Here is a 56,753-nt window from a genome sequence, read left to right as displayed (position 1 = left end):
CGATGCCGGGAATGCACGCCGGAAGAACACCATCCGCACGTTTCATCACATGCATGGGGCCCACCACAGTCGCTGGCGCAGCCACGAGCCGCGCCCGCGCCCCCGTGCCCGCACCCGGGTTTCGAACGAAGGAGATTTAGTCATGGATTGGCGCCACAAGGCAGTTTGCCGCGAAGAAGACCCCGAGCTGTTCTTCCCGGTCGGCAACTCCGGCCCGGCCCTCGCCCAGATCGCGAAGGCCAAGGTCGTCTGCAACCGCTGCCCCGTCACCTCGCAGTGCCTCGCGTGGGCGCTGGAGACCGGCCAGGACGCGGGCGTCTGGGGCGGCATGTCCGAGGACGAGCGCCGCGCGCTGAAGCGCCGCCGCAACCGCGGCCGCACCCGCCGCACCGCCCGGACCACGGTCTAGGCCCCACCGGGACTTAGGTTCCCCGACCCGGCCGTAGTAGACTGGCCAGGTTGAATTCACCACGACCGGAGGAGCGCACAATGAGCAAGCGTGGCCGCAAGCGCAAGGATCGCCGCAAGAAGAAGGCGAACCACGGCAAGCGTCCCAACAGCTAAGCGTTGCTTGGCTGCGGACCGCCGCAGGGGAAAACCCCGCCCATCATCGCGATGGCGCGGGGTTTTTCATTTCTCCGCTGCTCTGCTTCTCTGCTTCTCTGCTTCTCCGAAGCCTCTACTCCCCCGGGCGCGAGGTCCGGTAGGTGACCCGGATGCGCGTGGTGATGCGCCGGCGCAGTTCCACGGGCGCGGGTTCGCAGCAGCACCGGCGCAGCAACTGGCGCAACGCCCGCTCGCAGCCGACGTCCTCCAGGCACCGCGGGCACTCCCGGATGTGCCGCTCCAGGATCCGGGTCTCCTCCGGATCGCATTCTCCGCCGAGCAGGGAATCGAGCCGCCGTCGCACGTCGGCGCACGTCCCGGGGTGCCCGCAGGGGTTCGCGCTGTCGTTCATCGACTCACCTTTCCGCATCGTCTGCGTTGTTTGGCACGGTCTTCGGCTCGACCTTCGCCTCTGCCTTCGGCTCGCGGATGAACCCACGATCCTTCGCCACATCCTTCAACGCCTCGCGGAGCTGTTTCCTTCCACGATGCAGCCGGGACATCACCGTGCCGATGGGAGTCTCCATGATTTCGGCGATTTCCTTGTACGGCAGCCCCTCGACGTCCGCGTAGTAGACCACCATCCGGTAATCCTCGTTGAGGTCCATCAGGGCGGCGCGGATCTCCTCGTCGGGAAGCAGCGCCATCGCCTCGACCTCGGCCGAACGCAGGCCGGCCGACGTGTGCGACGCGGTCTCGGCGATCTGCGAATCGGTGATGTCGTCCGTCGCGTACTCCGCCGGGCGGCGCTGGGCCTTCCGGTAATTGTTGATGTACGCGTTGGTCAGGATGCGGTACATCCACGCCTTGAGGTTCGTGCCCGGCTTGTACGATCGGAAGCCCTGGTACGCCTTCATGTACGCCTCCTGCACCAGGTCCTCGGCGTCGGCCGGGTTGCGGGTCATGCGCAGGGCGCCGCCGTAGAGCTGATCGAGCAGGGGCAGGGCTTCGCGCTCGAAACGCTCGGCCAACTGGGCGTCGGTTTCCTCGGTTCGCACGTTGCCCTCGCCGGAGGCGATCGCCTCGTCGGTTCCGGTGGCTTCGGCTGTCATGCCCTCCATCCTATCCGGGGCCCCGCGGGCGCCGAAAAGTGGCAGGATCGGGGCATGGGCAAGAAGAGCGGCACAAAGCGCGCGGCCACGGGCGCCGCCACCCCGGCCATCGCGGCCTGCATCGCGGCGGGGATCCCCCACACCGTTTTCCAGTTCCCCCATTCCGACGACCATTTCGGCGAGGAAGCGGCCCTGTGGCTCGGGGAACACCACGGAGTGGAAGCCGGGCGCATCTTCAAGACCCTGGTCGTCGACCTGCACGGCAAGCGCACCGGCCTGGCCGTCGCCGTCGTGCCGGTGACCGGGCGACTGAACCTCAAGGCGGCGGCGAAGGCGTTGGGCGCCGCCAAGGCCGAACTGGCCGACCCCGCCGCGGCGAGCAGGTCGTCCGGCTACGTCGTCGGCGGCATCTCGCCGCTGGGCCAGAAGCGGGCGCTGCCCACCGTCATCGACTCCTCGGCCCGCGACCACGCCACGGTCTTCGTTTCCGGCGGTCGCCGCGGCCTCGACGTCGAGCTGTCCCCCGCCGATCTCGCCGCGCTCACCGAGGCGGTGTTCGCCGACGTCGGCGAGCGGTGACCTACGGCTCGAGCAGCCACGCCCCGTCGTTGGACACGCTGCCGACGGCCTTGTTGGCGGGTTCCACCGTCAACGTCTCCACCAGATCCGCGCCCGTTTTCCCGACCTCCCCGCCTTCGGCGAACCCGGTGCCGTCGAGCCACGGCGCCACCTCGTCGTCGGAAAGCACCCGGGGCATGCGGTGATGCAGGTCCGACAGGTGCCCCACGGCGTCCGTCGTCAGCATCGTCGCACTGACCAGATCACCGCACCTGGCCCACAGGCCGGCCACCAGCATCGGCCGGTCGCCCGGCGCGGCGACGTAGAAGGGCGCCTTGTCCCGCCACTCGTACCAACCGTCCATGGGAATGACGCAGGGTTCGCCGTCGCGGAAGACCGGCTTGTCGCGCCACGTCTCGGAACGGGCGTTGAAGTACGGGGTCTTGGGCATCGACTTCGACCAATGCGGCACCAGCCCCCACCGCACCGACGCCGCCACCGACTCCCGGGACTCCCCGCCACCATCGGCTCTGGCCAGGGCGGTGATCGGCATCGTCGGGGCGACGTTCCACCGTTGCCCCGGCAATGGCCCATCGGCCGCGATCGGCGCGAGGCCGGGGACGTCGGAAAGCGAATCCAGCAGCTCGTCGCCCACGGTGAAGGTCACGAATCGTCCGCACATGCCCCGATCGTCGCACCCCTTGCCGACCCGGCGCGAGCTTTTGGGGGATGATGGACGCGTGACTTCCCCCCATGATTACTGGCCAGCTCCCGCCGCCGACGGCCCGGTGACCGCGACGGTCACCATCGGCGGGTCCAAGTCGATCACCAACCGCGCGCTGATCATCGCGGCCCTGTCGTCGACGCCGTCGACGATCCACGGTGCCCTGCGCTCGCGCGACACCGATCTGATGATCTCCGCCCTCGAGGCCATGGGCGTCGAGATCCGCACCGGCTCCGAGTCGTCCGAGGCCCCGAACCGCACCCTGGAGGTCAACCCCCGCGTGCTGCGCGGCGGGAAGATCAACTGCGGCCTCGCCGGCACCGTGATGCGCTTCGTGCCGCCGGTCGCGGCCATCGCCACCGGGTCCGTCTTCTTCGACGGCGACGCCGAGGCACGCGTGCGCCCCATGGGCGCGGTGCTGAACGCGCTACGCGACCTCGGCGCGGACATCGAAGGCGACGCCCTGCCGTTCACCGTCAATCCGACGGGCGACGTCGGCGGCGAGGTGGAGATCGACTCTTCGGCGTCGTCGCAGTTCGTCTCCGGCCTGCTGCTCGCCGGCGCGCGCTACCCGAAGGGCCTGACCATCCGGCCCATCGGCGACGTGCCGTCGAGGCCGCACATCGACATGACCGTCGACATGCTCCGCGAGGCCGGCGTCACCGTCATCGAGGATTCCCCGGAGGACGGCGGCGCGTTCCACGTGCATTCCGGCGAGCTGCGCGGCCGCGTCTGGCACGTCGAGCCCGACCTGTCCAACGCCACCCCGTTCCTCGCCGCCGCCGCCGCGGTGTCGCGGGGCCGGGTCACCGTCACCGGCTGGCCCGTCGACACGGTGCAGCCGGGCGACCGCATCCGCGAGATCCTGCAGGCCATGGGCTGCCGCGTCCTGCTGGCGCCGCGCGGCACCGGTTCGGGCCCGGAAGCCGTCCACGACCTCACGGTCGAGGGCCCGACGTCCCTGCGCGGCGTGACCATGGACATGGGCGACATCGGCGAGCTGACCCCGACCGTCGCCGCACTGGCGGCGCTGGCGGACACCCCGTCGGAGCTCACCGGCATCGCGCACCTGCGCGGGCACGAGACCAATCGCCTGGCGGCCCTGGTCACCGAGATCAACCGGCTGGGCGGCAACGCCGAGGAACTCGACGACGGCATCCGCATCACCCCGGTGCCGCTGCACGGCGGCGACTGGCTGTCCTACGCCGACCACCGCATGGCCACCGCGGGCGCGATCATCGGGCTGAAGGTGCCGGGCGTGCGAGTGGAGAACATCGCCACCACCGGCAAGACCATGCCGGACTTCGACATCCGCTGGTCCGAGATGGTCGGCCGCTCCGTGTCGGAGTCCCCCGCCGATCTCGACGCTCACGGGGGCGCGGAAGGGGAACGACCCTGAGCCGCCGCAGCCGCGATTGGGATGAATCCGACGTCCGCGTCCGGCCGGGGCGGGGGTCGCGTCCGCGGACGAAGGACCGGCCGAAGCACGCCGACGCCAGCTGGGGCCTGGTGGTGACCAAGGACCGCGGCCGGTGGGGAGTGGTCCTCGACGACGATTCGGGCACGCCGCCGGGCGACGGCGCGGTGCTCAACTGCATGCGCGCCCGGGAGCTGGGCCGCACCAACATCGTCGTCGGCGACCGCGTGGGCGTCGTGGGCGACGTCAGCGGCCGGGAGGGGACGCTGGCGCGCATAGTCAAACTCGCCGACCGCACGTCGGTGCTGCGCCGCACGGCCGACGACAACGATCCGTTCGAGCGCATCGTCGTGGCCAACGCGGAGCTGCTGCTCATCGTCTGCGCCGTGGCCGATCCCCCGCCGCGCACGGGTTTCGTCGAGCGCGCGCTGGTCGCCGCCTACGCCGGCGGCGTGACCCCGGTGCTGTGCCTGACCAAGTCGGATCTGGCGGACCCGGCGGAGTTCGCCGCCGAGTTCGCCGAGTTGGGCGTGCCCGTCATCGTCTGCGGCGTCGACGATCCGGTCGAACCGCTTCTCGACGTCGTCGGCGGCAAGGTGTCCGCCCTCATCGGCCATTCCGGCGTGGGCAAGTCCACCCTGGTCAACCGCCTGGTCCCGGGCGCCGATCGCGCCACGGGCGTCGTCAGCGGCGTGGGCAAGGGCCGGCACACGTCGACGCAGTCGGTGGCGCTGCCGCTGGCCGGCGGCGGCTGGGCCATCGACACCCCGGGCATCCGGTCCTTCGGTCTGGCCCACGTCACGCCGGAGACGGTGCTCGACGTCTTCGAGGACCTGGCGGCCGCCATCGTCGACTGCCCGCGCGGCTGCACGCACCTCGGCCCGCCGGCCGATCCCGAGTGCGCCCTGGACAAGTTGGAGGGCGCCTCGCACCGCCGCGCGATGGCCGTGCGGGGATTGTTGGTGACTCTCCAGGACAACGAGGACTGGGAACTCGACATTGACCGTGATTAGCGCCGACCAGCGCCGCGACCGCCGCTCCGCCGCCGACCTGATCCGGCTGTGCGTCTGGACATTCGTCGTCGGCGTGGCCACGGGTCTCGTCGCCGCGTTGCTGGTGTTCATGCTCCACGGCATCGAGAACCTGGTCTACGGCCAGCACGAGGGCATCAACCCGGTGGTCACCGACGGCACGACGGGCCTGCAGCGGTTTCTGGGCATCACCGTCGCGGGTCTCATCGCCGCGCCGGCGTGGTGGGCGGTGCGCAGGCTGGGACGGCCGATCCGTTCCGTCGAGGAGGGCATGTCCGGCACCCGGATGCCGGTGATCGAGACGCTGGTCAACGTGTTCCTGCAGATGGCCACCGTCGCCGCCGGAGCCTCCGTCGGCCGGGAGAACGCGCCCCGCGAGGCCGGCGCGATGATGGCCTCGCAGCTGGCCCACCGCCTCGGCGTCGACCGCGGCACGACCCGTTTGCTCGTGGCCGCCGCCGCCGGCGCCGGACTCGGCGCGATTTACCACATTCCGCTGGCCGGGGCCGTTTTCGCTTTTGAGATCCTGCTGACGACGGTCACCGTCCGCGCCGTCATGGTCGTCCTCGCCTGCTCCGCCGTGGCCACCACCACCGCGGGCATCGTCGTCGGCGATCAGCCGCTGTATTCGACGGTGTCGCTGTCGGAGGGCTTCGGCAATCTCGCCGTCGCCGTGACGTTGGGCATCATCTGCGGCATCGCCGGCATGGCGTTCCGCTACGCCGCCTCCCGGGCGGAGGGTTCCGCCCCGATGGGCGCCCACGTGCTGTGGGCCCTGCCGCTGGCCTTCGCCACCGTCGGCGCGATGTCGCTGTACCTGCCCGAAGTCCTGGGCAACGGCCGCTTCGCCGCGACGTCGGTGCTGGAGGCCAACCCGGTGTGGACCTTCGCGCTGGCGCTGCTGGCGGCCAAGGTCGTCGCGGTGCTCATCACGCTGCGCTCCGGCGCCGTCGGCGGCGTGCTCACGCCCGGTTTCGCCATCGGCGCGCTGCTGGGCTACCTCGTCGGCGTCGTCGTCCAGCCCATCGCGCCCGGCATCCCGCTGGCGGACTTCGCGTTGCTCGGCGCCGCGGCGTTCCTGTCGACGTCCATGGCCGCCCCGTTGTTCGCGCTCATCGTCACCGTCGAGTTCACCGGCCAGTCGTCGGAGGCGTACCTCGCGCTCTTCCTCGCCTGCGCCACGGCCGCGCTGACCGGCGAGATCCTCCGCTCGTCGCTGAGCCTGCCCAAGCAGATCCAGATGCCGTGGACCCGCAGGAAGACCGACGACGAAACCCCGCGTGCCCGCCGGGATGGCGGTCACGCGGGGTCGTCGTAAAGCGAAAAGCGTTGGGCGGGAAGCCGTGGCCTAGGCCGTGACCTCGCGGGAGGAACGTCCCGTGTAGGCCGCGACGACCTCCTTGACGCCCGGGCGCAGCTGTTTGAGCAGCTTCAGGCCCGTGCGCAGGCCGCGGCGGGGATTGGCGCCGGCGTCGAGCTGGGCCTCCACCTGCGGGTACTTCTGGAACGCCTTCTCCGAGCGGACCTCCGGCGCATTGTCCGGGTCGGCGACCAGGAAGCGATCCGGCAGCGACAGCTTCAGGATCGTGCGCTGGACCTGCAGCAGCTGGCCCGGGAACGAACCCGTGTTGTACGGCAGATCGTAATCGCGGCAGATCTCCTTGACCTGCTTCGAGATCGTCGCCAGACGGTTCGACGGCATGTCCGGGTACAGGTGGTGCTCGATCTGGTAATTCAGGTTGCCGGACAGCACCGACAGGATGAACCCGCCGGTGAAGTTGGCGGAACCGAGCATCTGGCGCAGGTACCACTCCGCCTTGTTCTCGTTCTTGTACTGCTCCTTGGTGAACGTCTCCGCCTCATCCGGGAAGTGCCCGCAGAAGATCACCGCGTAGGCCCACACGTTGCGGGCCAGGTTCGCCACCGCGTTGGCCTTGGCCACCTCACCCCAGCGGGGGCCGGCGAGCAGCGGGAACAGCGCGTAATCCTTGAGCAGCTGGCGGCCCGACTTCTCGAACACCTCGATCAGCTGCTGCTTGGCGACGGACCACTCCTTCTTGCCCGCCGCGACGCGGCCGAGCTCGACGTCGTAGAACGCCACGGCCCACTGGAACAGCGACGCCAGGATGACGTTCTGGATCGGCTGCGTCAGCGTCGCCGGCGTCCACTTCTTGTCGCGGGTCACGCGAAGGATGCCGTATCCCACGTCGTTGTCCATGCCGATGACGTTGGTGTACTTGTGGTGCACGAAGTTGTGCGAGTGCTTCCAGCCGGACGACGGGCAGGAGTTGTCCCACTCCCACGTCGACGAATGGACCTCGGGGTCGTTCATCCAGTCCCACTGGCCGTGCATGACGTTGTGGCCGATCTCGAGGTTCTCGAGGATCTTCGACAGCGACAGCGCGCCGACGCCGGCCCACCACAGGCCCTTGTGGGCGGGGGTGCGCAGCGAGCGCGGCAGCAGGCCGCCCTTGCGGGTCTTGTAGCCGGCCTTGTCCAGGGCCATGCCCAGGGTCGGCAGCATCAGCAGGCCGCGGCCGGCGACCTCCAGGCCGCGCTGCACGCGGATGAGGGTGCGGATGTACCGGGCGTCCTTCGGGCCCAGCGCCGCGCGATGCTCGGCGGCGATCTCCTCGAAGCGACGGCCGATCTCGGCGACGTCCTCCTCGGACAGGTGCGAATAAGCCTTGATGTCGGCGATAGCCATGGTGATGTCTCCTAAATTTCGATTGCGACGTCGCCGGCGGGAACGCAGACGCAGGTGCGGATGCGCTCGCCGGCTTCATGGGTTTCGCCCGTGCGCAGATCGCGCGCGGTGCCGTCGGCGAGCTGCTGCACGCACGTGGCGCAGATGCCCATTCGGCAGCCGTAGGGCAGCTGGATCCCGGCCTTCTCGCCAGCCTCCAGGATGGTCGTGGCGCCGTCGACCTCGATCTCGCCGCGGCCCGGGAAGCTGACGACGCCGCCCTGGGCGTCGGTGTTGCCTCGGTCGAGGGTGAAACGCTCGGTGCGCACGCCCGGCAGACCATCTTCGAGCTCGTCGAGCATCGCCGACGGCCCGCAGGCGTAGACCGCGCGGTCGGCGACGTCCGGCACGAGCTGCTTGATCTCGTCGATGGACAGGCGCCCGTCGATGCCCGTCTCGCGGACGGTCAGGGCGTAACCCGGCTGCGCACGGCGGAGGCGGTCGAGCTCGTCGTCGAAAAGCAGGCCCGCGCGATCGCGGACCGAATGCAGGTGCACCACGTCCGGCAGGCCGCCGCGGCGCTCCAGATCGCGCAGCATCGACATCACCGGGGTGATGCCGGAACCGGCCGTGATGAACAGCAGCTTCTCCGGCGGCGGCTCCGGCAGGTGGAAATCGCCGGCCGGCGCGGCCAGGCGCACCACGGTGCCGGGGGTGACGTTGGCGACCAGGTGCTGCGACAGGCGGCCCTGATCCTGAGCCTTGACGGTGACCGCCAGCATGCCGTCGGCCGAATGCGGAGCGTTGGTCAGCGAGTAGGACCGCCACACCAAACGGCCGTCGACGCGGACGCCGACGCCGATGTACTGGCCGGCGCGGAAGTCCGCGGGGACCCCCCAACCCGGCTTGATGACCAGCTCGACGACGTCCTCGGCCGGGCGCGTGACGCGCTCGATCTGGCCGCGCAGCTCGCGCTTCGACCACAGCGGATTGACCAGACGGGTGTAGTCGTCGGGCATCAGCGGCGTGGACAGGTGTCGGAACGCGCCGCGAAGGCGATTGCCAATGCTCACCGGTTCCCCTTTCCGTAGATTACGGAAGCGTAGCTTACGGGCAGGTAACTTTTCGGTCAAGCGGTGGAAACGACGCGGGGCCGGGCCCCCGGGGGTTACAGCAGCTCCACCAACATCGGCAGCTCGGCGGAGTCGTACCAGGCCAACGGCTGCTCGAGGCAATCCCCCACGGCCAGCTCCGCGTCCTCGTCCCCCATGTCCGCCGCGTCGACCGCGGCGATCGCCTTCTCCACGGCGGGCTCCGCGGCCTCGACGTCGACGTGGATCGCGGCGACGTCGTCGCGCTTCAGATCGCCGGACAGGGCCACCACGGCCTCCCCCATGTCCGGCTGCAGCTCCACCGCCTCGTCGGCGACGTCGGCGGCGATGACCACGCGCCGATGCGGGAACTTGTCGTCGCCCGCCGACAGCAGGCGCAGCGAGGCGCGCGAGGCGTCGTCGAAGGCGATGTCCGCCAGCTCCTCGTCATCGCCCTCCACGTAGAACTCGCGCAGGGCGGGGGTCACGGCGAAGGCCCACCCGCGGCGCGGGACCACCGCGCCGTCGGCCAGCAACTCCCCGAGCATCCCGAACGTGGCCGGCAGATACACGCGCACTAGAACTCGCCCTCCAAGTCGAACAGGCCCACGATCTCCACGACCGCGCGGTCGAACTGCTGATAGAAGACGCCCACCATCCCGTGGGACACGGCGCCGTGGATGTTGACGATCGAATCGTCGACGAGCACGCAATCGCGCGCCGGCAGGCCCAGTCGCTCGGCCGTGATGTCGAAGATCTCCGGCTCCGGCTTCTCCGCGTCGACCTCGCCGGACAACACGACCGCGTCGACGAGCCCATCCTCCTCGAGCTTGCGGATCGGATCCGCCCCGGGACCGCCCGGGTCGTTGGACAGCACGGCCAACGCCACGCCATTGGCGCGGGCGGCCGCCAAAAGCTTCCGCCACCGCGCCTGCTCTTCGTCGGTGCCGTCCAGGACACCGCAATAATCGATGATGAGACCACGCATGACCACGAGCGTAGTGGTCCGCGCCGTGATCCGCCGCCCGCCCCGCCGACTGCGCCGATCCCTGGCACAATGTCGGCGGGAACTGGCCTTCGGGGGATGGGCGGAAATCATGGTGGGCGACATGCGGGAAGATGCGGCGGCACTGGCGCCGCTGGGCGGTTTCGAGCTGCTGCACGGGCTCCGGCCCGGGGCGGGGGCGGAGACGGGGGCGGAGACGGGGCCGCACCACGAGCCGCCCGACGACGGCCGACCGCCCGGGCCCGTGATCGGGACGTGCACCGATGCGGCGCGGGCGGCGCTGGCCACCTCGATGACCGTGATCCTGGAGGTGCTGGCCGGGCGCAGGCGGCCCGAGGGCCTGCGGGCCGCCTCGGTCGACGAACGCGTCCACGCGGGCCTGCGGCACCGCATCCGGGCCGGGGGCATGCGCGGGGCCGCTCTGCGGACGCTGCATCCGTCGGCGCGCCCCTGCGGGACCCGCGTGGAATTCGTGGGCTCCTACGCCCACGCGGGGCGGGTGCGGGCGCTGGCCGGCGCGATGATCGACGACGGCCGCGGCTGGACGATCACCGCCCTGCGCTTCCTCTGAGCCCGCATTCTTTGACCCGCGGGGCCGGGGCGCGGTCCCGCTAGCGGTTGCGGCCGCGGCGGGCGGCCTTGCGGCGCTGGGCGCGGTTGCCCGACTCGCCGTCGACGCGCTTCTGCTCGGCGGTGCCGTCGGCGGACGGGCCGGAGTACGTCATCTGCTTCGGCTGCGACTCGGCGCGGGCCAGGTCCGGGGCGAGGTCCTTCTCGTCGACGACGCCGTCGTCGTTGAGGTCGCCGGTCTGCTTCTGCTCGGCCTGCATGACCTGCTGGCGCACCAGGAACAGCTGGCGGATGGACTCCTCCTTGATGCCGTCCATCATGCCGGTGAACATGTCGTAGCCCTCGCGCTGGTACTCGACCAGCGGGTCGGCCTGGGCCATGGCGCGCAGGCCGATGCCCTCCTTGAGGTAGTCCATCTCGTAGAGGTGCTCGCGCCACTTGCGGTCCATCACGTTGAGGATGGTGAAGCGCTCCATGTTGCGCATCTGCTCCTCGCCGCCGATGGCGGACACCGCGTCCTCCAGCTCGCCGTAGGACTTCCGGACGTCCTCCTGCAGCACGGTCTCCAGGTCCTTCGCGGACAGGTCGCCGGAGGGGCCGTACTCGTCGCCGTCGACGAGCGACTGCCACGACACCGTCGGGCCGTACAGCGACTCCAGGGCGTTCCACAGCTCGTCGAGGTCCCAGTCCTCCACGTAGCCGTCGGCGGTGGCGCCGGCGACGTAAGCCGAGATGACGTCGTCCTGCATGTCGCGGACCTGGTCCTTCAGGTCCTCGCCCTCGAGGATGCGCAGGCGCTCGGCGTAGATGACCTTGCGCTGCTGGTTCATCACCTCGTCGTACTTCAGGACGTTCTTGCGGACCTCGAAGTTCTGGCTCTCCACCTGCGTCTGCACGCTCTTAATGGAGTTGGACACCACCTTCGAGTCGATGGGCACGTCGTCCGGCACGTTCAACGTGTTCATCAGCGCCTCCATGCGCTGGCCGTTGAAGCGGACCATCAGGTCGTCGCGCATGGACAGGTAGAAGCGAGTCTCGCCCGGATCGCCCTGGCGCGCGGTGCGGCCGCGCAGCTGGTTGTCGATGCGGCGGGACTCGTGGCGCTCGGTGCCCAGGACGTACAGGCCGCCGGCGTCGCGGACCTTCTCGGCCTCCTTCTCGGATTCCTCGCGGACGCGGGCGATCTCGGCGTCCCACTCGGCCTCGTACTCCTCCGGCGTCTCCGTCGGGGACAGGCCCTTTGCGCGCAGGTTGAGGTCGGCGATGATGTCGGGGTTGCCGCCCAGCACGATGTCGGTGCCTCGGCCGGCCATGTTCGTGGCGACGGTGACGGCGCCGGGACGGCCGGCCTCGGCGACGATCTCGGCTTCCTTCTCGTGGTGCTTGGCGTTGAGCACGCTGTGCTTGATGCCCTCGCGCTGCAGCAGCTTGGACAGGTGCTCGGACATCTCCACCGACGCCGTGCCCACCAGCACCGGCTGGCCCTTCTCGTGGCTTTCGCGGATGTCCTCGATCACCGCGTAGAACTTCGCCTCCTGCGTCTTGTAGACCAGGTCGGGGTGGTCCTTGCGCTGGTTCGGGCGGTTCGGCGGGATCGCCATGACGTTGAGCTTGTACGTCTGGTGCAGCTCCGCAGCCTCCGTCTCGGCCGTGCCGGTCATGCCGGCCAGCTTGTCGTACATGCGGAAGTAGTTCTGCAGCGTGACGGTTGCGAGGGTCTGGTTCTCGTTCTTGATCTCCACGCCCTCCTTCGCCTCGATGGCCTGGTGCATGCCCTCGTTGTAGCGGCGGCCGGCCAGCACGCGGCCGGTGAACTCGTCGACGATGAGGACCTCGCCGTTGCGGATGATGTAGTCCTTGTCGCGCTGGAACAGCTCCTTGGCCTTGATGGCGTTGTTCAGGTAGCTGACCAGCTGCGAGTTCTCCGCGGCGTACAGGTTGTCGATGCCCAGCTGGTCCTCGACGTAGGCCACGCCCTCCTCGCGGACGCCGACGGTGCGCTTGCGCACGTCGACCTCGTAGTGGATGTCCAGGCGCATGCCCTTCACGATGCCCGAGAACGCCTGGTACCACTCCGGCGAACCGTCGGCCGGGCCGGAGATGATCAGCGGGGTGCGGGCCTCGTCGATGAGGATCGAGTCCACCTCGTCGACGATGGCGTAGTGGTGGCCGCGCTGCACCAGGTCCTTGAGCGAATGCGCCATGTTGTCGCGCAGGTAGTCGAAGCCGAGCTCGTTGTTCGTGCCGTAGGTGATGTCGGCGGCGTAGGCCTCGCGCCGCTGGTCGGAGCTGAGCCCCGACAGGATCACGGAGGTCTCCAGCCCCAGGAAGCGGTGGACGCGGCCCATCCACTCGGCGTCGCGCTTGGCCAGGTAGTCGTTGACCGTGACCACGTGGACGCCCTTGCCCTCCAGGGCGTTGAGGTAGGCGGGCAGCACGCAGGTCAGCGTCTTGCCTTCGCCGGTCTTCATCTCGGCGACGTTGCCGAAGTGCAGCGCCGCGCCGCCCATCACCTGCACCGGGTAGTGCTTCTGGCCCAGGACGCGCCACGACGCCTCGCGTGCGGTGGCGAAGGCCTCCAGCAGCAGGTCATCGAGGGATTCGCCCTCCTTGATGCGGGTCTTGAATTCCTCGGTCTTCAGCCGCAGTTCCTCGTCGGACAGCGCCGCGTACTCGTCGTCGAGCTCCAGCACCGCATCCGCGATGCCCTTCAGGCGCTTGACGGCGCGCCCTTCGCCGACGCGGAGCAACTTGCTGAAAGAAAACACTGCGGATGGGACCTTTCCGACAGACGACTCGGGCCGCGCCCCTCTCGGGGCGTTCAAGTCCCCCAGTATAGGACGGACCCGCACCCCGGGGTGGGGTGCGGGTGCTTAAAAGATCCTGCTTTGCGACGGCCGTGCAGCGGCGCGTCACCCGGCGACGCCGACGTACACGACGGCGTTGTTGCCGCCGGTGCACTTGTACGTCGCGTCGCTCCCGCTCATCGAGCCCAACGTGCAGTTCATGGTGTAGGTCTTCTTGGTCGTGGGACTGTACGCGCGGACGGTCAGGTACCTGGCACCGATGTCCTCCTCCCACACCGCGTCGGCCACGTTCTTGGCGAAGGGGCAGCTGGTCGACGAATTCCCCGTCACGCCCCCGTTGCCGCAGTATTCGAGACCGGCGTCGGCGCCCCAGATGTTCCGGCCGCCCCGTCCCCCGTCGCGCACCCGCTCGGTTTCCGTCACGGTCTCCCGCGCGGGGGCCGCCGCGGTGGGGTCGGGCCGGTCCGGAGCCGGCGGCGCCTGCAGCTGGCCCGCGTCGGCGACGGTGGCCGCACCATCGTCCGAGCCTCCCCCGAAGGCCATCGCGGCAACGACGCCCAGTACCAGCGCGAGCACCGCGAGGAGCCCGATCAACAGGTGGACGAGGCCATTGCCCCCGCTTCCCCCGCCCCCTCCCGGAGGGTGCATCGGTTGCTGCGGCGGAGTCCATTGGTGGGTCATCGCGGGAGGCCCTTCTCGGAGTTCAACGCCCGTTTCGGCGCATGCCACCACAGTATCCCGGAAACGGCGAAACCCCCGGCCACCTCCCGAAAACGGGGAGGGCCGGGGGCCTGCTGCGGCGCAAACCGGAGGGACGTCCTACTCGGCGTCGTCGGCCAGCGCGATCATGCCGTAGTCGTAGGCATGGCGGCGGTAGACCACGGACGGGCGTCCGGTGGCCTCGTCGACGAAGAGGAAGAAGTCGTGGCCGACGAGTTCCATCTCCGACAGCGCGTCATCCACGGACATCGGGGTGGCGGAGTGCTCCTTGGTGCGGACGACCTTGCCCAGCTGGATCTCCTCGACCTGATCCTCGTACGGATCGGCCTTCGGGGCGGAGCCGGAGGCCTCGTCGACCAGCGCGGCGGTCGCCTCGCCCACGGAAATGGGGGCGCGGTGGCCGGAGCGGCTGATCTTGCGGCGGGCCTTCACCTTGCGCAGGGAACGCTCCATCTTGCCCAGGGCGGACTCGAGGGCGGCGTAGAAGCTGTCCTCCTTCGCCTCCGCGCGGGCGAGGTGGCCCTTGCCGGTGGCGGTGATCTGGATGCGGTCCGAGCGGTCCGCGCGGCGCGGGTTCGGCTCGTGCTGCAGCTCCACGTGGAAGAACGTCAGGGTCGGATCGAGGCGCTCAATCTTGGCGAGCTTGCCGTTGACTCGCTCGGCGAAGTGTTCCGGGACCTCCACGTTGCGCCCGGTGATGGTCACCTGGGCATTGGGGCTGAGGACCTCGTTGTTGTCAGCAGGTGTCGTCACTTGCTTCCTACCTCCCGGTATGGCCACCGCCCTTCCGTGAGCGGGATTACTCACGGCGTCCACGGTGACGCGACTAACTGTGCCTCCAGGATACAGACGCGGGTACCCCCGCTGCCACGAACCTCCCGTCCGATTCGCCGCCCGGTTCGGCATATCGGGGGCGGCGCGCCCTAGGCGTGCGAAAACACGATCACGCCCTCGACCCGGACCCCCATCGACGACAGCACGAGCACCGACTGCGCGGCGGTCGCGCCGGTCGTCGCCACGTCGTCGACGAGCACCACCGGCCCCCTCGCGGAGCCCGCCGGCACGATCTTCCCGGCGATGTTCGCCCGCCGCCCGGCGGCGGTGAGCCCGGCCGAATCCTCCGCCTCCTCGACGGTCCGCAGCAGCCGCGCCACCCGCGCGCCCGGCATCCGCGCGGCGGCCACCGCGCATGCCGCGGCGACCGGGTCGCCTCCCCTGCGCCGGGCCGCCGACGCCCTGGTCGGCGCGGGCACCAGCGTCAACGGGCTTTGCGACGGATGGGGCAACGCCCCCTCGGCCATGAGCCTGAGCAACGCCGCACCCGTCACCGACCCCATGACACGGCGCGCGGCGGCGTCGCAACGCTCTTTCGCCGCCAGCACGACCGCCCGCCGGGGCCCCGAATACGAACCGCAGGACCACACCGGCGCGGGCACGTGCACGCGCGGCGCCAGCGGCACCGGCGGCGACGCGAACACCCGCCGGCACGACGGGCACACGTCCCCCGGCTCGCCGCACCCGGGGCAGGCCCGGGGCACCGCGGCGTCGAGCAATTCCCCCCACATGCCCGCGAGGCTACTCGGCGGTCACCGGCGCCGCGCGCCCCGCCACTCCCGGCACCGCACGCCAGAACTGGGCCTCGCCTTCGCCGGTGACCAGCTCCATCAGGGCGTTGTCGTCGAGGGCGTAGATCTTCGACGACGTCGCCGACACCACCGACACCGGCGGGCTGAGGTTGAGCTTCGGCAGCATGTAATTCACCGAGCCGTCCGGGTAGATGCGCCACATCGGCGCGGTGTCGCCGTAGGCGCCGACGATGATCGTCGAATTGGGCGCCCACGCCAGCGTCACCGGGGTGATGCCCTCGGTCAGCGACAGCTCGCGGGCGTTGACCAGCCGCCACGGCCCGGACTCGCTCTGCTCGATGGTCGCGATCCAGATCTTGCCCCCGGCGATGATGGCGACCTGGGTGCCCGACGGGTCCACCCGCAGCTCCGAAATGCCGCCGCCGACCTCGGCGATGCCGGAGACGTCGATTTCCTCGAAGCCGGGAACCGCCGAGCCGGTGCCGACCAGCCGCATGACGCGCTCGCCGTCGACGACCGTCCACACCGACGCGGCGTCGGGCGACCAGCTGGGGCGGGTCAGGCTCTGGGCGCTGAGCACGACCTCCGGCTCATCGCCGGCGCGGCCGAGCAGCAGCGACGATTCGCCGGTGCCGCCGCGGTCGGTGCGCGACACCGCCGCGATCAGCCGGGTGCCGGCCTCGTCGACGCCTACGCCGGCGGACACCAGCACCTCGCCGCCCTGCGACGCCCATCCGGGCAGCGCCCGCTCGCGGCCGTCGGCGACTTCGACGACGCCGCCGGCCTCGACCGCGTGCAGCGGTGCGCGATCGGCCGGCCCCTTGGTCGGGTCCAGCGGGCGCAGTTCGTCGCTGTCGCGCGTCCACGGCCCCGGGTGCGACTCGATCAGCGGTGCGCCGTCGGCCTCCAGCAGCCACGGTCCCCGCACGTCGGCGGTGGACAGCGTCCACACGATCTGCGCGGCCAGCAGCCCGCGCAGGGTCTCGTCCAGGTCGCCCAGCCCGGTCAGCCGGATGACGCGCCCCGGCCCTTCTTCCTGGCGGCCGACCTCCACCCGGGTCTCCGGGGGCAGCGCCGAGGTCACGCCCGGCACGAGCCTGTTCCGGGGCCCGCCGCCCATGGTGTTCAGCAGTTCCGTCGCGGCATCGTCGACGCCGCGGTAGATCCAGCGCCGATCGGGCACCAGATGGTTGCCCGACGGGTCGACGAAGTACACGTTGCGCGGCGCATGGCTGTCGAGGAACGCCTGGCGCTCCAGCAGGACGCCGTCGGGCAGCTCGGCGATGCGCCACTGCCCCTCGGTGGTCATGCGCAGCTCGACCGAGTCCTCGTACAGCGCCGACTGCGTCTCGTAGGCCCAGTTGGCCGCCAGATTGCCGACGATCGCCGCGCGGGTGTCGAACCTGCGCGAGTTCCCGTCGCCGTCGTCGCCGCCGTCGCCGATGACGTTGATGCCGTCGACGATCCACGTGCTGCCGTGCGGGTTCCACCGCGCGCGGGCCTCGTCGGTGAGGAACGCCCGCGCCGCGGCGTAGTCGTCGCCGGGGTGCGCCGACGCCGCGTAGAAGTCGCGCAGCACCAGGTCCGGGGCCGCGTCCGGCCGGGGCTCGGGCACCTCGATGTCGTGCGCGGGCGCCTCGAAGGTGCGGATCGCCTGCGGCGTCGTGTCGCCGGGCATGGTCGTGCAGCCGGACAGCGCCAGGACGGCCACGCCGGCCAGCGCCACGAAAGAGCGGGCGCCCTTCCTGCGGGATCGGATGCGGGCGGTCATGCCTGGCCTCCCTCGGCGTCGATGTCGCGCTGTTCGCGCTTGACGACGATGGCGTCGAGCACCTCTGTCTTCGGCACCGGAGCGGGCGCCCCGGGCACGTCCAACGGCAGCGGTTCCGTATCCACGGGACCGCCGGGTTCCAGCGGCAGCCGCAGCCGGAAACAGCTGCCCCGGCCGGGCACGCCATGCACGTCGAGGCGCCCGCCGTGGAGCAGCACGTCCTCGCGGGCGATGGCCAGGCCCAGGCCGGTGCCGCCGGTGCGCCGCTCGCGGGACGGGTCGGCGCGCCAGAACCGGTTGAACACCAGCTCCTCCTGTTCCGGCTTCAACCCGACGCCGCGGTCGGTGACCGAGCAGGCCACGACGTGGTCGTCGGCGCGCACCGCCACGACGACGGGATTGCCTTCCGAGTGGTCGATCGCATTGGCCATGAGATTGCGCAGCACCCGTTCCACGCGCCGAGAATCGACGATGGCGGGCACCGGCTCCTCCGGCATGTCCAGGACGACCGACGTCCCGGACTCCTGGGCGACGACCTGCAACGGCTGGAACGCGGATTCGACGCAGCGGCGCATGTCGACGCGTTCGGCGGACAGGTCCGCGACACCGGCGTCGTGGCGGGAAATCTCCAGCAGGTCGGCGAGGAGCATTTCGAAGCGGTCCAGCTCCGCGATCATCAGCTCGGAGGCGCGGCGGGTGGCCGGGTCGAGGTCCTCGGCACCGTCGGCGATCAGGTCCGCGGCCATGCGGACCGTGGTCAGCGGCGTGCGCAGCTCGTGGGAGACGTCGGAGGTGAACTGGCGCTGCAGGTCGCCGTACTCCTCGAGCTGGTGGATCTGCAGCGACAGGGACTCCGCCATCTTGTTGAAGCTCACGGCCAGGCGGGCCATCTCGTCCTCGCCCTCCACGGCCATCCGCTCGCGCAGGTGCCCGGAGGCGAAACGCTCCGAAATCCGCGCCGCCGACCGCACCGGGCCCGTCACCTGGTTGGCGAACAGCCACGTGATGCCCACGAGCAGCAGCGTCATGACCACGGTCGCGCCGGCGAACAGGCCACGGACGAGGGCCAGCGTCGACTCCTCCGACGACAGCGGCATGATCAGGTACAACTCGAGGCCCGGCACGTCCGACGCCGTCGGGGTGCCGATGACCAGCGCCGAATAATTCGAGCCGTCGCGGCCGTCCATGGTCGCGTACTGGTAGCTGATCTGGCCCTGCTGGATGAAGGGCCGCAGCTGCGTGGGCACGTAACCGTCGACGGGCGACCGCACGGCCTCCCCGTCGGTCCCGGGGGCGATGAGCACGACCTCGTACACGGTGGAGGAGCTGTTCGACGTGCCCGTCTCGCGCTCCGCCATCGCCTCGCGGCCCGCGTTGAGCTTCGCCTGGGTGCCGTCGGCGCCCGATGCGGCGATGGCCTGCTCAACCAGCACGCGCGCACGGTCGATCTCCTCGTTGGCGACGTTGAACTTCTCGTCGAGCAGCCGCTGCGCGACGATGGACACCAGCGCGAAACCGAGCATGCCGACGACCAGCACCGACACCACCATCACGGAGGTGACCACGCGGACCTGCAGAGACGTGCGCCACGAGCGCATGACGCGGCTCCACGCCGCGCCCATCCGGTCCCCCAGATCCCGCAATCCCTCCCTCATGCGTCCCCGCTACTCGCCGGTCTTGTACCCGACGCCGCGGACCGTCAGCACGATCCGCGGATTCTCCGGGTCCTGCTCGATCTTCGAGCGCAGGCGCTGGACGTGGACGTTGACCAGACGGGTGTCCGACGAATGGCGGTAACCCCACACCTTCTCCAGCAGCTCCTCGCGGCTGAAGACCTGCTTGGGGCGCTGCGCCAGGGCGAGCAGCAGATCGAACTCCAGCGGCGTCAGCGCGATCTCGCTGCCGTTGCGCGACACGGCGTGGCCCGGCACGTCGATGACCAGATCACCGACCTCGAGCAGCTCGCCCGGCTCGTCGTCCCGGCGGCGCAGGCGCGCGCGGACGCGGGCGACGAGCTCCTTCGGCTTGAAGGGCTTGGTCACGTAGTCGTCGGCGCCGGACTCCGGGCCCAGCACCACGTCGACGGTGTCGGTCTTGGCGGTGAGCATGATGATCGGCACCGCGCTTTCCTCGCGGACGTTGCGGCACACGTCGACGCCGCCCATGCCGGGCAGCATCAGATCCAGCAGGATCAGATCGGGGTTCTCGCGCGACGCCGCCGCGACGGCTTCCAGCCCGTCGCCCACCACCACCGTGTCGAAGCCCTCCCTCTGGAGGACCATGGTCAACATTTCGGCGATGGCGGGGTCGTCGTCGACGACCAGGATTTTGGCGCTCATGCGCCCCATCCTATCCGCCCGGGCGGATCGACCGTTCGAGGTCCGCGATGACGCGTTCCGCGAGTCCCCCGGCCGAGTCCCCGGCGACGTGCCACGGCGAGGCCCACGACTCCGCCGCCAGGTCCGAATACGCCCGGGCGACGCGGTCCTGCAGACCACCGTCGCGTTCGTAGGCGTCGCGCGTGCGGGACTCGTCGGCGGCCTCGCGGTTCTTCGCGCGCCGCGCGGCCTCCGCCACTCCCGTGCCCAGGTGGACCTGCAGGTCCGGCACCGGCATCCCGTGCCGGCCGAACTCCTGGTCGCGCACCCACTCGACGACCGCCCGGTCGCCGGTGCGACCCCACGAGTACGCGGCGTTCGACGCCACGTACCGGTCGAGGACCAGCACGTCGGCCCCCTCGGTGGCCGCGATCACCTCGTCGCGCATGTCCCGCCGGTCCAGCGCGAACAGCAGGGCCATGGCCCAGGCGGATTCGGCGACGTCGCCGAGCCGCCCGTGCAGGGCGTCGTCGGCGAAATCGGCGAAGGGAGTGCGGCCGTACGCGGGAAAACCGAGCTTGGCGACGGCCAGCCCGGCGTCGGCAAGCTCTTTTTCCAGGGCACGCGACAGGGTGTTCTTGCCCGCCCCGTCGATGCCCTCGATGGCGACGATGTAGCCCATGGCGGCGACGTCCCCGGCCTAGTAGCGGTAGTGCTCGGGCTTGTACGGGCCCTCGACGTCGACGCCGATGTACTCCGCCTGCTCCTTGGACAGGGTGGTCAGCGAACCGCCCAGGGCCTCCACGTGGATGCGGGCGACCTTCTCGTCCAGGATCTTCGGCAGGCGGTAGACCTGGTTGTCGTACTCGTCGCCCTTGGTGAACAGCTCGATCTGCGCGATCGTCTGGTCGGCGAAGGACGTCGACATGACGAACGACGGATGGCCGGTGGCGTTGCCCAGGTTGAGCAGACGGCCCTCCGACAGGACGATCAGCGACTTGACCTCGCCGTCCTCGTGTTCGAAGCGGTACTCCGCGACCTGAGGCTTGATCTCGATGCGCTCGACGTCGTCGCGATGGTGCAGCGAGTGCATGTCGATCTCGTTGTCGAAGTGGCCGATGTTGCCCAGCAGGGCGTGGTCCTTCATCTTGCGCATCTGATCGAAGGTGATGATGCCCATGTTGCCCGTCGCCGTGATGACCACGTCGGCGTCGGCGATGGCATCGTCGACCGTGACGACCGGGAAACCGTCCATCAGCGCCTGCAGCGCGTTGATCGGGTCGGCCTCGGTGACCGACACCCGCGCGCCCTGGCCGGCCAGCGCCTCCGCCGACCCCTTGCCCACGTCGCCGTAGCCGCAGACCAGGACGTTCTTGCCGCCCAGCAGCATGTCGGTGCCGCGGTTGAGGCCGTCGAGCAGGCTGTGGCGGGTACCGTACTTGTTGTCGAACTTCGACTTGGTCACGGCGTCGTTGACGTTCATGGCCGGGAAGGGCAGCGTGCCCTCCTCCGCGAAGTGGTACAAGCGGTGGACGCCCGTGGTGGTCTCCTCGGTGACGCCCTTGACGGCCTCGGCCGTGCGGGTCCACAGGTCGGGCTTCTCCGCCAGGACGCGGCGCAGCATGTCCTTGAAGGCGACGAACTCGTCGGAGTCGTCCTCCTCCACCGGCGGGACCACGCCGGCCTCCTCGTACTGGCGGCCGCGGATGACCGCCATGGTGGCGTCGCCGCCGTCGTCGAGGATCATGTTCGGCAGCTCGTCGCCCCAGTCGAAGATGCGCTCCAGGCACCACCAGTACTCGTCGAGGGTCTCGCCCTTCCACGCGAACACCGGCACGCCCTTCGGAACCTCCGGGGTGCCCTCCGGCCCGACGACGACGGCCGCGGCGGCCTCGTCCTGGGTCGAGTAGATGTTGCACGACGCCCAGCGGACCTCGGCACCGAGCGCCACCAGGGTCTCGATGAGCACGGCCGTCTGGACCGTCATGTGGATGGAACCGGCGATGCGGGCGCCGGCCAGCGGCTGCTCCTCGCGGTACTCCTCGCGCAGGGCCATCAGGCCGGGCATCTCGTGCTCCGCCAGGCGGATCTGATGGCGGCCCGCCTCGGCGAGCGAGATATCGGCGACCTTGTGCTCGATGACAGTCTGGGACATGCGACCTCTTCCGTGTTCGTTGCGCGCCGTTCGTTGCGGGATCAGCGCGCCGTGGGATCGCCCACCAGGCTAGTTCACGGCTTCGGCGAAGTCCTCGACGGCCTCTTGCTCGTCTTCCGGCAGCCCGGGCACCAGAACCTCGAAGGCCTCGGCGGCGGCCTCGCGCAGCTCCTCGGGGCAGGAGCCGATCCCCTCGCGGATGAAGGGGTACTCGTCGACCAGCTGGCCGGCGCTGAACGGCGCACCCGACCAGATGGCCGCGACGGTGGCGGCACCGAGGCCCGCGCGCGCCTCGTCGTCGTCGTCGGCGTCGCCCGCAGCCAGACGGCACGCATCGCGCAGCGCCTCCGCCAGCTCGTCGTCCTCCAGGCTCGAGACCTCCTCGAACAAGTCGGTGACGACGTCGCTGCTGAAGATGATGGAATCCCAGGTTGACATTGGCGCTACTCCTTCGGGGCCTGTTCGGGATCGCACGGGGCGCGGGGCCGGCGGCGACGCCCCATACCCCGATGTTCTACCCCACTCCCCCGCCCGGCGGCGACAACCACGGGGAAAAATGGCGTCTCCATAGACTCTTCCTGGAGTGGCGGGTCGCTCACCCTTCCGCTTAGATAACGAGTGTGTTAAGTTAACCGACCAAACGGTGACCAAATCGTTATATCGACCGGATTCCCCAGGGAAGGGAGCGAGCGACATGCGCGCAAGGACCGCGGGCCTCGGAATCGCCGCCATCATGGCCGCCGCCACGGCGGGCTGCGCCGGTGCCTCGGCCGTCGACGGGCCCGCCGCCCCTTCCGTCGCCGGCGAGGGCCAGCTGCCCCGCGTTCCCGACGACTCTGCTCTCGGCGCAGACGGCGGCGGTTCGCCGTCCGCGACCTCCGCGATCACCGACGCCCCGGACCGGGCCACCACCGTCGTGCCCTCGCCGCCGCGTTCCGGCCGGGACGTCCGCGCGCCGCGCGCCGACGACCCCTACCTGCCCCCGCGCGCCGTGATCCCCGACGCCACCGGCACCCCGACCGCCCCGGCCCCGGCCGATCCCCCGACGTCGACGCCCGCGCCGCCGACCACCGCGCCGGAGGAGACGACTACCCCCACGTTGCCGAACCCGCAGCGCCCCAGGCCGTTGCTGCCGCCGGGCGGCGAGCTGCCGGACCTGCCCCAGTGGGAACTGGACGCCCCTTCCGGAGGCAAGGAACCCGACAAGGGCGACTCGACCACCGGCACCGATGCCACGGACGACTCGAACGACTCCGCCGATTCGGGCAATCCCGCTGATTCCGGCGACTCCGGCGACTCCGGCGATTCCGATGGCCGGGCCACGACGCCGAACGCCCCCGCGACGGCCACCGGCGCTCCCTCGGACCGCTAGAACTGTTAGGACCGCCAGGACCGCCAGGGCGGACCAGGGATCGACCCCGGATCCACTCCGGACCTTCTCCGGCAGCTACTCCGGAACCGAGGCGACGAACGCGGACACGGGGCCATCGCCCATCGCCCGCAGAACGCGCGGCGGCTCGTCGGCGGGCACCCACGCGGCGCCTCCCCGCGGCAGCTCCACGGAGCCGGCCGACGACGACACTTCGGCCTCGCCCTCGACGACGAGGATGATCATCGCGCCGGTGCGCGGGACCTCCACCTGCCCGCCCTCCGGCACCTCGACGCCGACCAGGCGGAATTCACCCGCATCAGTGGGGTACGACGACACCACGCCGTCGACGACGGGACGCACCACGGGATCCTCGGCGGGAGAGAAGTCCAGGACGCGGAGCAGCTCGACGACGTCGACGTGCTTCGACGTCAGGCCGCCGCGCAGGACGTTGTCCGAGTTCGCCATGATCTCCACGCCCATGCCCGACAGGTATGCGTGCAGCTGGCCGGCGCCGAGGTAGATGCCCTCGCCCGGCTCCAACGTGATGCGGTTGAGCAGCATCGACGCCAACACACCCGGATCCCCCGGGTATCGGGCGGCGATGTCGGCGGTCGTGGCCGCGACCTCCCCGATCCACCCGCCGCCGCCGTACGCCGCGCAGGCGGCGCGGACGGTCTCGACCAGATCACCGAGAACCCGCGTCGGCAGGGTCAGCCAGGTGGTGAACAGGGCGCGCAGGCCCTCCACCGGCGACGGGGCGTCCAGCAGAACCGTGTAATGGCCGAGCTCGGGGATCGCCAGCTCGTCGAAAAGCTCCTTGGTCGCGTCGACCGGGCGGAACCCCGCGAGCGCGTCGAACCGCGTCAGGGCGACGATGAGCTCCGGCTTGTGGTTCGCGTCGCGGTAATTGCGGTGGCGCGCGGTCGGCGGGATGCCGCGCTCGTTCTCCGCGGCGAAGCCCTCCTTCGCCTGCGCCAGCGTCGGATGCGCCTGCAGCGACAGCGGCTCGGACGCCGCGAGGATCTTCAGCAGGAACGGCAGGGTGCCGTCGGCGACGTCGGCCGCAGGACCGAGCGCGGCGGCCGGATCGTCCGCGATGACCTCGGTCAACGGACGCCCGCCCACGGTGGACGGGGCCAGCGGGTGGGCGCCGAACCAGGCCTCCGCCTGCGGGTGCGCCGACGGCGCCGCCTGCCCCATGAGCTCCGCGATCAACGTGCGCGAACCCCACGGGTACGACTGCATGACAGCGTCGATGCGCTCCATCAGGCCGTCACCCCTCCTCAGGTACATAAGCCGCCGCCGCAGCCACGCGGGCCGCGGTGACGCAGACGTCCACCAGCGGATGGCGGACCTCGGCCTCCTCGGCGGGGCATTCCACGCGGGCCCATTCGAAGGGCTCCAGGCGTGCGCGCACGGTCGGCGCGTCGGCCGGGGAGGTCACGGCAATAACACTCAACGGTAGCATCCGCGGCTCCTCGGCCGGACCATCGATCAGGGGATCGTGGAAGAGATCGTCGAACGCGGCGCCCGGAGCCGGGGACAACGCAGCGGAAGCCCGCAGCATGTCCGACACCGTGGTGCCGTGCGCGGGCAACCCCGCATCGAGCAACCACGCCGCCGCGAGCTCCGCGACGGTGCGCCACACGTCACCCTCGCCGGCCACGACCACGGAATGCCCCCGCATCCACTGCGCCCACTGGCGCGCCGGATTGACCAGCAGATCGCGGTCCGGGGCGCAGGCGATCGACTCGGCGTCGACCGCGTCGGCGACGTCGCCGAGCACCTGGGCGGGCCCCAGGGACGTGACCCGCGCCGCCGTCAACGCCCCCAGCACGGCACCCAGGTAGCCGCAGAAGGAACCGGCGGCCGACAGCGCCGGGCGCGGCACCACCACGGTGCGCGACGACGCCGCACTGCGCACCGGCCCCTCCCCCGGGTCGATGAGCACCGTCGCCGCGCCCCTGCGGTCGGCTTCGGCGAGCACCTCCGCGATCGGGTCGCCCGGATCATCGGTGAGCACGAACACCAGATCCAGCGCCCCGACGAAACGCGGCAGCGACCGGGCGATGGTGATCGGCGCCCGGGCATCGGACGCCAATGCGATGACCGCCTCCGCGGCCAAGCGGGCCCGGGATTCGTTGGTGATCAGGACGACGGCGCGGGGCTCGGGCAGGCCGTCGAAAAGCCCCTCGGCGGCGGCCGACGCCGCGGCCCGCAGGTGCGGGCCCTCGGCGGCCGCGATCAGCGGAAGACTATGCGGATCCATGCCCCCAGCATGCCGCAAAAAGCGTCAGGAGCGGATGATCGACAGCACCTCGTCGACGATCGCGTCGACCTCCTCGCGCGTCGGAGCCTCGACGTTGAGGCGCAGCAGCGGCTCAGTGTTGGAGGCGCGGACGTTGAACCAGGCCTTCGAATCCTTCAGGCCGATGGTCAGGCCGTCGAGCCAATCGTGGGCGCGGGTGCGCGGCGCGAAGAGCTCGGAGATCTTCTCCTGCTTCTCCAGCTGCTCCGCCGCCGAGCCGAGGCGGGAGTTGATCTCGCCCGACTGGGCGTAGCGGTCGAACTCGGCCATGAACTCGCTCAGCGGCTTGTCCTGCTCCGCCAGCGCCGCCAGCACGTGCAATGCGGCGAGCATGCCGGAGTCTGCATTCCAGAACTCGCGGAAGTAGTAGTGCGCGGAGTGCTCGCCGCCGAAGACCGCCGACGTATCCGCCATCTGGGCCTTGATGAACGAGTGGCCAACGCGCGTGCGCACCGGGATGCCCCCGGCCTCGATGATCAGCTCCGGCACCACCGCGGAGGTGATCAGGTTGTGGATGATGACCGCACCCGGATCCTCCTCCAGGTAGCGGGTGGCGATGAGCGCGCAGATCGCCGACGGGCTGACCGGGTCGCCCTTCTCGTCGACGACGAAGCAGCGGTCGGCGTCGCCGTCGAAGGCCAGGCCGATGTCCGCGCCCTGCTCGACCGTGAACTTCTGCAGGTCGACGAGGTTGGCCGGCTCCAGCGGGTTGGCCTCGTGGTTGGGGAAGTTGCCGTCGAGCTCGAAGTACAGGTCGCGCACGTCGCACACGTCGCCGAGGACGGCCGGCGCGGTCAGGCCCGCCATGCCGTTGCCCGCGTCGACGGCCACCGTGAGCTTGCGGCCGCCGGTCAGGTCCACCAGGCCGCGCAGGAACTCCGCGTAGCCGGACAGGACGTCGCGCTCGGTGATCTCGCCGGCCTCGCCGTCGAACTCCGGCACGCCGTCGACCAGCAGATCCTTGATCTCGCCGAGGCCGGTCTCCTGGCCCACCGGGCGCGCGCCGGCACGGCACAGCTTGATGCCGTTGTACTCGGCCGGGTTGTGCGACGCCGTGAACATGGCGCCCGGGCAGTTCAGGGTGCCCGACGCGTAATAGAGCTGGTCGGTGGACGTCAGGCCCAGCATGACCACGTCCACGCCCTGGGCGGCCGCCCCCTCCGCGAAGGCGCGGGACAACCCCGGCGATGAGTCGCGCATGTCGTGGCCGATGGCGATGCGCCCGGCCCCCTCGCGGCGCATCAGCAGACCGAACGCCGCGCCGGCGTCGCGCATCAGGTCCTCGTCGATGCCGTCGCCCACCACACCGCGGACGTCGTAGGCCTTGATCACGGCGTCGATGGCCGCCCGGCTGCGCTTGGTCACTGTGCTGTCCTCGCTCCTAGATGTTCCTGCTTACCGGAGCGAAATGTTACCCCTACTCGTCTTCGGGGTCGGGCACCACGTGCAGATGGGTGCGGGCGGGACGCCGCGACGGATGGCGGGCGGCGTCGACCTGGGCCCAGCGGGGCTCGCCCTCGTCGCGCAGCACCAGGCCCGTGGCCTGGCGCCCGGCTTCGCGGACGGCCTCGGCCAGGGCGGTGAGGTCATCGTCATCGGCGCGGTCGGAAGGCAGGTCGTATCGCACCAGCTCCCAGCCGAGCGGGGCGGTGATGGACTGCGCGTGGCGTTCGCACAGATCCCAGCTATGGGGCTCGCTGGCTGCGGCCAGCGGGCCGACGACGGCGGTGGACTCGGAATACGCGTAGGTCAGGGTGGCGATGGCGGGCTTGCCGCACCCCGGCCTGCAGCAGCGGCGGAATTGACTCACGCCCGAAAGTCTAGACCCTGGGTTGAGGTTTGTGCAGCCGCCCGGCCGGAATCGGCCCCCGGAGCGCCTACGCCGCGGCCGCTGCGCCGGGCCCTAGACTTGGCGCCCATGAACGTCTCCCGCCGCATCGAGCGCCGCGGCCGCGGCCCCCGCGGCCCCCTGCTGCCTCCGGAGGTACCGCGCTGGCGCAGCCGCACCGAGGCGTTCGACCAGGCCGTCCTCGACGCCTACGCCCCCATCGAGGCCCGCTGGCACGACCAGCTGGCCCACCTGGACATCGCCGTGGACACGGTCCCGCTCATGCACCTGCATCCGGGGGCCCTGCTTCCCGACGAGGTCGCCGCCGACGGCCCCATCCCCCTCGGCCGCCTCATCCCCGCCGGCGTCGACCGCCTCGGCCGCCCCACGAGGCCGCGGATCGTGGTGTTCCGCCGGCCCGTCGAAAAGCGCGCGCCATCCCTCGCCGACCTGGAGGACGTGCTGCGCAACGTCCTGGCCCGCCTGGTGGCGGTGCACCTCAACGTCGACCCGTCGGTCGTGGACCCGGGGTACGACGAGGGTCAGTGACCCACGCGAAAAGGACCCGGCATGAACCGGGTCCCATTGCTCTCGCGTTGTCCTCGCGCATCATTCCGCGCGAACGCGGGGCCATCGAATCGCTCCGGCGCTAGCCGATCTGCTTCTTCAGGCGGCGGCGCTCACGCTCCGACAGGCCACCCCAGATGCCAAACCGCTCATCGTTGGCGAGCGCGAATTCCAGGCACTCGTCGCGGACGCCGCAGGCGCGGCAGATGCGCTTGGCCTCGCGGGTGGAGCCGCCCTTCTCGGGGAAGAACGCCTCGGGGTCGGTCTGGGCGCACAGCGCCTGTTCCTGCCAGTCCTCGTCGACCGCCTCGAAAAGTCCGGTCAGATCATCTGCCCAATCCACCATGGGGCGGGGCTGCTCGACTGCCGTCGCTTCGTGCACCTGGGGCTCCCCCACGCTCGAATCCCGTCCCACGGCACGTCCGCCGAACACGGTGGATTCATCCATGCGTGGCCTCCTGCCAGGTTGAACGGGGTGAATAAGTGGTCTCGTGATCGGGTCGGGAGGGGATTCCACCTGGCGGTGAACTCGGTTCCTCCCGCAATCACACACTTGTGATTACACACGTGAAACCCCATGAAGGTCAAGCGGTCGGGTTGATTCACCGTGAAAACTCAGAAAGCCCCCGGAGACCGGTCCCCCCGGCGTGGGGGATGAAGCCGAGGTTGAACCTTTCCCCCGTGCCGGTGATGGTCGTCACACGTCGGTGGAGAACCGCACGCCACCGTCCGGCAGCGTCACCCCGGGCCACACCCTGGCACCCGAAATCAGCTCGCACCGGGCCCCGACGTCGGCGCCTTCGCCGATGACCGCGTCGCGGATGACGCTACGCGGGCCGATGGTCGCACCGGCCGCGATGATCGACCGCTCGATGACCGCCCCGGCACCGATCTTCGCGCCATCGAACACCACGGTCTGATCCAGGCGCGCACCGGCGCCGATCTCCGCACCGCGACCGACGACGGTGCCGCCGTACAGCAGCGCACCCCCGCCGAGCGACGCCGAATCATCGACGAGGGACTCCCCGTGGCGCCCCTCCAGCAGCGGCGACGGCGCGATGCCGCGCACCAGGTCCGAGGACCCGCGCACGAAGTCCCCCGGCGTGCCCATGTCGCGCCAGTACGCGTAGTCGACGTAGCCGTAGACGCGGCGGCCGTTTTCCAGCAGCGCCGGGAAGATCTCGCGCTCGACGCTGATGGCTCGCCCGGCGGGGATCTCGCCGATCAGCTCGCGGCGGAACACGTAGCAGCCGGCGTTGATCTGGTCGGTCGGCGGATCCTGGGTCTTTTCCAGGAACTCGAGCACGCGGCCGTCGTCGTCGGTGGGCACGCAGCCGAACGCGCGCGGGTCGGGCACGCGGACCAGGTGCATGGTCACGTCGGCGTCCTTGTCGGCGTGGGTGGCCAGGATCGCGCCGAGGTCGGTGCCGCCGAGTACGTCGCCGTTGAACACCATGGCCGTGTCGTGGCGCAGGTGGTCGTGGACGTTGCGGATGCCGCCGCCGGTGCCCAGCGGCTCGTCCTCCACCACGTACTCGATCTCCAGGCCCAGGTCGGAGCCATCGCCGAAGTACTCCTCGAAGACCTCCGCCCGGTAGGACGTGCCGAGCACCACGTGCGTCATCCCGGCCGCCTTGATGCGCCCGAGCAGATGCTCGAGGAAGGGCGCCCCGGCGGTGGGCAGCATGGGCTTGGGCGTGCCCACGGTCAGCGGACGCAACCGGGTGCCCTGGCCGCCGACGAGGATGACGGCGTCGGTGTTCGCCGCCAGCTCGGCCGTGTCGGGGGCGGACGTGTCATGGGTGGTCATGGTTGAAGGGTTCCTCCTGGTTTTCGCTTGACGACGGATCGTCGCAAAGCAATCACTTGTTCCCGCGCTCAGGAGTGCGGGTGCCGACCTGCTTCTGCCTTCTGCCTACGCTTCTTCGCCGCCAAAATGACGGTGCCACGCAGCGAGAGCCCGGTTTTCAGGACCATCCGCACCGGCGCCAGCCATGGCCCGGGCAGCCGGTCGGACATGAACCGGTAGGCCGAATCATGGTGCGCGCGGACCGTGATCTCCGGGTGCGACGACGCGGAATGGCCCTGCGCATGGCGGATCACCGCGTCCGGGCAGAACACGTTGCGCCAGCCGGCGCGGCCCAGGCGGTCGCCGAGGTCGACGTCCTCCATGTACATGAAGTAGCGGTCGTCGAATCCGCCGATGGCGTCGAAGGCGTCCCACTTCAACAGCAGGCAGGCGCCCGACAACCAGCCCGCATCGCGCTCGCGGGACATGTCGGCGTCGTCGCGGTAACGGCGGGAGAACGGGTTGGACGGCCAGACGTCGGCGAGCAGGGCATGGCCGATGCCGCCGATGAGGTCCGGCACCGCGCGGGCCGAGGGGTACGCCGAGCCGTCGGCTTCGCGGATGAGCGGGCCGACCGCGCCGGCGCGGGGATTGCGGACGGCGCAGGCGAGCATCGCGTCGATGGAGCCGGCGTCGAAGATGACGTCGGGGTTGACCAGCAGAACGTAATCGCCGCGGATCCGGCCCGCATCGCGCATGGTCGCGAGTTCGGCGATGCCGATGTTGGCCGCTTTGCCGTAGCCGACGTTGCCGCCGGTGGGCAGGAATATCGCGTCGTTGAGCCCGTCCTTGCGGCCGTCTTCTTCGGCTCGGGCGGCTTCAGCTTCGGGGGCGCCGTCCTTGGAGCCGTTGTCGGCCATGACCAGCACCGTGCCGACGGATGCGGCGGCGGGAAGCGAGTCGACCAGCGCCCGCAGGTGCTCGCCCGGCGAGTAGGTGACGGTGACGACGCCGAGCGGCAGGCCGGACTCGCCGCCCGTGCCGCCCGCCACATGGTTCGCCGTCGCGTTCACGTTCCCGCACCTTTCGTTCCGCGTGTCGCCACGCCCGTCTTTCACGGGATAGACCCTAGGACACCGCCCCGCCGGTTCCGGCCCGCCACTCCGGTCGGGCGGGTCGGGCCCGATTCTCAAGCGGTTCAAAACGGCACCGTCGGATCGGGACCCAGCGGCCGCGGCGGTTCCGGCACCGCCGTCGGATCCGCGTCGATCGTCGCCCGCCTGCGTTCGGGGCGGCATGTGGTCCGCGGATGCTTCGTCACCCTGGGCTCCGGGTCGACCCACTCGTCGAACGGCCAATCATCTTCGGCGAAATCGGGGTTCCTCTGCATCGGGGAGGTGACCCAGATGTCGTCGGCATTCCGGCCCCGGCAGTCCGCACACGGCTCAGCTTTCGATTCAGCTCCTCTTACGGGATCCCACACCGGATCCCCCACGCACGGCCACCCGTCATCGGCGGCCTCCGCCAACGCCCGGGCTTGCGCGGCGATGTCCGGATCAGCGGAGTTGAGCGGGCCTCCGGTGAACTCGGCGAGGTCACGTTCGTACTTCGCGGTCGCACGGGCGTGATTGCGGAGGATCCCATCCAGTTCGGCCCGCTCCATCGCTGCGGCGGCATCCGCCTCGGCGCGCATGCGGCGGAGGTTGTCGCCGTGGATGGTCGAGGCCAGCCTCGTGGCCCTCTGGTCGAACGTTTGACGCCCGATGTGGGCGATCGGCCCATGCGGCACGGTGGTGGCGAACGCCGTGCCGGTGTGGTCGAACCAGGTCACCGTCCCATCGTCGTGGATCACCGCCCGCCAATGCCGGGACGTTTTGAGGTTGTGGTGATGCTGGCACAGGCACTGCATGTTCCAGGTCGCCGTCACTCCCAGCGGATTCGCCGGGTCGAAGTCGATGACGTGATCGATCTGGCACTTGTGCGCGGGCACATCGCACCCGGGGAAGCGGCACCCGCCATCGCGGCCGCGGACCCTCGCCTTTTGCGCGTCCGTGGGCACGTACCCGTCGGTCCGCGAGTCGGCGGAGAGCCGGACGGAGTGGGCGCGGGCGATCCATTCCCCGCTGACGTGCTTCGGCAACCAGCCGGCGCCATCGAGCCACACCTGGAGGGTGTCTTCCGAGGCGTCGCCGTCGACGTAGATGTTCATGGTCACCTTCGCCCCGGCGAAATCTCCCCGGCACATGGCCATCAACGCGTCGCCGAGGGAGCAGTCTTCGCCGGCCTTGATCTTCGAGTCCCGGATCGCGCGAACGGTGGCATCGAACTCCGCCAGACGATCCTTGCGCAGGATGGCGCGGAGCTCCCCGTACTCGCCCGGATACTCGTTGTCGACGGAATACGACTCGCCGGTGATGGGTTTGGGGTCGTCCTCGTCGGGTGGGGTGGCGATCGGTTCGACCGACTCCACCATGCGGCGAAGCTCGCGCATGAACACCCGGATGCCGGGCAACGCCTGGAAATCCCTTCTGGGGTGGAGGTAGTCGAGGAACGTCGATTCGACCTCGTCAATGTCGTCGTCGGAGACGGCGACGACGGCGGCGGCCATCTTGGTCAAATGCCACAGCGGAAACGCGCCCGACCGGCACAGGTCCCGGATGCGGGGCATGCGGCGGAACATGATGCCTACGTCGCAGTAATCCACCGCCCGGGACTTGCCGGCGCCGATCCGCGTGGCGACGGATGCCGCGTGGGAGTCGACGTCATCGTCGCCCGCCGGCGCCACGCCTTCGGCGAGCTCGACGTCGAGGATGTTGCGGGCGCGCGCCAGATTGGTGACCGGCTCGTCGCGCTCGGTGGCCCACCGCTTCCGTGGCGGAGGGGCCGGTGCCGATGCAGGTGATTCTTCTTCTGGGTCGTGGTGGCGGTCCGGATCGTCGCGCTCGTCATGCTCGTGGTCATGCTCGTCGTCGTCATCGAATGCGCCATGGTCGAAAGCCATGTCGATTCCCCCGGTCGTGCGATGGTGGATCGATAGGTGGAACTCAACGTGATCGCCCGAATGATCTGCCCCGAAGCAGGGCATGTCCCCCGCCTTGCTTCACCTCACATCATACATGTGTTCGACCATCGACAATCGAACACAGTGCAACATTCCGGACTCTTTTCGCACCACTAGACCCACCCTCACCGTCCAATCTTCCACCCCATGGGAGCGAACGTGCAGGCGATTATCGGTACCCCGATACGAGTCGGACGAGGAGAGGCGGTCACGGAAAGCCGGACAAGGAGAGCCGGACAGGGAGAGGCAGACGAGGGCGACCGGCGGGCCGTCGTCAAGCGGAAACGCCCTACTCCGCCGCACCCAGTGCCCGGCGCAGGCCATCACGCCACTCCGGCAGGGGCGCGAACCCCGCCGCGGCCCACGCGGAACCGTCCAGAACCGACCACTCCGGGCGCTTGGCCGGCCGCGGAAACTGCTCCGACGTGCACGGGCGCACGCGGGCACGGGCAGCCTCGGTCGCGGCGGCGACCTCCGTGGCATCGCCCCCGCGCTGCTTCGCGACGACCGCGAACACCTCCGACGCCAACTCATGCCAAGTCGCTCGACCCGCCCCCGTGACGTGGAAGACCCCCGGCACGGGCCGCAGCACGAGCTCCCACAGGGCGTCGGCGAGGTCGTCGACGAAGGTGGGGTTGCCGTGCTGGTCGTCGACGACGTCGATGGTCCCGTCGGGCCGGCCGCGTTCCTCCAGCCGCAGCATGGTGGACACGAAATCCGGCGCATCCGGCTGCGTCGGCCCCGAATACACCCAGGCCGTTCGGACGATGGTCGCCCCGGCTCCCGCATCCAGCACCGCCCGCTCGCCCGCCAGCTTCGTCCGGCCGTAGGCGGTGTCGGGGGCGGTGGGGTCGGTCGGACGAAGAGGACGCAAGGGACGGCGGTCGCCGGACTCCCCCGCGCCGAACACGTAATCCGTGGACACGTGCACCAGATGCGCGCCCTCCCGCGCGCACCTCCGGACCAACAGCCCCGGCGCGACGGCGTTGACCGCATGCGCCGCCGCCTCGCCCTCGGGCGTCTCCGCGCCATCGACGTCCGTCCACGCCGCCGCATTGACCACCACGTCGACGCCCGCCAGCGCCGGATGCGCCATCACGGCCGCCTCGTCCGCCACATCCAGGTCCGCCCGCGCCACGCCGCGCAGCTCGATCCGCCGCCCGCCGCCGAGCGGCATCCGCCGCAGCATCGCCGTGCCCAACTGCCCCGCGGAGCCGACCACCAGAACGCGCGTCACGGCGCCGCCCTCCCCCACATCAGTGGCATTCCGGGCGAGTGGTTCGGTCATCGGCATTCCGTTTCATTATCGTGGGGACGACTGAGTCGTCGTAAAGCGAAAAAACTTGCTTGACGACGCCCACCTGACGGCAACCACGGTAACCCACCGACGCCGCCAGGAACCCAGCCCACCGCGGGCGACCGAGGGAAGGAACCACGTTGAGCGCACGGAAAACCCAGTCGAGGCACGCCCGGGCCATCCAGGCGCCTCCGACGCAGGGCCGCGACGTCCGCCAGGCGTGGCCGATGCCGCTGCGCTCGCTGCTGATCCTCGTGTCCGTGCTGTGCCTGGTCGTCTCCGCCGTCGGCTGGTGGACCGTCGGCCGCGCCGCCGGCAACCTCGGTTCCGGCGGCGACTTCTCGCTCGGGCAGGAAAAGGACGGCGCCACCGACATCCTCCTCGTCGGCTCGGACTCGCGCGCCGACGCGCAGGGCAACCCCCTGACGCAGGAGGAAATCGACCTGCTGCGCGCCGGCGACGAGGAAGCGACGAACACCGACACGATCATCGTCATCCGCGTGCCCAACGACGGATCGTCGGCCACCGCGATCTCCATCCCCCGCGACACGTACATCAGCACCGCCGAGGGCAACAAGAAGATCAACGGCGTCTACGGCGACAAGAAGCTCGCCACCGCCGAGCGGCTCACGGGCGAAGGCGAGTCCCCGGAGACCGTCGAAAAGCAGTCCACCGAATCCGGCCGCCAGGCGCTGATCAACGCGGTCGCGGACCTCACCGGCGTCACGGTCGACCACTACGCCGAGGTCGGTCTGCTGGGCTTCGTGCTGCTCACCGACGCCATCGGCGGCGTCGACGTCTGCCTCAACGCCGACGTCTACGATGAATTCTCCGGCGCCGACTTCCATGCTGGCCGCCAGACCCTCGGCGGCGCCGACGCGCTGAGCTTCGTGCGCCAGCGCCACGGCCTGCCGCGCGGCGACCTGGACCGCATCACCCGCCAGCAGGCGTTCATGGCGTCGTTCGCCAACAAGCTGCTCTCCGCCGGCACCCTGTCCAACCCGGGCAAGCTCCACGAGCTCGGCGGCGCCGTCCAGCGCTCCGTGGTGCTGGACAACGACTGGGACGTCATGGGCTTCGCCACCCAGATGCAGGGCCTGACCGGCGGCAACGTCAAGTTCGAGACCATCCCCGTCACGTCCATCGACGGCGTCGGCGACTACGGAGAGTCCGTGGTCACCGTGGACAAGGGCCAGGTGCACAAGTACTTCGACGAGCTCCTCGGCGACCCCGAGGCCGAAGCCGCCGCCGAGGCCGCCAAGCCCCGCGACCACGACCCGGCCGAGTACACGGTCAGCGTCTACAACGCCACGGGCATCGAGGGGCTGGCCGCCCGCGCCGCCGGGGTCCTGACCGAGAAGGGCTACGTCGAGGGCACCGTCGCCAACGCCGAGTTCGCCGGCGTCGCCCTCAGCCAGGTCAACACCTCCGACCCGGATGACCCGGCCGCCGCCGCGATCTCCGAGGCGCTCGGCGGCCTGCCGATCGTCCACGACACCACCATGGAGCCCGGCACCATTTCCGTCACCGTCGCCGGCGACTACGAGGGCCCGGGCCTCTACGAGGACGGCTCCGGCGCCGCGACCACCGAGGAAGCCGCCGAGCCCGCCGACGACGGTGCCACGGGCGAGGTCGTCGGCCAGGAGGGAATGGCCCCCGAAGAGGACATGGGCCAGCACATCGACGCCGGCGGCGACGGCGTCATGTGCGTCAACTAGGGCGACATTCCCCGGCCCGCGCCGCGATGATGGCGGCCTGCCTGACGACGGGGGCGTCGATCATTTCGCCGTCGAGCTGGAAGGCGCCGACGTTGTCGGCGGCGCGCTCGAGGATGCGGCGGGCCCGGGCGAGCTCGTCGTCGGACGGGCGGTAGGCGCGGCGGACCGCCTCGACCATCGCCGGGTGGATGCAGGCCGTGCCCGCGAAACCGCAGCCGGCGGCGTCGAGCGCCTCGAGGTACTGGCCCCGTTCATCGCGGAAGTCGACGTGGACGGCGTCGATGGCGGCGATGCCGTTGGCGGCGGCGTGGATGACCATCATGGTGCGCGCGAGCTGCTGCGGCGCGCGGTACGGCCGGGAGACGGAGCCCGGCCCCGACCCCGTGCCCGATCCCGAATCTGCGGGGATGCCCGCGGCCTCGGCTTCGTCGGCGGTGATGCGCGACGACGTGCCGCCCAGCTCCGCGGCGAGATCCTCGGCGCCCCAGAACATGCCGACGACGTCCGGGTGCGACGCGATGGCGCCGATGTTGAGGATCGCCTCGGGGGTTTCGATCATCGCGATGACCTTCAGGCCGGCCAGCTCCTCCGGGATGCGGTCGCGGACCTTCGGCAGCATGACGACGTCGTACGGCCCCTCCTGCGCCAGCTTCGCGTCCCCCGCGAACGTCGGGGCGTCCGGCCCGGTCACGCGGAGGATCGTGCGCGCCGGATCCAGCGGGTTGTCCACGATGTTCTGTCGGGCGGCCTCGTGCCCGTCGAGCGCCGCGCCGTCCTCCAGGTCGACGATGACGACGTCGGACCTCTCGGCGGCCTTGGCGAAACGGTCCGGGCGATCGGCCGGGGCGAACAGCAGGGCGGGCCCGGCCGGCAGCCATGCAGGGGCGGACGAAGCGGTGTCATTGGCGGCGGTGTTCATGCCATCGAAACTACCGGTGCGGCAGTCGTGGGGACGTGGGCGTCGCAAAGCACCTCCCCCACGCGCAAACCCACCCCGAATGGCTTAACCCACCCGTTATTGCGGGTGGGTTAAACCATTCGGGGTGGGTTAAGCGGGATGCCCACCCGCGAACGAGTCGCGGTACGGAATTAGTCGCGGTACAGCAGCAGGGCGTCGCCCTGGCCGCCGCCGCCGCACAGCGAGACGCCGGCCTTGCCGGAACCGCGGCGCGACAGCTCCATCGCGGCGGTCAGCGCCAGGCGCGCGCCCGAGCAGCCGATCGGGTGGCCGAGCGCGATGGCTCCACCGTGGATGTTGCACTTCTCCAGCGGGTAATCCAGGTCGCGCAGGGACTTCACGGCGACGGCGCCGAAGGCCTCGTTGATCTCGATGAAGTCGAGGTCGGACGCCTCCCAGCCGGCCAGGCGCAGGGCCTCGGCCAGAGAGTCGGACGGCTGCGCGTGCAGGCCGTTGTCCGGGCCGGCGGTCTGGCCCGCCTTGCCGACGACCGCCAGGTAATCCAGGCCGCGCTCCTCCGCCCAGCCGCGGCGGGCCAGGACCAGGGCGGCCGCGCCATCGGAGATCGGCGACGAGTTGCCGGCGGTGATGGTGCCGTTGTCCTTCAGGAACGCCGCGCGCAGCTTCGACAGCGACTCGACGGTGGTGTCCGGGCGGATGCCCTGATCGGCGTCGACGACCACCGGGTCGCCCTTGCGCTGCGGGATCTCGATCGGGGCGATCTCCTGCGCGAAGATGCCGTCGGCCTGGGCCTTGGCGGCGCGCTGGTGCGACAGTGCCGCGACCTCGTCCTGGTCGGTGCGGGAAATGCCCAGGTCCGCGTTCGGGCCGTCCGTCAGCGTGCCCATGGACACGCAGTCGTAGGAATCGACCAGGCCGTCGAGCTCCAGCGAATCCTCCAGCTTCAGCGAGCCGTAGGACTTGCCCTTGCGCACGCCGTGGGCGATGTGCGGGGCGTTGGTCATGGACTCCTGGCCGCCGGCGACGACCACGTCGACCTCGCCGAGGCGGATCATGCGGGCGGCATGGATGACGGCGTCGAGGCCCGACAGGCAGACCTTGGCCACGATCTCGGCCGGGGTGGTCCACGGCAGGCCGGCCTTGATGGCGGTCTGGCGGGCCGGGTTCTGGCCGGCGCCGGCGAGGATGACCTGGCCGAGGACGACGCGGCCGACGTCCTCCGGCTGGATGCCCGCGCGCTCGACGGCGGCGCGGACGGCGTGGGCGCCGAGGTCGACGGAAGTCATGCTGGCCAGCTGGCCGAGCATCTTGCCTTGCGGAGTGCGGGCGCCGGCGAGGATGACGACGTCGTCGGCGTTCGGGGTGGTGTTTCCGGTCATGGTGTTCGTCTCCCTGTTTCGCCCGATGCCGCAGCGCGGTGCGCGGTGCGGTCGGCGTGGTGTTCGGTGGGGTTCGTCGTGCGGTTCAGTTAATGGAGCCTAGCGGTTCCGGGACGCGAAAGCGCCGAAATTCGTGACGGGGGTCACCCACGGCAGCGCCCCCGCCACGGTACGCCGGTGGTTCGTCGGGGCCGCAGCTCTGGCCCCGCCACCTCCGGGCCTCTAGTTCTCCAGGTCCACGATGTACGCGGCGGCGGTGTTGTTCTCGATGTCGCCCAGCGTCACGCCGGGGGCGAGCCGCCGCAGCACCAGGTGGTCGTCGGCGACGTCGAAGCTGCCCAGGTCGGTGATGATGCGCTTGACCACCTTCGCGCCGGTCAGCGGCAGATCGCATTCCTTGACCAGCTTCGGCGACCCGTCGCGGGCGACGTGGTCGGTCAGCACCACCACGCGCGGGGTGCCGGCGACGAGGTCCATCGCGCCGCCCATGCCCTTGACCATCTTCCCGGGGATCATCCAGTTGGCCAGGTCGCCGCATTCGGAGACCTGCATGGCGCCGAGCACGGCCATCTTCACGTGGCCGCCGCGGATCATGCCGAAGCTCGTCGCGGAGTCGAACACCGCGGCGCCGGGCACCAGCGTCACGGTCTGCTTGCCCGCGTTGATCAGGTCGGCGTCCTCCTCCCCCTCGTAGGGGAACGGGCCCATGCCGAGGATGCCGTTTTCGCTCTGCAGCAGCACCCGCACCCCGTCGGGGATGTGGTTGGCCACCTTCGTGGGGATGCCGATGCCCAAGTTCACGTAGTCGCCGTCGGACAGCTCCGCGGCCGCCATGGCGGCCATCTCGTCGCGGGTCCAACCTCGCTTGACGACGCCGCCCGCGGCACCTTCGCCGTTGCCGTCGTTCACGCCGTTGCTCTTGCCGTTCGGGGCCATGTCAGATCTCCTCCCCGGCCGCGCCGGCGGCCGGATCGGGCGCGGTGTCCCGCGGCCGGGTGGTTCGTTGCTCGATGGGCTTGTCGCGCTCGGCGGCCTCGACGATGTGGTCGACGAAGACGCCGGCGGTCATGACGGAGTCCGGGTCGATGGTGCCTCGGTCGACGAGTTCCTCGACCTGGGCGATGGTGACCGTGCCGGAGGCGGCGCACAGCGGGTTGAAATTCTGCGCGGTGCGGCGGTAGACGAGGTTGCCGTCGACGTCGCCGCGCCAGGCGTGGACCAGCGCCAGGTCCGCGACGATGCCGCGTTCCATCACGTAGGTCCGGCCGTCGAAGTCCTCGTGCGGCTTGCCTTCGGCGATGAGCGTGCCGACGCCGGTGGCCGTGTAGAACGCGGGGATGCCCGCGCCGCCGGCCCGGAGGCGCTCCGACAGGGTGCCCTGCGGGTTGAACTCGACCTCGAGCTCGCCGTCGAGGTACTGCTTGGCGAAGAGCTTGTTCTCGCCGACGTAGCTGGCCACGACCTTGCTGACCTGTCTGTTTTCCAGGAGGATGCCCAGGCCCTGGCCGTCGACGCCCATGTTGTTGGACACGATGGTCAGATCGGCGGCCCCGGAATCGCGCAGTCCCTCGATGAGCTCGAAGGGCACGCCGCACAACCCGAAGCCGCCGACGGCGATGGTCATGCCGTCGCGGACGTTCGCGGCGACGAGCTCGGCGATGGACGTGGTGGAATCGATGGTCTTCGACATGCGGATCACACCCAACCCAGCAGCTTGGGCGCCATTTCGCGCATCTCGACCTTGCGCACCTTGCCCGACGCCGTCATGGGGAACGAGTCGGTGACGTGGACGTAGCGCGGGATCTTGTGCCGCGACAGCTTGCCGTGGGCGAACTCCGCGATCTGCTCGGCGGTCAGGTCGCCGCCCTCGTCGTGAAGAATGACCCAGGCCATGATCTCCTCGCCGTACTTGTCGTCGGGCACGCCGATCACCTGCGCGTCGACGATCTCCGGGTGGGTGAACAGGAACTCCTCGATCTCGCGGGGGTAGATGTTCTCGCCGCCGCGGATGAGCATGTCCTTGATGCGGCCGGTGATGGCCAAGTAGCCCTCGTCGTCGATGACGCCGAGGTCGCCGGTGTGCATCCAGCCGTCGGCGTCGATGGCCTCGGCGGTCTTCTCCGGGTGGTGCCAGTACTCCTTCATCACGGAGTAGCCGCGGACGACGACCTCGCCCTGCGCGCCGCGCGGCACGGTTTCGCCGGTGTCTTCGCAGATGATGCGGGCCTCCAGGTGCGGCATGATCTGGCCGACGGTGTTGACGCGCTTGTCCAGCGGCGAGTCGGCGCGGGTCTGGAAACTGACCGGGGAGGTCTCCGTCATGCCGTAGCAGATGGCGATCTCGGTCATGTTCAGCTTGTCCATCACGTCGCGCATCGTCTTCGACGGGCAGGACGTGCCGGCCATGACGCCGGTGCGCAGGGTCGACAGGTCGTAGGGGCTGCCGTATTCCTCGTGGTCGTGGGCTTCCTCCAGTTCGTTGATGAACATGGTGGGCACGCCGTACAGGGACGTCGCCTTGGCGGAGTGGACGGCCTTGAGGGTTTCGCGGGCCTTGAAGCTCGGCGCTGGGATGATGATCGCGCCGCCGTGGGTGAAGGTGGCGAAGGTGCCGATGACCATGCCGAAGGTGTGGAAGAACGGCACCGGCACGCACACGCGGTCGTTTTCGGTGTACCCCAGCAGCTCACCGATGAAGTAGCCGTTGTTCAGCAGGTTCCGGTGGGTCAGCGTGGCGCCCTTGGGGAAGCCCGTGGTGCCTGAGGTGAACTGGATGTTGATGGGGTCGTCGCAGTGCAGGTCGGCGGTGTACTCCGACAGGTCGTCGATCTCGCCGTGCATGCGCTCGTACCAGTCGGCGGAGCCGAAGTAGATGACCTTGTCCAGCTTCACGCCGCGCTGCTTCGACGCCTCGAGCAGCATGGTGCGGTAGTCGGAGTCCTTGTAGCGGCGGGCGGCGAAGACGCAGCGCACGCCGGCCTTCTCCAGCACGTAGTTGAGTTCGTGCTGGCGGTAGGCGGGGTTGATGTTGACCAGGATCAGGCCGAGGTGGTGGCACGCGTACTGGACGACGGTCCATTCCCAGCGGTTGGTCGACCAGATGCCGACGCGGTCGCCCTTGCGGTAGCCGGCGCGGACGAAGGCGGTGGCCAGCCGCAGGACGCGGTTGTAGAAGCGCTCGTAGGTGAAGGACACGTCGGTGTAGACGTCGACGATGCACTCCTTCGAGGGGTGCTTCTCCACGATCGCCTTGAGGTTCTCGCCGAGCGTTTCGGTGCGCAGCGGGGCGGCGCCCTGGTCGACGCCGGCGCCGATCACGTGGGACATCTTGTTGCCGTCGTCGTCGACGACGTCCTTGCCGTAGGGGGCGGGGATGGTCTTGAGCTGGGACATCGGTTTCTCCTGGTGTTTTTCCGTGCGGTGCGGTGCAGTGCGGTGAGTTGGTGGCGGGTGCTTTGCGACGCCTACGTGGCGGCCGCTTCGGCGCGCCTGGCTATGGCCTCCGCCTGGCGGAACAGCGGTGCGTCGACCATGCGGCCCTCGAAGCTGAACGCTCCCCCGTCGTCGTCGGCGGCGGCGAGCAGGCGCCGGGCCCAGTCGGCTTCTTCGTCGGTGGGCCGGTAGGCGTCGCGGATGACGGCGACCTGCGAGGGGTGGATGCACACCGTCGCGGCGTAGCCCAGGGCGGCGGCGTCGATGGCCTCATCGCGCAGCCCCTCGACGTCGGAGATGTCGACGTGCACGGAGTCCAGGGCGGCGCGGCCGAAGGCGGCGGCGGCGAGCTGCGTGCGTGCGCGGGCGTGGCGGGCGACGTCGCGGTAGGTGCCGGGGTTTTCCTCGCCGTCACCGAAGCGGGAGGCGGTGCCGCCGAGACCGGCGGTGAGGTCCTCGGCGCCCCAGAACATGGCGACCACGTTGTCGGCGGAGGCGACGTCGTCGGCGCGCAGCACGCCCAGCGGCGTCTCGATCAGCGCGATGACGCGGTGGCCGGCCAGCGACTCCACCGAGGCGGCGGATTCCGCCTTCGGCAGCATGACCAGGTCATAGCGCAGGTCGGCGAGCATCTCCAGGTCCGCGGCGTGCTCCGGCGAATCCACCGGGTTGATGCGGACGATGACGCGCTCGGGGTCGAGATCGCCGGCTTTCTCCGACTCGATGATCGCCCGGCGCGCCTCGGCGCGGTTCTCCGGGCGGCAACCGTCCTCCAGGTCGAGGATGACCATGTCGGCGCGCTCCGCGGCCTTGGCGAAACGGTCGGGGCGGTCGGCCGGCACGAAGAGGATGGCCGGGCCCGCGGGAATCCAGGTGGTCATGATCGGGCCGTCCCGTCGTCAAGCGTTGCCTCGCCCGAAGAAGCCGGATCGACCTGCACCAAGGTGGCGCGCACCGCACGGCACACGATGTCGCCGTTCTGGTTGCGGCCGATGTGCTCCAACTCCACGATCCCCTGCCCCGGGCGGGACTTCGAGGCGCGCTTGGACAGGCACGTCGTCTCCGCGTAGAGGGTGTCGCCGTGGAACATCGGCTTGGGGAAGGACACCTCGGTGAAACCCAGGTTGGCCACGATGGTGCCCAGCGTCAGCTGCGACACCGACAGGCCCACCACGGTCGACAGGGTCCACATCGAATTGACCAGCCGCTTGCCGCCGAAGCCCGGCTGCTGCGACGACCAGTGAGCGTCGAGATGCAGGGGTTGGGTGTTCATGGTCAGCGTGGTGAACAGGACGTCATCGGTCTCGGTGACGGTGCGGCCGGGGCGGTGCAGGTAGCGGGCGCCCTCCTCGTACTCGTCGAACCAGAGGCCGCGCTGGACGATGCCGGGGTGCTCGCCGTGCGGGGTGCGGTCGTTGCGTTCGGTCATGTCGCTCCCCTCCCCTACAGTCCCAGCCCGCGGGCGATGAGCATGAGCTGCACCTCGGTGGTGCCCTCGCCGATCTCCAGGATCTTGGAGTCGCGGTAGTGGCGCGAGACGCGGTACTCGTTCATGAAGCCGTAGCCGCCGTGGATCTGGGTGGCGTCGCGGGCGTTGTCCATCGCGGCCTCCGAGGCGAGCAGCTTGGCGATGTAGGCCTCGCGGCGGAACTCCTGGCCCTTGACCATCTTCGCGGCGGCGTCGTACCAGGCCATGCGGGCGGCGTGGGCGCGGGCCTCCATGCGGGCGATCTTGAACGAGATCGCCTGGTACTCGCCGATGGCGCGGCCCATCGAGTGGCGCTCCTTGGCGTACTTGACCGACTCGTCGACGCAGCCCTGCGCGGCGCCGGTGGCCAGCGCGGCGATGGCGACGCGGCCCTCTGCCAGCGTGGACAGGAAGTTGGCGAAGCCGCGGCCGCGCACGCCCAGCAGGTTCTCCTGCGGGACGCGGACGTCGGTGAACGTCAGCGGGTGGGTGTCGGAGGCGTTCCAGCCGACCTTGTCGTACGCCGGCTCCGCGACGAAGCCCTCGGAGCCCGACGGCACGATGATCGTGGAGATCTCCTTCTTGCCGTTCTCCTTCTGCCCGGTCACGGCGGTGACGGTGACCAGCGAGGTGATGTCGGTGCCGGAGTTGGTGATGAACTGCTTCGAGCCGTTGATGATGAAGTCGTCGCCGTCCTCGCGGGCCACAGTGCGGGTCGCGCCCGCGTCGGAGCCGGCGTCCGGCTCGGTCAGGCCGAAACCGGCCAGGGCCTTGCCCGCGGTGAGGTCGGGCAGCCACTTCTGCTTCTGCTCCTCGTTGCCGAAGTGGTAGATCGGCGAGGCGCCGAGGCCGACGCCGGCCTCCAGGGTGATGGCCACGGACTGGTCGACCTTGGCAAGCTCCTCCAGGGCGATGCCCAGCGAAAGGTAGTCGCCGCCCATGCCGCCGTACTCCTCGGAGAAGGGCAGGCCGAACAGGCCCATCTCGCCCATCTGCTTGACGACGTCGTACGGGAACGTGTGATTGCGGTCGTGTTCGTAGGCGACGGGGTCGACGACCTCGTTGGCGAACTGGCGGACGACGGACTGGAGTTCGCGGTACTCGTTGGGCAGGTCGGCGGTGTTGACGTCGGTCATGATGGTGCTCCTCGGTGTATGTGCGCTGGTGCGGTGGGGTGCTGGGGGGCTGGGGTGCTGGGTCAGTCGTCGTCGGGGACGACCGTGGCCAGGGGGACTTCGGTGGAAACCTGGGCGCCGGCGGCGACGTGGTACGCCACGACGCCGGCGGTGGGGGCGCGGAGCGTGTGCTCCATCTTCATGGCCTCCACGACCAGGACCGGGGCGCCGGCCTCGACGCGATCTCCCTCGGCGGCGGACAGGGCGATGACGGTGCCGGGCATGGGCGAGGTCAGGGTGCCGTCGCCGGCGCCGTCGTCGTCGGCGGCCGAGCGGACCACGTTCTCGCGGTGCATGACCCAGGTGCCCTCGTCGGACGAGACGATGACGTCGATGCCGTTGCGGCCGGCCACGGTTTCGACCTGCCAGTGGCGGGCGATGCCGTCGCAGTCGACGCGCCACAGGTCCCCGTCGCGGTGGATGGCCGAGGAGTATTCGCGCGGCTCCCGCACGTCCTCGCCCTCGACGGGCTCGCTGATTCCGGCGACCCGTGCGTCGACGGTGACCGTCGCGCCGGTCGGGGTGCCGGAGATGGCCAGCAGGCTCGAGCCGTTGGTGGTGCGCAGGCGCAGGCGCTGGGTGCCGGCGCGGCCGGAGCGCCAGGCGTCGGGCACGGCCCACGGGGAGGCGGGGCCGTCGGGCCAGCGGCCGGCCAGCCACGCCATCGCGGCGGCGTCCAGGGCCTCGTCGGGCACCGGGAAGTCGGCGAAGTCCGCGGCGACGCGGTCGAGCAGGCCGGTGTCCAGGTCACCGGAGGCGACCTCGGGGACGGAGAGCAGGTAGCGGCAGAAGTCGACGTTGACGCCGACGCCGGCGACGACCGTGTTGGCCAGGGCCCGGTCCAGACGGTCGAGCGCCTCGGCGCGGTCGGCGCCGTGGACGATGACCTTCAGCAGCATCGGGTCGTACAGCGACGTGACCTCGGAACCGTCGGCGATGCCGGAGTCGACGCGCACGCCCGGGCCGGCCGGCTCGACGACGCGGGTGACGGTGCCGCCGGTGGGCAGGAACCCGGCGGCCGGGTCCTCGGCGTAGACGCGGGCCTCGATGGAATGGCCGGTCATGGTGACCTGGTCCTGCGAGATCGGCAGCTCGCAGCCGCGGGCGATGGCCAGCTGCAGGGCGACCAGGTCCAGTCCGGTGACCTCTTCGGTGACCGGGTGCTCGACCTGGAGCCGGGTGTTCATCTCCATGAAATAGAACTTGTCCGGGTCGGCGGCCGGCACGATGAACTCCACCGTGCCGGCGCCGACGTACCCGCAGGAGCGGGCGGCGTCGCAGGCGGCCTGGCCGATGCGCGCCCGGACCGTCTCGTCGAGAAGCGGGCTCGGCGCTTCCTCGATGACCTTCTGGTGGCGGCGCTGCAGCGAGCACTCGCGCTCGCCGAGGTGGATGACGTTGCCGTGGGAATCCGCCAGGACCTGCACCTCGATGTGGCGCGGGGTGTCCACGAAATGCTCGATGAACAGCGAATCGTCGCCGAACGCGCCGGCGGCCTCGCGGCGCGCGGTGACCAGGGCCTCGGCCAGGTCCTCGATGCGCTCGACGCGGTGCATGCCCTTGCCGCCGCCGCCGGCCGACGGCTTGATCAGCACCGGGAACCCGACGCCGGGCGCGGCCTCGATGAGTTCCTCGTCCGTCAGGCCCGGGCGGGAGATGCCGGGCACGGTCGGGACGTCGCGCTTTTCGACGGTCGCCCGGGCCGAGATCTTGTCGCCCATCGTGTCGATGGCCGATGCCGGCGGGCCCATGAAGATGATGCCGGCGTCCTCGCAGGCGCGGGCGAAGGCGGCGTTTTCGGACAGGAAGCCGTATCCGGGGTGGATCGCCTGCGCGCCCGTGCGGCGGGCGGCGTCCAGGATGCGGTCGGCGACCAGGTAGGACTCGCGGGCCGGCGACGGGCCGATGTGGACGGCGACGTCCGCCGCGCGGACGTGCGGGGCGTCGGCGTCGGCGTCGGAGTACACCGCGACGGAGCGGACCCCCTGGTCGCGAAGGGTGCGGATGACGCGGCAGGCGATCTCGCCGCGGTTGGCGACGAGCACGGTGTTGATGGTGTTGATCATGAGCTTCTCTCCTCTCTGTGCTGTCGGTGCGGGTTACATTCGGAAGACGCCGAAGCCGGCGTCGTCGAGCGGGGCTCCGCCGGCGACCTCGAGGGCCATGCCGAGGATGCGGCGGGTGTCGGCGGGGTCGATGACGCCGTCGTCCCACAGCCGGGCGGAGGAGTAGTAGCAGTGCGACTGCTCCTCGAACTGCTCGCGGACCGGGGCCTCGAAGGCCTCCTGCTCCTCCGCCGACCACTCGCCGCCGGAGCGCTCGATCTGGTTGCGGCGGACCGTCGACAGGGTCATCGCGGCCTGCGGGCCACCCATGACGGCGACGCGGGCGTTGGGCCACATCCACAGGAAGCGCGGCGAGTAGGCGCGGCCGCACATGGAGTAGTTGCCGGCGCCGAACGCGCCGCCGATGACGATGGTGAACTTGGGCACGCGGGTGGTGGCCACGGCGTTGACCATCTTCGCGCCGTGCTTGGCGATGCCGCCGGCCTCGTACTCGCGCCCGACCATGAAGCCGGTGGTGTTCTGCAGGAACACCAGCGGGATGCCGCGCTGGTCGCACAGCTCGATGAAGTGCGCGCCCTTCTGGGCGGACTCGGCGAAGAGGATGCCGTTGTTGGCGATGACGCCGACCGGGTGGCCGTGGATCCGGGCGAACGCGGTGACCAGCGTGGTGCCGAACTCGGCCTTGAACTCGCGGTACTCGCCGGCGTCGACGATGGTCTCGATGACCTCGCGGACGTCGTAGGGCTGGCGGGCATCCACGGGGACGATGTCGTAGAGGTCGGTCTGCTCGCGCAGCGGCTCGCGGGTCTCGCGCACCTCCCACGGGGCGTCGTCGGCAAGCGGAAGCGTGTCGACGATCGACCGGACGCGGTGCAGCGCGTCGGCGTCGTCCAGGGCCAGGTGGTCCGTGACGCCGGAGGTCTTGGAGTGCAGGTCGCCGCCGCCGAGCTCCTCGGGGGTGACGTCCTCGCCGGTCGCGGCCTTCACCAGCGGCGGGCCCGCCAGGAAGATGGTGCCCTGCTCCTTGACGATCACCGCCTCGTCGCTCATCGCGGGAACGTACGCGCCGCCGGCGGTGCAGGAGCCGAGGACCGCGGAGATCTGCGGGATGCCCTTCTTGGACAGGTTCGCCTGGTTGTAGAAGATGCGGCCGAAGTGGTCGCGGTCCGGGAAGACCTCGTCCTGGTTGAGCAGCATCGCACCGCCCGAGTCGACGAGGTAGATGCAGGGCAGGCGGTTGGCGTCGGCGATCTCCTGGGCGCGGAGGTGCTTCTTCACCGTCATCGGGTAGTAGGTGCCGCCGGAGACCGTGGCGTCGTTGGCGACGATCATGCAGCGGCGGCCTTCGACGAGGCCGATGCCGGCCACGACGCCCGCGGCGGGGACCTTGCCGCCGTACATTTCGTGCGCGGCGATGGGGGCGACCTCGAGGAAGGGGCTGCCCGGGTCGAGCAGCTCGGTGATGCGCTGGCGGGGCAGCAGCTTGCCGCGGGCGACGTGGCGCTCGCGGGCCTTCTCCGGGCCTCCCTCGGCAGTGCGGGCGAGCAGGTCGCGCAGGTCGGCGACGAGCGCCTCGTGCTTCTCGCGGTTGGTGGCGGGGTCCGTCATGTGCGTCTCCGTGTGGGGGTGAAGGTCGGCGGTGCGGTGCGTGTCCCGCACTTAGTTAACGTTCATTAACTCTCTGCGCCGAAACACTACTGTGACTCGGACCACTTGCCAAGCGAAACTATGCCCCACATCACTCGCAGGTGAAGTGGCCCAAGGGCAGGAGCGGTGCGCCGAACACCGTTTCAGCCCGGCACGCTGCGGGAACGCGGACGACACCCAGTTAGTCACAATTAACCGAATGGGGGTACTGCGCCACACCCCTCCCCCCGGATCCGCTCCACTCCGGCTTGACGACGCCGACGCGGGAGGCCATCCCACCCCCGGCCCCATAAGGGGCACCAAAGGAAACGGCGCGGTCGCAATGTTGCGAATCTCCCACCCAAAACCAGTTCGCCCGCCTAACATTTCCCTGAACGTGATCCGCGTCAGCCAGTTGTGGCGCCGGAGCGCCCTCCGCCACCGATCCCCGCGAGAAAGGGAAACCATGAGCTCCCCGCAGAACGACCTCAGCCCGCCCCCCGTCAGCACCATCGGCCTGCCCAAGCCCCGGCCCGGAACCGGGGACGGCTGGTCCATCGACGGTTACTCCTCCCCCGCCGACGAGCCCATCGACCGCGAGGTCCTGGACAATCCCGCCACCAGCGTCGGGGCCATGGTGCTGCGCCGTGCCGCCGCCACCCCGGATCGGCCGGCGTGGCGGTTCCGCGACGCCGCCGACGAATGGACCGAGGTCACCTGGGGCCAGTTCCGCGACATCGTCGAGGAGCACTCCGCCGGCCTGCTCGCCGCGGGCCTGCGCAAGGGCGACGCCGCCGCCCTCATCGCCGGCACGAGCATGCCGTGGGTCAACTCGGACATGGCGCTGATGTCGATCGGCGTCAACTCCGTGGCCATCTACCCGACGTCCGTGCCGGGCGACATCGAGTTCATCATCAACGACTCCGACGCGCGCATGGTCATCGCGGAGGACGGCGACCAGGTGGCCAAGCTCCTGGACATCCGGGCCTCCATCCCCAAGATCGAGCACGTGTACGTCATCGACGATTCCTGGTCCGCGCAGGCCCAGTCCGTCAATTCGCCCTCGGGCACCTCCGTCGAGGAGATCACCGACTGGGTCTCCCCCCTGTCGGACCTGATGGACCAGGGCCGCGAGCTGCTCGCCGCCGACCCGCACGTGGTCCGCCGCGCGATCGACGAGGTCACCCCGGAGACCATCGCGACCTTCCAGTACACCTCGGGCACCACCGGCAAGCCGAAGGGCGCGATCATCCCGCACGGCGCCTGGATGAACAACGTCGCCTCGGTGACGTCGACGCCGAGCCTCTACGAGAAGGACCTGCACTTCCTCTGGCTGCCGCTGGCGCACCTGATGGGGCGCTTCCTGCTGTACATCTCCATCAACACCGGCACGCTCACCGCGATCGACGGGCGCATCGACAAGATCGTGGAGAACCTGCAGGACATCAAGCCGACCGTCATGGGCGGCGCGCCGCGCATCTTCGAAAAGGCGTACTCCGCCATCCAGGCACAGTTCGAGGGCAACGGCGTCAAGGCGAAGCTGGGCAAGGTCAGCATGGCGCTGGCCATGGAGGCCACCGAGCTGCGGCTGGCCGGCAAGGAAGTGCCGAAGTGGCTGCAGTTCCGCCTCGGCATCGCCGACAAGGTGGTGCTGTCGAAGATCCGCGCGGCGCTCGGCGGCAACGTGCGCATGCTCATTTCGGGATCGGCGCCGATCAACCAGGACATCACCAAGTGGTACCTGTCCGTGGGCATGCCCATCGCGGAGGGCTTCGGCCTCACCGAGGGCTGCATCACCCACCTGACGCGCCTCGAGGCGTACCGCATCGGCACCATCGGCTGGCCGTTCCCGGGCGTCGAGGACAAGATCGCCGAGGACGGCGAGTTGCTGATCAAGAGCGCCTGGAACATGAGCGGCTACCACAACCGCGAGGACGCGACGGCGGAGTCGCTGCCCGGCGACGGTTTCCTGCGCACGGGCGACATCGCCCGCATCGACGAGAACAGCTTCGTGTACATCACGGACCGCAAGAAGTCGCTGTATAAGTCCTCCAACGGCAAGTACATCGCCCCGGCGGCCATCGAATCGGAGTTCAAGGGCCTGTGCCCGCTGGCCATGGAGCTGGTCACCTACGGCGAGGGCAAGAAGTTCATGGTCGGCATGGTCGTGCTGGAGGAGAAGGCCACGCGCGAATGGTGCGAGCGCAACGGCTGCGCGTCGGAGAGCTTCGCGGACATGACCCGCGACCCGAAGGTCATCGCCTACGTGCAGGCGTCGCTGGGCCGGCTCAACGCGGGCCTGAACTCGTGGGAGCAGGTCAAGCGGTTCCGCATCCTGGACCGTGAGCTCACCGTCGAGGGCGACGAGCTGACGCCCAGCCTCAAGCTGCGCCGCAAGCACGTCCACGAGCAGATGAAGGACAAGTTCGAGCAGCTGTACGCGGATCCGCTGGCCAAGGGCTGCTTCGATTCCGCCGGCGCAAAGTGGGTCAGCTTCGAGCAGCCCGCGCTGCACGAGCACCCGGTTCTGGCGGAGGGCCAGGACATCCCGCTGCCGCCGGCCCCCGGCAGGCGCCGCGGCGGCGGGGCCCGCTAACCGGCGAGTCCCCCCAGCCGGTCCCGGCGGGCGTCGAGGCCCAGCGCCTCGAGCTCGTCGGCCAGCGCCGCATGCAGGGCGTGCGAATCGACGTAGCCGCGGTGGCGTTCGGAGCGGTCCATCTTCAAGCCGCCCGTGAGGTCGACGTCGTTGTCCCGGAGGCGGCGGGCGAACAGGTCGGCGCGGTCGCCCGCGCCGGCCTTCCCGCTTTTCGACGCCAGCACCGCCGCAATCAACCGCGCCTGCTGGCCGATCGCGCCGAACGCCCCGGAGTTGGTCTCGATCAGACCCGGGGCCCACAGGCCGGGGCGCTGACGGTGCGCGAAGCCCAGGTAGAGCCGTTCCATCGCGTTGCCGTCCGAGCCGCCGAAAAGTTCGCCCGCGTAGGGCACGGCATGGTGGAATCCGGTGCACGCGAGCACGAGGTCGTAGCTGCCGCGGGAACCGTCGGCGAAGACCACGTCGTGGCCGTCGAAAAGCGAAACGTCGCCGCGGATCGAGATGTCCCCGTGCCGCAGGTGATGGATCAACTGGTCGTTGAGCAGTGGGTGCGTCTCGAAGATGCGGTGATCCGGCTTCGGCAGGCCCAGCTTGCGCAGGTCGCCGAAGTACAGGCGCAGAATGGCCTGAGCGCCGAGCTGCATGATCCGGGCGGGCAGCTGCGGGCCGGTGACCGTCCACTCGTCGGAGGGGCGGCCGAAGATGTGCTTCGGGATGAACCAGTATCCGCGGCGCATGCTCAGCTCCGCCGACTCCGCGGCCTGCGCCGCGTCACACGCGATGTCGCAGCCCGAGTTGCCCGCGCCGATGATCAGGACCCGCTTGCCGCGCAGCTCGTCGATGCCCCGGTACGTCGACGAATGGCGGTACTCGCCGGCGAACTCGCCCGGAATGTCCGGCAGGTTCGGCGTCGACAGCGTGCCGGAGGCGCAGATGACGTCGCGGTATCGGCGGGTAGTCGGCGACGTCGTCGCGGAAGGGCCGTCCGGGGAAGCACGACAGGCGCTTCGACGAGATGAAATGCGCCGATTCGTACATCGGCGTCGTCGGATTGTCGATGTCCCACAGCCCGCCGACGCCGTCGTGCCGCTCGACGTGGTCGTAGTCCAGCCCGGCCTTCTTCAGTTCCGCCGCGGTGGCCAGCCCCGACGGTCCGGCCCCGATGATCAGGACGTTCATGGGCGGGAGATTATTGCTTTACGACGTCCCGGGCTCGCCGTTTTCCGTAATTTCCCCCGCGCTGCGGGGACGGCCGCCGAGAGCGGCGCGGGCGATGTCGCTGATGTCGGGGTCGTCTTCCTTGGGCAAATCGATGGCGCGCAGGGCCATGTCCATGGCCTCGCGGCGCACGGCGTCGGGCCCCGCCCAGCGGATGATGTGGCGCGAGGAATTGATCAGGCCGGCGGCGAGCTGCACGCGGACCCGGGCCTCGTCCTCGGTCAGCGCCGGATCGGACCGGCGCAGGGCGTCGACCCACATGGAGATGTACATGCGCTGCAGCGACCGGACCTTCTCGCGCTGCTGCGGGGCGAGGTTGCCGATCTCGCGTTCCTGCACGCGGATGCGGTCCGGCTCGGTGACCGCGAATTCGACGTGGAAGCTGAGCAGCTCGCGCAACGTGCGGTCGGCGGCCCATTCCTCGGCGCGTGAACGGTCCATCACCGCGCGGGCGCCGTCGACCAGGCGGACGGAAATGTCGACCAGGATCTGGGCGAGCATGTCGTCCTTGCCCGAGACGTACCAGTACAGGCCGGGGCCGGAGATCCCCACGACCTGGCCGACGTCCTCGAGCCTGGTCACGTGGAAACCACGGTCGGCGATCATGGCGGCGGCGGCGGCGATGATTTCCGCGTGCCGCCGCTCCCTGAGTTCAGCGCGACGTGACATGTGTTCATCATAGGTGGCCTGCGCCACATTCGGTGAACAATGCGTAACCGGGACCCGGGCGGGCCGCGCCGGACCGACGTATCGTCGGAGTCGACCGTCAAATACGCATCGATGAAGGGACTTTGAAATGGCCGGAACGACCCCCTCCCCCGAGTCCCGGTGCCCGGTCGGGCGCGGGCCGGACGGCACATGGGCCCTGCGGGGCCACGCCGAGGTGGAGGCCGCGGCACGCGACCCGCGGCGATTCTCCAGCGCGGCATCCTCGCACCTCAACGTGCCCAACGGCATGGACGGCGACGAGCACCGGCGGTTCCGGGCGGTCATCGACCGGCACTTGGCCGATGACGTGATCCGCCCCCTGGAGCCGTCGATCCGGCACATCGCCGACGACGCGGCCGCCCGGCTCGTCGAGGGCCCCGCCTCGGGCGTGGAGCTGGTCCGGGAATTCGGCCGCCGCGTGGCGGTGCGCTCCCAGTGCGAATGGCTCGGCTGGCCCGACTCCCTCGACGCCACGCTGACCGGGTGGATGGACGACAACCATGCGGCGACCCGCTCCGGCGATCGCCGGCGCACCGCCGAGGTCGCCCGCCGGTTCGACGAGATCATCCGCGGGATCCTCGCCGACAAGGAACCGGACGGGGGCGCGGGCGCCGATCCCACGTCCCGCCTGATGGCGGACCGGGTCGAGGATCCCGCCGCGCCCGGCGGCTCGCGTCCCCTGACGACCGAGGAGATCGTTTCCATCCTGCGCAACTGGACCGCGGGCGACCTCGGCTCCATCGCGGCATCGATCGGCGTGGTGGGCCACTACCTCGCCGCCCGACCGGAGCTGCAGGACCGCATGCGCGCCTGGGCCGCCGACGAGACCGCCCACGCCGCCGAACTGGACGCGGCGATCGACGAGATCCTGCGCATCGACGACCCCTTCCCCGCCAACCGCCGCGTCACCACCGCCGACGTCGAGGTCGGCGACGCGGTCATCCCGTCCGGGTCGCGCGTCGAGCTGGATTGGATCGCCGCCAATCGCGACGCGGACGTCTTCGGCGACCCCGACGAATTCCGGCCGGAGGCCAACGCCGCCGCCAACCTCGTCTACGGCACCGGCCCCCACGTGTGCCCGGGCCGGTTGATCTCCACCATCGAAATCCGCTGCGCCATCGCCGCGCTGCTGCGGGCGACGGGGTCGTTCCGCCTCGACGGCGACCGGCCGTCGGAACGCGAGGAACGTCCCGCCGGAGGATGGCGGACCGTCCACCTCGTGCTGGGCTGACGCACGGCCACGCACGAAAAAGCGGCCCCCGGGTGATCCCCGGGGGCCGCCTTCGTCTATCGGGCGACCGGTGCGCGACTAGTGCGCGAAGTGGCGCGCGCCCGTCAGGTACATGGTCACGCCGGCCTTGTTCGCGGCCTCGATGACCTCGGCGTCGCGGATGGAGCCGCCCGGCTGGACGACGGCGCGGACGCCGGCCTCGGCGAGCATCTCGAAACCGTCGGCGAAGGGGAAGAACGCGTCGGAGGCGGCGACCGCCCCGCGGGCGCGCTCGTCGTCGCCGGCCAGGGAGTTGGCGCGCTCGACCGCCAGCTTCGCGGCATCGACGCGGTTGACCTGGCCCATGCCGACGCCCACGGTGGCGCCGTCGCGGGCCAGCAGGATGGCGTTGGACTTCACGGCGCGCACGGCGTTCCAGGCGAAGACCAGGTCCGCGAGGGTCTCGTCGTCGGCGGCCTCCCCGGCGGCCAGGGTCCAGTTCGCGGCGTCGTCGCCCTCGGCCTGCAGCGCATCGCGCTCCTGCAGCAGCATGCCGCCGGAGACCTGGCGGTACTCGGTGGCCTCGCCCTGCGGCGCCGGCGCCTGGAGGATGCGGATGTTCTTCTTCTGGCTCAGCACCTCGACGGCGCCGTCCTCGTAGCCCGGGGCGACGATGACCTCGGTGAAAATCTCCGCGACCTGCTCGGCCATCTCGACGGACACCTCGCGGTTGACCGCGATGACGCCGCCGAACGCGGACACCGGGTCGCACGCGTGGGCCGCCAGGTGCGCCTTCGCGATCGACTCGTCCGACACCGCGATGCCACACGGGTTCGCGTGCTTGATGATGGCCACGCACGGGCGCTCGTGATCCCACGCGGCGCGCCACGCGGCATCGGAGTCCGTGTAGTTGTTGTAGCTCATCTCCTTGCCGTGGAACTGCTCCGCCTGGGCCAGGCCCGCGGGCGCCGACGGGTCGACGTACAGCGCGGCGGCCTGGTGCGGGTTCTCGCCGTAGCGCAGGGTGGCGGAACGCTCGTAGGTGTGGCCAAACCACTCGGGGAACGCCACGGCGCCATCCGCCGAATCAGTGCCGGCCGACTCGTCGTCAAGCTGGGAACCCATCCACGACGCGACCGCGACGTCGTAGGAGGCGGTGTGGCGGAAGGCGTCGACGGCCAGGGCGGTGCGCTCGGAGCGGGTGAAGCCGCCGCCGGCGACGGCCTCGGCGACCTCGCCGTACTTCGCCGGATCCACGACCACGGCCACCGACGGGTGATTCTTCGCCGCCGCGCGGACCATCGACGGGCCGCCGATGTCGATCTGCTCGACGCACGCGTCGAAGTCGGCGCCCGACGCCACGGTCTTCGTGAACGGGTACAGGTTCACCACGACCAGCTGGAAGGGCTCGACGCCCAGGTCCGCGAGCTGCGACAGGTGATCGTCCTTGCGGGTGTCGGCGAGGATGCCGGCGTGGACGCGCGGGTGGAGGGTCTTCACCCGGCCCTCGAGGCACTCCGGGAAGCCCGTGAGCTCCTCGACCGGGGTCACCGGCACGCCGGCGTCGGCGATGCGGGACGCGGTGGAGCCGGTGGACACGATCTGCACGCCGCCGTCGTGGAGGGCGCGGGCGAGATCCTCCAGACCGGTCTTGTCGTAGACGCTGATGAGCGCGCGCTTGATGGGCTTGCGGTCCATGCTGCCGTGATCCTGGGTCATGAAAACTTCGCCTTTCGTCCGTCCCGCGTGATTCCGCGTTCCGAGATGGTGTGGAGAACGTCGACCAGCAGCCGACGCTCGACGATCTTGATGCGTTCGTGCAACGTGTCCACGGTGTCGCCGTCCTCGACGACGACCGCCTCCTGCGCGAGGATCGGCCCCGTGTCCACGCCCGCGTCGACGATGTGCACCGTAGTTCCGGTGACCTTCACCCCGTGCGCCAGCGCATCCGGCACCGCGTGCGCGCCGGGGAACGACGGCAGCAGGGCGGGATGGGTGTTGACGATCCGGTCCGGGAAGGCGTCGATGAACCCCTGCCCGAGAATGCGCATGAACCCCGCCGACACGACGAAATCCGGGCGATGCTCGCGCACCGCGGCCAGCAGGGTCGCGTCCCAGCCCGCACGGTCGGCGCGGGCGGCGGCATCGAACGGCACCTGGAAGGAGGGGATCCCCGCCTCGTCGGCCCGCTTCAGCGCCTCGCAGTCCTTGTCGGAGCCGACGGCGGCCACGCGCACGCGCGCCGGGTCGAGCGTGTCGAGCATCGACTGCAGCAACGAGCCCGTGCCGGAGGCCAGCACGACGATGGTCAGGGGCGCCGCCGCGTCATCCGGCCGGGCGCTGTGTGATTCGGTCACGGCTGAACAGTCTACCCACTCGCGCCGATGCCCCAGTTTCCCCTCCCCCGGTCAGGCGCGGTCAGGCGCGGTCGGGTGCGGTCGGGTGCGGTCAGGCGCGGGGCCCGGCGTCGGGAGCGTCGTCCGGCTCTTGCTTGACGACGTCGCCGGCCGAATCGCCGTCGGCCGAATCCGCGGAGTCGCGGTCCTTTTCCTCGCCGTTAGTTTCTTCGCGACCCGTTTCCTCACGGTCCGCTTCTTCCTCGTTTTCGGTTCCTACGTTTTCCACGGAATCGTCGTCGGCGACGGCCGCCTCGTCGGCACCGTCCGCGTCCTCCGTACCGACCGTCTCCTCCGCGTCTTCCCCGTCGGCGGTCTTCTCCTCGGCCACCTCGCCCTCAGATGTCTCCGCACCTTCCGTGCTTTCGGCGACTTCGGGTCCGGCGGGGCCTTCGGCATCGGCGGGCTCGTCAACCGGCTCTCCGTCCGCGTCCCCGGGCTCACCGCCGAACACGGCGCCGCGCGGGATGCCGCCGAGCATCACCGCGACGATCGCGCCCGGCACGACCAGCCACACCGACG

53 protein-coding genes and 1 pseudogene (1 of these 54 cut by a window edge) are annotated in these 56,753 nt (G+C 70.3%); 12 read left to right on the top strand and 42 right to left on the bottom strand.

The annotated features are described in order from the left end of the window. Positions 1–142 precede the first annotated feature (142 nt). Both CX1_RS03680 and CX1_RS12915 read left to right on the top strand, forming a co-directional pair. Complete coding sequence (locus tag CX1_RS03680) at positions 143–409, top strand: WhiB family transcriptional regulator (RefSeq protein WP_046650008.1); 267 nt, start codon at positions 143–145, stop codon at positions 407–409. 80 nt (positions 410–489) lie between these two features. Next, complete coding sequence (locus tag CX1_RS12915) at positions 490–564, top strand: 50S ribosomal protein bL37 (protein ID WP_011274008.1); 75 nt, start codon at positions 490–492, stop codon at positions 562–564. 115 nt (positions 565–679) lie between these two features. Here CX1_RS12915 and rsrA read toward each other — a convergent pair whose 3' ends face one another. Beyond that, a complete protein-coding gene (gene rsrA, locus CX1_RS03675; protein WP_052753118.1) occupies positions 680–958 on the bottom strand; it encodes a mycothiol system anti-sigma-R factor in 279 nt (92 codons plus the stop codon). Positions 959–962: 4 nt separating this feature from the next. Further along, positions 963–1,658: a sigma-70 family RNA polymerase sigma factor gene (locus tag CX1_RS03670; protein WP_060925379.1), complete on the bottom strand. Its 696-nt coding sequence runs from the start codon at positions 1,656–1,658 to the stop codon at positions 963–965. Positions 1,659–1,712: 54 nt separating this feature from the next. Between CX1_RS03670 and ybaK the strand changes: the two genes are divergently transcribed. Then, positions 1,713–2,237: a Cys-tRNA(Pro) deacylase gene (gene ybaK, locus CX1_RS03665; protein WP_046650007.1), complete on the top strand. Its 525-nt coding sequence runs from the start codon at positions 1,713–1,715 to the stop codon at positions 2,235–2,237. 1 nt (position 2,238) lies between these two features. Here the strand turns inward: ybaK and CX1_RS03660 are convergent, their stop codons facing one another. Further along, entirely contained in the window at positions 2,239–2,898 is a 660-nt protein-coding gene (locus tag CX1_RS03660) for an SOS response-associated peptidase (protein WP_046650006.1), read from the bottom strand. A 58-nt stretch (positions 2,899–2,956) separates the two neighbouring features. On the opposite strand from CX1_RS03660, the gene aroA reads away from it, so the two are divergent. Genes aroA through CX1_RS03645 form a run of 3 tightly spaced genes read left to right on the top strand, consistent with a single transcriptional unit; the run spans position 2,957 to position 6,706 of the window. After that, on the top strand, positions 2,957–4,339 hold the full coding sequence (aroA, locus tag CX1_RS03655) for a 3-phosphoshikimate 1-carboxyvinyltransferase (RefSeq protein ID WP_371440220.1): 1,383 nt from the start codon (positions 2,957–2,959) through the stop codon (positions 4,337–4,339). Next, positions 4,336–5,370, top strand: a complete 1,035-nt coding sequence (rsgA, locus tag CX1_RS03650) for a ribosome small subunit-dependent GTPase A (RefSeq protein ID WP_046650005.1) — start codon at positions 4,336–4,338, stop codon at positions 5,368–5,370. The genes aroA and rsgA overlap by 4 nt, the downstream gene beginning before the upstream one ends. After that, on the top strand, positions 5,363–6,706 hold the full coding sequence (locus CX1_RS03645) for a chloride channel protein (protein WP_052753117.1): 1,344 nt from the start codon (positions 5,363–5,365) through the stop codon (positions 6,704–6,706). Before rsgA ends, CX1_RS03645 begins: the two co-directional genes overlap by 8 nt. A gap of 30 nt (positions 6,707–6,736) precedes the next feature. On the opposite strand, the gene CX1_RS03640 is transcribed toward CX1_RS03645, so the two are convergent. The 4 genes from CX1_RS03640 to CX1_RS03625 all read right to left on the bottom strand — a co-directional run bounded on the left by CX1_RS03640 (position 6,737) and on the right by CX1_RS03625 (position 10,153). Further along, on the bottom strand, positions 6,737–8,095 hold the full coding sequence (locus CX1_RS03640; protein WP_046650004.1) for a fatty acid desaturase family protein: 1,359 nt from the start codon (positions 8,093–8,095) through the stop codon (positions 6,737–6,739). Positions 8,096–8,106: 11 nt separating this feature from the next. Next, on the bottom strand, positions 8,107–9,093 hold the full coding sequence (locus CX1_RS03635; protein WP_082719132.1) for a ferredoxin reductase: 987 nt from the start codon (positions 9,091–9,093) through the stop codon (positions 8,107–8,109). Positions 9,094–9,242: 149 nt separating this feature from the next. Further along, the gene (locus CX1_RS03630) at positions 9,243–9,743 is read right to left on the bottom strand and encodes a DUF6912 family protein (RefSeq protein WP_046650014.1); all 501 of its coding nucleotides are present in this window, start codon (positions 9,741–9,743) and stop codon (positions 9,243–9,245) included. Further along, positions 9,743–10,153 carry an HAD family hydrolase gene (locus CX1_RS03625; RefSeq protein ID WP_060925302.1) on the bottom strand — a complete coding sequence of 137 codons (411 nt, stop codon included), beginning with the start codon at positions 10,151–10,153 and terminating at the stop codon, positions 9,743–9,745. Before CX1_RS03625 ends, CX1_RS03630 begins: the two co-directional genes overlap by 1 nt. Between CX1_RS03625 and CX1_RS03620 the strand changes: the two genes are divergently transcribed. Continuing rightward, positions 10,152–10,742 (top strand): Rv3235 family protein, encoded by a 591-nt coding sequence (locus CX1_RS03620; protein ID WP_146780638.1) that lies wholly within the window; start codon positions 10,152–10,154, stop codon positions 10,740–10,742. The genes CX1_RS03625 and CX1_RS03620 overlap by 2 nt on opposite strands. Before the next feature lie 40 nt (positions 10,743–10,782). Here CX1_RS03620 and secA read toward each other — a convergent pair whose 3' ends face one another. From secA to CX1_RS03570, 10 genes are all read right to left on the bottom strand, one after another. Continuing rightward, on the bottom strand, positions 10,783–13,509 hold the full coding sequence (secA, locus tag CX1_RS03615) for a preprotein translocase subunit SecA (protein ID WP_046650582.1): 2,727 nt from the start codon (positions 13,507–13,509) through the stop codon (positions 10,783–10,785). A 144-nt stretch (positions 13,510–13,653) separates the two neighbouring features. Then, complete coding sequence (locus CX1_RS03610) at positions 13,654–14,142, bottom strand: hypothetical protein (RefSeq protein WP_052753228.1); 489 nt, start codon at positions 14,140–14,142, stop codon at positions 13,654–13,656. 225 nt (positions 14,143–14,367) lie between these two features. After that, positions 14,368–15,021, bottom strand: a complete 654-nt coding sequence (gene hpf, locus CX1_RS03605; RefSeq protein ID WP_046650583.1) for a ribosome hibernation-promoting factor, HPF/YfiA family — start codon at positions 15,019–15,021, stop codon at positions 14,368–14,370. A 170-nt stretch (positions 15,022–15,191) separates the two neighbouring features. Continuing rightward, positions 15,192–15,833, bottom strand: a complete 642-nt coding sequence (locus tag CX1_RS03600) for a ComF family protein (protein WP_060925300.1) — start codon at positions 15,831–15,833, stop codon at positions 15,192–15,194. A gap of 10 nt (positions 15,834–15,843) precedes the next feature. Continuing rightward, entirely contained in the window at positions 15,844–17,625 is a 1,782-nt protein-coding gene (locus CX1_RS03595; RefSeq protein WP_060925299.1) for an LpqB family beta-propeller domain-containing protein, read from the bottom strand. Next, complete coding sequence (mtrB, locus tag CX1_RS03590) at positions 17,622–19,280, bottom strand: MtrAB system histidine kinase MtrB (RefSeq protein ID WP_082719074.1); 1,659 nt, start codon at positions 19,278–19,280, stop codon at positions 17,622–17,624. The genes CX1_RS03595 and mtrB overlap by 4 nt, the downstream gene beginning before the upstream one ends. A gap of 9 nt (positions 19,281–19,289) precedes the next feature. After that, on the bottom strand, positions 19,290–19,964 hold the full coding sequence (gene mtrA / locus CX1_RS03585) for an MtrAB system response regulator MtrA (protein WP_046651328.1): 675 nt from the start codon (positions 19,962–19,964) through the stop codon (positions 19,290–19,292). 10 nt (positions 19,965–19,974) lie between these two features. Next, positions 19,975–20,625 (bottom strand): dTMP kinase, encoded by a 651-nt coding sequence (locus CX1_RS03580; RefSeq protein ID WP_046651325.1) that lies wholly within the window; start codon positions 20,623–20,625, stop codon positions 19,975–19,977. Positions 20,626–20,643: 18 nt separating this feature from the next. Continuing rightward, complete coding sequence (gene ahcY / locus CX1_RS03575; RefSeq protein WP_060925298.1) at positions 20,644–22,098, bottom strand: adenosylhomocysteinase; 1,455 nt, start codon at positions 22,096–22,098, stop codon at positions 20,644–20,646. A 69-nt stretch (positions 22,099–22,167) separates the two neighbouring features. Continuing rightward, entirely contained in the window at positions 22,168–22,536 is a 369-nt protein-coding gene (locus CX1_RS03570) for a hypothetical protein (protein ID WP_046651324.1), read from the bottom strand. 256 nt (positions 22,537–22,792) lie between these two features. On the opposite strand from CX1_RS03570, the gene CX1_RS03565 reads away from it, so the two are divergent. Beyond that, positions 22,793–23,470 carry a hypothetical protein gene (locus tag CX1_RS03565; RefSeq protein WP_060925297.1) on the top strand — a complete coding sequence of 226 codons (678 nt, stop codon included), beginning with the start codon at positions 22,793–22,795 and terminating at the stop codon, positions 23,468–23,470. A gap of 75 nt (positions 23,471–23,545) precedes the next feature. Here CX1_RS03565 and manA read toward each other — a convergent pair whose 3' ends face one another. From manA to CX1_RS03545, 4 genes are read right to left on the bottom strand one after another with little or no spacing between them, the layout of a single operon-like run. Next, complete coding sequence (gene manA / locus CX1_RS03560; RefSeq protein ID WP_046649414.1) at positions 23,546–24,736, bottom strand: mannose-6-phosphate isomerase, class I; 1,191 nt, start codon at positions 24,734–24,736, stop codon at positions 23,546–23,548. Positions 24,737–24,743: 7 nt separating this feature from the next. Next, entirely contained in the window at positions 24,744–25,739 is a 996-nt protein-coding gene (locus CX1_RS03555; protein WP_060925296.1) for a hypothetical protein, read from the bottom strand. A 24-nt stretch (positions 25,740–25,763) separates the two neighbouring features. After that, on the bottom strand, positions 25,764–27,143 hold the full coding sequence (locus CX1_RS03550; RefSeq protein WP_060925295.1) for a phosphomannomutase/phosphoglucomutase: 1,380 nt from the start codon (positions 27,141–27,143) through the stop codon (positions 25,764–25,766). 52 nt (positions 27,144–27,195) lie between these two features. Beyond that, positions 27,196–27,588 carry a DUF3499 domain-containing protein gene (locus tag CX1_RS03545; RefSeq protein WP_060925294.1) on the bottom strand — a complete coding sequence of 131 codons (393 nt, stop codon included), beginning with the start codon at positions 27,586–27,588 and terminating at the stop codon, positions 27,196–27,198. Between the two features lie 108 nt (positions 27,589–27,696). On the opposite strand from CX1_RS03545, the gene CX1_RS03540 reads away from it, so the two are divergent. Next, positions 27,697–28,155 (top strand): metallopeptidase family protein, encoded by a 459-nt coding sequence (locus CX1_RS03540; RefSeq protein ID WP_060925293.1) that lies wholly within the window; start codon positions 27,697–27,699, stop codon positions 28,153–28,155. Positions 28,156–28,255: 100 nt separating this feature from the next. Here the strand turns inward: CX1_RS03540 and CX1_RS03535 are convergent, their stop codons facing one another. The 5 genes from CX1_RS03535 to rfbD form a co-directional block, all read right to left on the bottom strand. Next, a complete protein-coding gene (locus CX1_RS03535; protein WP_174520149.1) occupies positions 28,256–28,519 on the bottom strand; it encodes a WhiB family transcriptional regulator in 264 nt (87 codons plus the stop codon). A gap of 351 nt (positions 28,520–28,870) precedes the next feature. Then, complete coding sequence (gene manB / locus CX1_RS03530; protein WP_046649418.1) at positions 28,871–29,983, bottom strand: mannose-1-phosphate guanylyltransferase; 1,113 nt, start codon at positions 29,981–29,983, stop codon at positions 28,871–28,873. A gap of 68 nt (positions 29,984–30,051) precedes the next feature. Continuing rightward, positions 30,052–31,035 carry a glycosyltransferase gene (locus CX1_RS03525; RefSeq protein ID WP_244465353.1) on the bottom strand — a complete coding sequence of 328 codons (984 nt, stop codon included), beginning with the start codon at positions 31,033–31,035 and terminating at the stop codon, positions 30,052–30,054. Positions 31,036–31,160: 125 nt separating this feature from the next. Beyond that, complete coding sequence (locus CX1_RS03520; protein ID WP_046649419.1) at positions 31,161–32,963, bottom strand: HNH endonuclease signature motif containing protein; 1,803 nt, start codon at positions 32,961–32,963, stop codon at positions 31,161–31,163. Positions 32,964–33,312: 349 nt separating this feature from the next. Beyond that, the gene (rfbD, locus tag CX1_RS03515; protein WP_060925378.1) at positions 33,313–34,311 is read right to left on the bottom strand and encodes a dTDP-4-dehydrorhamnose reductase; all 999 of its coding nucleotides are present in this window, start codon (positions 34,309–34,311) and stop codon (positions 33,313–33,315) included. 149 nt (positions 34,312–34,460) lie between these two features. Between rfbD and CX1_RS03510 the strand changes: the two genes are divergently transcribed. Further along, complete coding sequence (locus CX1_RS03510; protein WP_046649420.1) at positions 34,461–36,038, top strand: LCP family protein; 1,578 nt, start codon at positions 34,461–34,463, stop codon at positions 36,036–36,038. Here CX1_RS03510 and CX1_RS03505 read toward each other — a convergent pair. From CX1_RS03505 to CX1_RS03460, 10 genes are all read right to left on the bottom strand, one after another. Continuing rightward, positions 36,031–36,957 (bottom strand): HpcH/HpaI aldolase/citrate lyase family protein, encoded by a 927-nt coding sequence (locus tag CX1_RS03505; RefSeq protein ID WP_046649421.1) that lies wholly within the window; start codon positions 36,955–36,957, stop codon positions 36,031–36,033. The two genes, CX1_RS03510 and CX1_RS03505, sit on opposite strands and share 8 nt — an antisense overlap. A gap of 170 nt (positions 36,958–37,127) precedes the next feature. Further along, complete coding sequence (locus tag CX1_RS03500; RefSeq protein WP_046649422.1) at positions 37,128–38,336, bottom strand: acetyl-CoA C-acetyltransferase; 1,209 nt, start codon at positions 38,334–38,336, stop codon at positions 37,128–37,130. Positions 38,337–38,558: 222 nt separating this feature from the next. Beyond that, positions 38,559–39,179 carry a 3-oxoacid CoA-transferase subunit B gene (locus tag CX1_RS03495; protein ID WP_046649430.1) on the bottom strand — a complete coding sequence of 207 codons (621 nt, stop codon included), beginning with the start codon at positions 39,177–39,179 and terminating at the stop codon, positions 38,559–38,561. A gap of 94 nt (positions 39,180–39,273) precedes the next feature. After that, the gene (locus tag CX1_RS03490; protein WP_046649431.1) at positions 39,274–40,026 is read right to left on the bottom strand and encodes a CoA transferase subunit A; all 753 of its coding nucleotides are present in this window, start codon (positions 40,024–40,026) and stop codon (positions 39,274–39,276) included. Positions 40,027–40,031: 5 nt separating this feature from the next. Further along, positions 40,032–41,729: an AMP-binding protein gene (locus CX1_RS03485; RefSeq protein ID WP_060925292.1), complete on the bottom strand. Its 1,698-nt coding sequence runs from the start codon at positions 41,727–41,729 to the stop codon at positions 40,032–40,034. Positions 41,730–41,800: 71 nt separating this feature from the next. Then, positions 41,801–42,649, bottom strand: a complete 849-nt coding sequence (locus CX1_RS03480) for an HpcH/HpaI aldolase/citrate lyase family protein (RefSeq protein ID WP_046649423.1) — start codon at positions 42,647–42,649, stop codon at positions 41,801–41,803. After that, on the bottom strand, positions 42,646–43,197 hold the full coding sequence (locus CX1_RS03475; RefSeq protein ID WP_046649424.1) for a MaoC family dehydratase: 552 nt from the start codon (positions 43,195–43,197) through the stop codon (positions 42,646–42,648). The genes CX1_RS03480 and CX1_RS03475 overlap by 4 nt, the downstream gene beginning before the upstream one ends. Before the next feature lie 14 nt (positions 43,198–43,211). Next, positions 43,212–44,372 carry an acyl-CoA dehydrogenase family protein gene (locus tag CX1_RS03470; protein ID WP_060925291.1) on the bottom strand — a complete coding sequence of 387 codons (1,161 nt, stop codon included), beginning with the start codon at positions 44,370–44,372 and terminating at the stop codon, positions 43,212–43,214. 62 nt (positions 44,373–44,434) lie between these two features. Beyond that, positions 44,435–46,477, bottom strand: a complete 2,043-nt coding sequence (locus tag CX1_RS03465) for an ATP-binding protein (RefSeq protein ID WP_060925290.1) — start codon at positions 46,475–46,477, stop codon at positions 44,435–44,437. Positions 46,478–46,510: 33 nt separating this feature from the next. Continuing rightward, complete coding sequence (locus tag CX1_RS03460; RefSeq protein ID WP_046649432.1) at positions 46,511–48,085, bottom strand: carboxyl transferase domain-containing protein; 1,575 nt, start codon at positions 48,083–48,085, stop codon at positions 46,511–46,513. 484 nt (positions 48,086–48,569) lie between these two features. Between CX1_RS03460 and CX1_RS03455 the strand changes: the two genes are divergently transcribed. After that, positions 48,570–50,699 (top strand): AMP-dependent synthetase/ligase, encoded by a 2,130-nt coding sequence (locus CX1_RS03455; RefSeq protein WP_060925289.1) that lies wholly within the window; start codon positions 48,570–48,572, stop codon positions 50,697–50,699. On the opposite strand, the gene CX1_RS03450 is transcribed toward CX1_RS03455, so the two are convergent. The 3 genes and pseudogenes from CX1_RS03450 to CX1_RS03445 all read right to left on the bottom strand — a co-directional run bounded on the left by CX1_RS03450 (position 50,696) and on the right by CX1_RS03445 (position 52,586). After that, a complete protein-coding gene (locus CX1_RS03450; RefSeq protein WP_244465355.1) occupies positions 50,696–51,616 on the bottom strand; it encodes an NAD(P)-binding domain-containing protein in 921 nt (306 codons plus the stop codon). The two genes, CX1_RS03455 and CX1_RS03450, sit on opposite strands and share 4 nt — an antisense overlap. Positions 51,617–51,665: 49 nt before the next feature. Then, positions 51,666–51,878 (bottom strand): annotated as a pseudogene (locus CX1_RS12775) (NAD(P)-binding protein); the annotation flags it as partial. Between the two features lie 18 nt (positions 51,879–51,896). Then, positions 51,897–52,586, bottom strand: a complete 690-nt coding sequence (locus tag CX1_RS03445; RefSeq protein WP_082719068.1) for a TetR/AcrR family transcriptional regulator — start codon at positions 52,584–52,586, stop codon at positions 51,897–51,899. Positions 52,587–52,713: 127 nt separating this feature from the next. Here CX1_RS03445 and CX1_RS03440 point away from each other — a divergent pair, with 127 nt between their 5' ends. After that, entirely contained in the window at positions 52,714–53,856 is a 1,143-nt protein-coding gene (locus CX1_RS03440; protein WP_046649425.1) for a cytochrome P450, read from the top strand. A gap of 78 nt (positions 53,857–53,934) precedes the next feature. On the opposite strand, the gene purH is transcribed toward CX1_RS03440, so the two are convergent. From purH to CX1_RS03425, 3 genes are all read right to left on the bottom strand, one after another. Continuing rightward, on the bottom strand, positions 53,935–55,554 hold the full coding sequence (purH, locus tag CX1_RS03435) for a bifunctional phosphoribosylaminoimidazolecarboxamide formyltransferase/IMP cyclohydrolase (RefSeq protein ID WP_046649426.1): 1,620 nt from the start codon (positions 55,552–55,554) through the stop codon (positions 53,935–53,937). Beyond that, the gene (purN, locus tag CX1_RS03430; protein ID WP_046649427.1) at positions 55,551–56,192 is read right to left on the bottom strand and encodes a phosphoribosylglycinamide formyltransferase; all 642 of its coding nucleotides are present in this window, start codon (positions 56,190–56,192) and stop codon (positions 55,551–55,553) included. The genes purH and purN overlap by 4 nt, the downstream gene beginning before the upstream one ends. A 91-nt stretch (positions 56,193–56,283) precedes the next feature. Next, positions 56,284–56,753, bottom strand: partial view of a cell division protein PerM gene (locus CX1_RS03425; RefSeq protein WP_156425053.1) — the end only. 1,282 nt of this gene lie beyond the right edge of the window; only the last 470 of its 1,752 coding nucleotides appear in the window; the start codon falls outside the window, past its right edge — the gene reads right to left on this strand; the stop codon is at positions 56,284–56,286.

It is taken from the genome of Corynebacterium xerosis NBRC 16721 = ATCC 373 (assembly GCF_001552415.1).
Taxonomy (GTDB): Bacteria; Actinomycetota; Actinomycetes; order Mycobacteriales; family Mycobacteriaceae; genus Corynebacterium; species Corynebacterium xerosis.
Note: the sequence above shows the minus strand (reverse complement) of the source record. Positions and strands in the feature narration are given on the sequence as shown.

Coding starts and splice junctions, on each gene's coding strand:
- CX1_RS03595 (WP_060925299.1), bottom strand. CDS start 17,625: ATGACCGCCCGCATCCGATCCCGCAGGAAGGGCGCCCGCTCTTTCGTG.
- CX1_RS03625 (WP_060925302.1), bottom strand. CDS start 10,153: ATGCGTGGTCTCATCATCGATTATTGCGGTGTCCTGGACGGCACCGAC.
- CX1_RS03505 (WP_046649421.1), bottom strand. CDS start 36,957: ATGAACACCGCCGCCAATGACACCGCTTCGTCCGCCCCTGCATGGCTG.
- mtrA (WP_046651328.1), bottom strand. CDS start 19,964: ATGAGCGCCAAAATCCTGGTCGTCGACGACGACCCCGCCATCGCCGAA.
- mtrB (WP_082719074.1), bottom strand. CDS start 19,280: ATGAGGGAGGGATTGCGGGATCTGGGGGACCGGATGGGCGCGGCGTGG.
- CX1_RS03475 (WP_046649424.1), bottom strand. CDS start 43,197: ATGACCGAACGCAACGACCGCACCCCGCACGGCGAGCACCCCGGCATC.
- CX1_RS03620 (WP_146780638.1), top strand. CDS start 10,152: ATGACCACGAGCGTAGTGGTCCGCGCCGTGATCCGCCGCCCGCCCCGC.
- CX1_RS03565 (WP_060925297.1), top strand. CDS start 22,793: ATGCGCGCAAGGACCGCGGGCCTCGGAATCGCCGCCATCATGGCCGCC.
- CX1_RS03580 (WP_046651325.1), bottom strand. CDS start 20,625: ATGGGCTACATCGTCGCCATCGAGGGCATCGACGGGGCGGGCAAGAAC.
- CX1_RS03570 (WP_046651324.1), bottom strand. CDS start 22,536: ATGTCAACCTGGGATTCCATCATCTTCAGCAGCGACGTCGTCACCGAC.
- CX1_RS03660 (WP_046650006.1), bottom strand. CDS start 2,898: ATGTGCGGACGATTCGTGACCTTCACCGTGGGCGACGAGCTGCTGGAT.
- CX1_RS03485 (WP_060925292.1), bottom strand. CDS start 41,729: ATGTCCCAGCTCAAGACCATCCCCGCCCCCTACGGCAAGGACGTCGTC.
- CX1_RS03445 (WP_082719068.1), bottom strand. CDS start 52,586: ATGTCACGTCGCGCTGAACTCAGGGAGCGGCGGCACGCGGAAATCATC.
- CX1_RS03635 (WP_082719132.1), bottom strand. CDS start 9,093: ATGCCCGACGACTACACCCGTCTGGTCAATCCGCTGTGGTCGAAGCGC.
- CX1_RS03670 (WP_060925379.1), bottom strand. CDS start 1,658: ATGACAGCCGAAGCCACCGGAACCGACGAGGCGATCGCCTCCGGCGAG.
- rfbD (WP_060925378.1), bottom strand. CDS start 34,311: ATGACCGAACCACTCGCCCGGAATGCCACTGATGTGGGGGAGGGCGGC.
- purH (WP_046649426.1), bottom strand. CDS start 55,554: ATGACCCAGGATCACGGCAGCATGGACCGCAAGCCCATCAAGCGCGCG.
- ybaK (WP_046650007.1), top strand. CDS start 1,713: ATGGGCAAGAAGAGCGGCACAAAGCGCGCGGCCACGGGCGCCGCCACC.
- CX1_RS03460 (WP_046649432.1), bottom strand. CDS start 48,085: ATGACGGACCCCGCCACCAACCGCGAGAAGCACGAGGCGCTCGTCGCC.
- CX1_RS03495 (WP_046649430.1), bottom strand. CDS start 39,179: ATGGCCGCCATGGCGGCCGCGGAGCTGTCCGACGGCGACTACGTGAAC.
- CX1_RS03500 (WP_046649422.1), bottom strand. CDS start 38,336: ATGACCGGAAACACCACCCCGAACGCCGACGACGTCGTCATCCTCGCC.
- CX1_RS03440 (WP_046649425.1), top strand. CDS start 52,714: ATGGCCGGAACGACCCCCTCCCCCGAGTCCCGGTGCCCGGTCGGGCGC.
- CX1_RS03540 (WP_060925293.1), top strand. CDS start 27,697: ATGAACGTCTCCCGCCGCATCGAGCGCCGCGGCCGCGGCCCCCGCGGC.
- rsrA (WP_052753118.1), bottom strand. CDS start 958: ATGAACGACAGCGCGAACCCCTGCGGGCACCCCGGGACGTGCGCCGAC.
- CX1_RS03455 (WP_060925289.1), top strand. CDS start 48,570: ATGAGCTCCCCGCAGAACGACCTCAGCCCGCCCCCCGTCAGCACCATC.
- CX1_RS03520 (WP_046649419.1), bottom strand. CDS start 32,963: ATGGCTTTCGACCATGGCGCATTCGATGACGACGACGAGCATGACCAC.
- CX1_RS03470 (WP_060925291.1), bottom strand. CDS start 44,372: ATGACCGACGTCAACACCGCCGACCTGCCCAACGAGTACCGCGAACTC.
- manB (WP_046649418.1), bottom strand. CDS start 29,983: ATGACCACCCATGACACGTCCGCCCCCGACACGGCCGAGCTGGCGGCG.
- CX1_RS03490 (WP_046649431.1), bottom strand. CDS start 40,026: ATGTCGAAGACCATCGATTCCACCACGTCCATCGCCGAGCTCGTCGCC.
- CX1_RS03555 (WP_060925296.1), bottom strand. CDS start 25,739: ATGGATCCGCATAGTCTTCCGCTGATCGCGGCCGCCGAGGGCCCGCAC.
- CX1_RS03680 (WP_046650008.1), top strand. CDS start 143: ATGGATTGGCGCCACAAGGCAGTTTGCCGCGAAGAAGACCCCGAGCTG.
- CX1_RS03535 (WP_174520149.1), bottom strand. CDS start 28,519: ATGGTGGATTGGGCAGATGATCTGACCGGACTTTTCGAGGCGGTCGAC.
- CX1_RS03600 (WP_060925300.1), bottom strand. CDS start 15,833: ATGTGGGGGGAATTGCTCGACGCCGCGGTGCCCCGGGCCTGCCCCGGG.
- CX1_RS03640 (WP_046650004.1), bottom strand. CDS start 8,095: ATGGCTATCGCCGACATCAAGGCTTATTCGCACCTGTCCGAGGAGGAC.
- CX1_RS03465 (WP_060925290.1), bottom strand. CDS start 46,477: ATGATCAACACCATCAACACCGTGCTCGTCGCCAACCGCGGCGAGATC.
- ahcY (WP_060925298.1), bottom strand. CDS start 22,098: ATGTCCCAGACTGTCATCGAGCACAAGGTCGCCGATATCTCGCTCGCC.
- CX1_RS03480 (WP_046649423.1), bottom strand. CDS start 42,649: ATGACCACCTGGATTCCCGCGGGCCCGGCCATCCTCTTCGTGCCGGCC.
- manA (WP_046649414.1), bottom strand. CDS start 24,736: ATGGAGCGCATCGACGCTGTCATGCAGTCGTACCCGTGGGGTTCGCGC.